Annotated in this window: 48 protein-coding genes, 3 tRNA genes, 2 pseudogenes and 1 riboswitch; of the genes and pseudogenes, 47 read left to right on the top strand and 6 right to left on the bottom strand. The window is 57.5% G+C overall.

Annotated elements, in window-relative coordinates:
- The first annotated feature begins 324 nt into the window (after nt 1–324).
- The 3 genes from ISF27_RS07180 to ISF27_RS07190 all read left to right on the top strand — a co-directional run bounded on the left by ISF27_RS07180 (nt 325) and on the right by ISF27_RS07190 (nt 4186).
- Nucleotides 325–1752, top strand: coding sequence for an amino acid permease (locus ISF27_RS07180; protein WP_194610617.1), 1428 nt, complete (start codon nt 325–327; stop codon nt 1750–1752).
- Entirely contained in the window at nt 1749–3059 is a 1311-nt protein-coding gene (locus ISF27_RS07185; RefSeq protein WP_194610619.1) for a M18 family aminopeptidase, read from the top strand. The genes ISF27_RS07180 and ISF27_RS07185 overlap by 4 nt, the downstream gene beginning before the upstream one ends.
- Nucleotides 3060–3331: 272 nt before the next feature.
- Nucleotides 3332–4186 (top strand): aminotransferase class IV, encoded by an 855-nt coding sequence (locus ISF27_RS07190; RefSeq protein ID WP_194610621.1) that lies wholly within the window; start codon nt 3332–3334, stop codon nt 4184–4186.
- 175 nt (nt 4187–4361) lie between these two features.
- On the opposite strand, the gene ISF27_RS07195 is transcribed toward ISF27_RS07190, so the two are convergent.
- Entirely contained in the window at nt 4362–5234 is an 873-nt protein-coding gene (locus ISF27_RS07195) for an FKBP-type peptidyl-prolyl cis-trans isomerase (protein ID WP_194610623.1), read from the bottom strand.
- A gap of 223 nt (nt 5235–5457) precedes the next feature.
- Nucleotides 5458–5970: a nitroreductase family protein gene (locus ISF27_RS07200; protein ID WP_194610625.1), complete on the bottom strand. Its 513-nt coding sequence runs from the start codon at nt 5968–5970 to the stop codon at nt 5458–5460.
- A gap of 308 nt (nt 5971–6278) precedes the next feature.
- Between ISF27_RS07200 and ISF27_RS07205 the strand changes: the two genes are divergently transcribed.
- The 11 genes from ISF27_RS07205 to citX all read left to right on the top strand — a co-directional run bounded on the left by ISF27_RS07205 (nt 6279) and on the right by citX (nt 18092).
- Complete coding sequence (locus ISF27_RS07205; RefSeq protein ID WP_194610627.1) at nt 6279–7358, top strand: LacI family DNA-binding transcriptional regulator; 1080 nt, start codon at nt 6279–6281, stop codon at nt 7356–7358.
- A 337-nt stretch (nt 7359–7695) separates the two neighbouring features.
- Nucleotides 7696–8781 carry a TRAP transporter substrate-binding protein DctP gene (gene dctP / locus ISF27_RS07210; RefSeq protein WP_194610629.1) on the top strand — a complete coding sequence of 362 codons (1086 nt, stop codon included), beginning with the start codon at nt 7696–7698 and terminating at the stop codon, nt 8779–8781.
- Between the two features lie 135 nt (nt 8782–8916).
- Nucleotides 8917–9408 (top strand): TRAP transporter small permease, encoded by a 492-nt coding sequence (locus tag ISF27_RS07215; RefSeq protein WP_194610631.1) that lies wholly within the window; start codon nt 8917–8919, stop codon nt 9406–9408.
- Entirely contained in the window at nt 9348–10700 is a 1353-nt protein-coding gene (locus ISF27_RS07220; protein WP_194610633.1) for a TRAP transporter large permease, read from the top strand. The genes ISF27_RS07215 and ISF27_RS07220 overlap by 61 nt, the downstream gene beginning before the upstream one ends.
- A gap of 26 nt (nt 10701–10726) precedes the next feature.
- Entirely contained in the window at nt 10727–11647 is a 921-nt protein-coding gene (locus ISF27_RS07225; RefSeq protein ID WP_194610635.1) for a CehA/McbA family metallohydrolase, read from the top strand.
- A 13-nt stretch (nt 11648–11660) separates the two neighbouring features.
- The gene (locus tag ISF27_RS07230) at nt 11661–12914 is read left to right on the top strand and encodes a sn-glycerol-1-phosphate dehydrogenase (RefSeq protein WP_194610637.1); all 1254 of its coding nucleotides are present in this window, start codon (nt 11661–11663) and stop codon (nt 12912–12914) included.
- 334 nt (nt 12915–13248) lie between these two features.
- Nucleotides 13249–13617, top strand: coding sequence for a RidA family protein (locus ISF27_RS07235; RefSeq protein WP_194610639.1), 369 nt, complete (start codon nt 13249–13251; stop codon nt 13615–13617).
- A gap of 132 nt (nt 13618–13749) precedes the next feature.
- Nucleotides 13750–14628, top strand: coding sequence for an MmcQ/YjbR family DNA-binding protein (locus tag ISF27_RS07240; RefSeq protein ID WP_194610640.1), 879 nt, complete (start codon nt 13750–13752; stop codon nt 14626–14628).
- Nucleotides 14629–14963: 335 nt separating this feature from the next.
- Nucleotides 14964–16358, top strand: coding sequence for a magnesium transporter (mgtE, locus tag ISF27_RS07245; protein ID WP_194610642.1), 1395 nt, complete (start codon nt 14964–14966; stop codon nt 16356–16358).
- A gap of 142 nt (nt 16359–16500) precedes the next feature.
- Nucleotides 16501–17571, top strand: coding sequence for a [citrate (pro-3S)-lyase] ligase (citC, locus tag ISF27_RS07250; RefSeq protein WP_194610644.1), 1071 nt, complete (start codon nt 16501–16503; stop codon nt 17569–17571).
- Nucleotides 17572–17585: 14 nt separating this feature from the next.
- A complete protein-coding gene (gene citX, locus ISF27_RS07255; RefSeq protein WP_194610646.1) occupies nt 17586–18092 on the top strand; it encodes a citrate lyase holo-[acyl-carrier protein] synthase in 507 nt (168 codons plus the stop codon).
- 132 nt (nt 18093–18224) lie between these two features.
- Here the strand turns inward: citX and ISF27_RS07260 are convergent, their stop codons facing one another.
- Together ISF27_RS07260 and ISF27_RS07265 are read right to left on the bottom strand one after the other, a co-directional pair.
- Entirely contained in the window at nt 18225–19565 is a 1341-nt protein-coding gene (locus ISF27_RS07260) for an ATP-binding protein (protein WP_194610648.1), read from the bottom strand.
- Between the two features lie 255 nt (nt 19566–19820).
- Nucleotides 19821–21662: a DUF885 domain-containing protein gene (locus ISF27_RS07265; RefSeq protein ID WP_194610650.1), complete on the bottom strand. Its 1842-nt coding sequence runs from the start codon at nt 21660–21662 to the stop codon at nt 19821–19823.
- Between the two features lie 289 nt (nt 21663–21951).
- On the opposite strand from ISF27_RS07265, the gene ISF27_RS07270 reads away from it, so the two are divergent.
- The 11 genes from ISF27_RS07270 (at nt 21952) to ISF27_RS07320 (ending at nt 30704) form a co-directional block, all read left to right on the top strand.
- Nucleotides 21952–22131 (top strand): hypothetical protein, encoded by a 180-nt coding sequence (locus ISF27_RS07270; RefSeq protein WP_194610652.1) that lies wholly within the window; start codon nt 21952–21954, stop codon nt 22129–22131.
- Between the two features lie 97 nt (nt 22132–22228).
- Nucleotides 22229–23764, top strand: coding sequence for a carboxylesterase/lipase family protein (locus ISF27_RS07275; RefSeq protein WP_194610654.1), 1536 nt, complete (start codon nt 22229–22231; stop codon nt 23762–23764).
- A complete protein-coding gene (locus ISF27_RS07280) occupies nt 23761–24699 on the top strand; it encodes an alpha/beta hydrolase (RefSeq protein WP_194610656.1) in 939 nt (312 codons plus the stop codon). Before ISF27_RS07275 ends, ISF27_RS07280 begins: the two co-directional genes overlap by 4 nt.
- Before the next feature lie 204 nt (nt 24700–24903).
- The gene (metG, locus tag ISF27_RS07285) at nt 24904–26967 is read left to right on the top strand and encodes a methionine--tRNA ligase (protein ID WP_194610658.1); all 2064 of its coding nucleotides are present in this window, start codon (nt 24904–24906) and stop codon (nt 26965–26967) included.
- A gap of 2 nt (nt 26968–26969) precedes the next feature.
- Nucleotides 26970–27740, top strand: a complete 771-nt coding sequence (locus ISF27_RS07290) for a TatD family hydrolase (protein WP_194610660.1) — start codon at nt 26970–26972, stop codon at nt 27738–27740.
- Between the two features lie 15 nt (nt 27741–27755).
- A complete protein-coding gene (rsmA, locus tag ISF27_RS07295; RefSeq protein WP_194610662.1) occupies nt 27756–28634 on the top strand; it encodes a 16S rRNA (adenine(1518)-N(6)/adenine(1519)-N(6))-dimethyltransferase RsmA in 879 nt (292 codons plus the stop codon).
- Between the two features lie 161 nt (nt 28635–28795).
- Nucleotides 28796–28868: transfer RNA gene (locus ISF27_RS07300), tRNA-Phe, on the top strand.
- Nucleotides 28869–28878: 10 nt separating this feature from the next.
- Nucleotides 28879–28949, top strand: a tRNA-Gly gene (locus ISF27_RS07305).
- Between the two features lie 133 nt (nt 28950–29082).
- Nucleotides 29083–29778 carry an MgtC/SapB family protein gene (locus tag ISF27_RS07310; protein WP_194610670.1) on the top strand — a complete coding sequence of 232 codons (696 nt, stop codon included), beginning with the start codon at nt 29083–29085 and terminating at the stop codon, nt 29776–29778.
- Nucleotides 29779–29910: 132 nt separating this feature from the next.
- Nucleotides 29911–30474 (top strand): glycerol-3-phosphate responsive antiterminator, encoded by a 564-nt coding sequence (locus ISF27_RS07315; protein ID WP_194610672.1) that lies wholly within the window; start codon nt 29911–29913, stop codon nt 30472–30474.
- A 158-nt stretch (nt 30475–30632) separates the two neighbouring features.
- Nucleotides 30633–30704: transfer RNA gene (locus tag ISF27_RS07320), tRNA-Gly, on the top strand.
- Between the two features lie 276 nt (nt 30705–30980).
- On the opposite strand, the gene ISF27_RS07325 is transcribed toward ISF27_RS07320, so the two are convergent.
- Nucleotides 30981–31853, bottom strand: a complete 873-nt coding sequence (locus ISF27_RS07325) for a methionyl aminopeptidase (RefSeq protein ID WP_407926079.1) — start codon at nt 31851–31853, stop codon at nt 30981–30983.
- A gap of 136 nt (nt 31854–31989) precedes the next feature.
- Here ISF27_RS07325 and ISF27_RS07330 point away from each other — a divergent pair, with 136 nt between their 5' ends.
- From ISF27_RS07330 to ISF27_RS07420, 19 genes and pseudogenes are all read left to right on the top strand, one after another.
- A complete protein-coding gene (locus tag ISF27_RS07330; RefSeq protein WP_194610676.1) occupies nt 31990–33135 on the top strand; it encodes a sensor histidine kinase in 1146 nt (381 codons plus the stop codon).
- A gap of 17 nt (nt 33136–33152) precedes the next feature.
- The gene (locus tag ISF27_RS07335; RefSeq protein WP_194610678.1) at nt 33153–33881 is read left to right on the top strand and encodes a response regulator; all 729 of its coding nucleotides are present in this window, start codon (nt 33153–33155) and stop codon (nt 33879–33881) included.
- A gap of 149 nt (nt 33882–34030) precedes the next feature.
- Nucleotides 34031–34954 (top strand): nucleotidyltransferase family protein, encoded by a 924-nt coding sequence (locus ISF27_RS07340; RefSeq protein ID WP_194610680.1) that lies wholly within the window; start codon nt 34031–34033, stop codon nt 34952–34954.
- On the top strand, nt 34954–37449 hold the full coding sequence (locus ISF27_RS07345) for a hypothetical protein (protein ID WP_194610682.1): 2496 nt from the start codon (nt 34954–34956) through the stop codon (nt 37447–37449). Before ISF27_RS07340 ends, ISF27_RS07345 begins: the two co-directional genes overlap by 1 nt.
- Nucleotides 37450–37582: 133 nt before the next feature.
- A complete protein-coding gene (locus ISF27_RS07350; protein WP_194610692.1) occupies nt 37583–38875 on the top strand; it encodes a UDP-N-acetylglucosamine 1-carboxyvinyltransferase in 1293 nt (430 codons plus the stop codon).
- Nucleotides 38876–39071: 196 nt separating this feature from the next.
- A riboswitch (SAM riboswitch) is annotated at nt 39072–39203 on the top strand.
- A gap of 240 nt (nt 39204–39443) precedes the next feature.
- Nucleotides 39444–40634: a methionine adenosyltransferase gene (gene metK / locus ISF27_RS07355; protein ID WP_194610694.1), complete on the top strand. Its 1191-nt coding sequence runs from the start codon at nt 39444–39446 to the stop codon at nt 40632–40634.
- Nucleotides 40635–40782: 148 nt separating this feature from the next.
- Nucleotides 40783–42297, top strand: a complete 1515-nt coding sequence (locus tag ISF27_RS07360; RefSeq protein WP_194610696.1) for a sensor histidine kinase — start codon at nt 40783–40785, stop codon at nt 42295–42297.
- Nucleotides 42275–42964 (top strand): response regulator transcription factor, encoded by a 690-nt coding sequence (locus tag ISF27_RS07365; RefSeq protein WP_194610698.1) that lies wholly within the window; start codon nt 42275–42277, stop codon nt 42962–42964. The genes ISF27_RS07360 and ISF27_RS07365 overlap by 23 nt, the downstream gene beginning before the upstream one ends.
- A gap of 217 nt (nt 42965–43181) precedes the next feature.
- Complete coding sequence (gene ilvB / locus ISF27_RS07370; RefSeq protein WP_194610700.1) at nt 43182–44846, top strand: biosynthetic-type acetolactate synthase large subunit; 1665 nt, start codon at nt 43182–43184, stop codon at nt 44844–44846.
- Between the two features lie 85 nt (nt 44847–44931).
- Nucleotides 44932–45201 (top strand): acetolactate synthase small subunit, encoded by a 270-nt coding sequence (ilvN, locus tag ISF27_RS07375; protein ID WP_194610702.1) that lies wholly within the window; start codon nt 44932–44934, stop codon nt 45199–45201.
- Nucleotides 45202–45339: 138 nt separating this feature from the next.
- Nucleotides 45340–46365, top strand: a pseudogene (ilvC, locus tag ISF27_RS07380) (ketol-acid reductoisomerase); the annotation flags it as partial.
- A gap of 109 nt (nt 46366–46474) precedes the next feature.
- Nucleotides 46475–47671 (top strand): threonine ammonia-lyase, encoded by a 1197-nt coding sequence (gene ilvA / locus ISF27_RS07385; protein WP_194610705.1) that lies wholly within the window; start codon nt 46475–46477, stop codon nt 47669–47671.
- 137 nt (nt 47672–47808) lie between these two features.
- Entirely contained in the window at nt 47809–49449 is a 1641-nt protein-coding gene (gene ilvB / locus ISF27_RS07390) for a biosynthetic-type acetolactate synthase large subunit (protein WP_194610707.1), read from the top strand.
- Nucleotides 49450–49464: 15 nt separating this feature from the next.
- Nucleotides 49465–49953, top strand: a complete 489-nt coding sequence (gene ilvN / locus ISF27_RS07395; RefSeq protein WP_194610717.1) for an acetolactate synthase small subunit — start codon at nt 49465–49467, stop codon at nt 49951–49953.
- A 12-nt stretch (nt 49954–49965) separates the two neighbouring features.
- Nucleotides 49966–50784 carry a mechanosensitive ion channel family protein gene (locus ISF27_RS07400; protein ID WP_194610719.1) on the top strand — a complete coding sequence of 273 codons (819 nt, stop codon included), beginning with the start codon at nt 49966–49968 and terminating at the stop codon, nt 50782–50784.
- Nucleotides 50781–50957 carry a DUF4250 domain-containing protein gene (locus ISF27_RS07405; RefSeq protein WP_194610721.1) on the top strand — a complete coding sequence of 59 codons (177 nt, stop codon included), beginning with the start codon at nt 50781–50783 and terminating at the stop codon, nt 50955–50957. Before ISF27_RS07400 ends, ISF27_RS07405 begins: the two co-directional genes overlap by 4 nt.
- A gap of 105 nt (nt 50958–51062) precedes the next feature.
- Complete coding sequence (locus tag ISF27_RS07410) at nt 51063–52223, top strand: N-acetylmuramoyl-L-alanine amidase family protein (protein WP_194610723.1); 1161 nt, start codon at nt 51063–51065, stop codon at nt 52221–52223.
- Between the two features lie 133 nt (nt 52224–52356).
- A complete protein-coding gene (locus ISF27_RS07415; protein ID WP_194610725.1) occupies nt 52357–53406 on the top strand; it encodes a hypothetical protein in 1050 nt (349 codons plus the stop codon).
- 165 nt (nt 53407–53571) lie between these two features.
- Entirely contained in the window at nt 53572–54336 is a 765-nt protein-coding gene (locus ISF27_RS07420; protein ID WP_194610727.1) for a tRNA threonylcarbamoyladenosine dehydratase, read from the top strand.
- A gap of 44 nt (nt 54337–54380) precedes the next feature.
- Here ISF27_RS07420 and ISF27_RS07425 read toward each other — a convergent pair whose 3' ends face one another.
- Nucleotides 54381–55049 carry a site-2 protease family protein gene (locus tag ISF27_RS07425; RefSeq protein ID WP_235986133.1) on the bottom strand — a complete coding sequence of 223 codons (669 nt, stop codon included), beginning with the start codon at nt 55047–55049 and terminating at the stop codon, nt 54381–54383.
- Nucleotides 55050–55191: 142 nt separating this feature from the next.
- Here ISF27_RS07425 and ISF27_RS07430 point away from each other — a divergent pair.
- From ISF27_RS07430 to ISF27_RS07440, 3 genes and pseudogenes are all read left to right on the top strand, one after another.
- A pseudogene (locus ISF27_RS07430) lies at nt 55192–55981 on the top strand (NYN domain-containing protein); the annotation flags it as partial.
- Between the two features lie 232 nt (nt 55982–56213).
- Entirely contained in the window at nt 56214–56858 is a 645-nt protein-coding gene (locus ISF27_RS07435) for an endonuclease III domain-containing protein (protein WP_194610732.1), read from the top strand.
- Nucleotides 56855–57532, top strand: coding sequence for a CPBP family intramembrane glutamic endopeptidase (locus ISF27_RS07440; protein ID WP_194610734.1), 678 nt, complete (start codon nt 56855–56857; stop codon nt 57530–57532). Before ISF27_RS07435 ends, ISF27_RS07440 begins: the two co-directional genes overlap by 4 nt.
- Nucleotides 57533–57671 lie beyond the last annotated feature (139 nt).

The following is a 57671-nucleotide window of genomic DNA, read 5'->3' on the forward strand; positions in this document are numbered from 1 at the left end:
TTCTGCAATGGCTGGAACCCGCATATTTCCTTACTTTTTTAGAGTCCAAAGTTGAAATGGAACTTTTAGTGGAACTCAGTTGAAGAGTTCACACTATATTATTTCTGTGCAGATTTTCAGATAGACATAACCATAAGTTATCAAAAATAGCACTCAGGAATATAGAAAAATGTCCGAAAAACGGCAGAAATACGGGCGGCCGCACTCCCCGGGATGACGCCGGACGCCCGGTAATGCGCGGATTTTCTGGGTTTTGCGAGGTTTGACAATTGTGTAACCTTATGAGAAAGTAAATTATATTCTGAATATAAGGAGACACGGAAAATGAACAACTCGCAGAACAAAATCAAGTGGTATATGCTCTCGTTCATGTGTTTCTCAACCCTTTGGGGGTTTGGAAATGTCTTAAACGGGTTTATATACTTCAACGGGACACAGGTGATCTTCTCCTGGATCCTGATGTTCGTGCTGTACTTTGTACCGTACGCGCTGATGGTGGGAGAACTCGGATCCGCATTCAAGAATTCCGGCGGCGGCGTCAGCTCGTGGATCTATGAGACGACCGGTGCAAAAGCGGCGTACTATGCGGGCTGGACCTACTGGGCGTGCCACGTGACGTACATCGCGTCGAAGGGCTCCGGCGGCCTGAAGGCGCTCAGCTGGATGGTGTTCCAGAATGCCGAGACATATAAGTCCTTTAACACAAAAGCGGTCCAGCTGGTCACCTTTGCCGTCCTGCTGTTCTTCTGCTGGGTTGCCAGCCGCGGCCTGAACCCGCTGAAAAAGCTGGCGACGTTAGCCGGAAGCAGTATGTTCGTGATGAGTATCCTGTACATCCTGATGATGTTCGCGGCTCCGGCAATCAACCCGGGCGGCGGTTATCTGTCCGTTGATTTCAGCTTGAAGAATCTGATCCCGACCTTCGACTGGAAGTATTTCAGCAGCCTGTCCATCCTCGTCTTTGCCGTCGGCGGCTGCGAGAAGATTTCCCCGTATGTCAACAAGGTGGAGGATCCGGCCAAGGGGTTCCCGAGGAGCATGATCTTCGCGGCGGTCATGGTGATCGTCTGCGCGATCTTCGGCACCATCGCCATGGGCATGATGTTCGATATCAACGAGGTCAATGCGAATTTCGACGGTTACAATGCCAACGGTTCCTACTGGGCATTCCAGAGGCTGGGCCAGTATTACGGTGTCGGCAATGTCCTGATGATTATCTATGCGGCCTGCAACGCGATCGGCCAGTTTTCCACGCTGGTTGTCAGCATCGACGCGCCGCTTCGGATGCTGCTGGACAATGAGGACGCGCGCCAGTTCATCCCGGCCAAACTGCTGAAGAAGAACAAGTACGGCGCTTATATCAACGGAATCTGGATGGTGGTTATCCTTTCCGGCTCCATTATCCTCGCGCAGATCCTTGTTCCGAACGCCGATACCGTGCTGCGCCAGCTGACCCAGCTGAATTCGGTTACCATGCCGATGCGTTACCTGTGGGTGTTCTTCGCCTACATCATGCTCCGCAGGCAGTCTGGAAAATTCGCGCGTGACTATCAGTTTGTCAAGAATAACGGGGTCGCCCTGTTCTTTGGCGTGTGGTGCTTTTTCCTGACGGGTGCCTGCTGCATCCTGGGCATGTACAAGAAAGGCGATATGTACACGACGCTGCTGAATGTGATTACTCCGCTTGTCCTGATTGCGCTGGGCCTTATCCTGCCGGCGATAAAGAAGAGAGAGGGAAAGATAGCATCATGAGTGAAGCAAAGGAATTACTGGAGTTTATCGCGCACAGCCCGAGCATGTTTCATTCTGTCGAGACGATCCGGGGCATGCTGGACCAGGCAGGATTTACCTTCCTGCCCGAGGCGGCGCACTGGGCGGTGAAGCCGGGCGGAGATTACTATACGGTCCGCAATCATTCCAGTATCATTGCGTTCCGCGTCGGGGATGAGCTCACAGATTATCATTTCCAGATGTGCGCCTCCCACAGCGATTCGCCGACCTACAAGATCAAGAGTGTGCCGGAGCTGAACGGCCCGGGCGAATATCTCCGCCTGGATGTGGAAGCGTATGGCGGCATGATTGACAATACCTGGTTTGACCGTCCGCTGACAGTGGCCGGCAGGGTTCTTGTCCGGGAAGGAGATGGCGTCCGCGCAAGACTCCTGTATATTGACAGGGATCTGCTGCTGATTCCCAATGTCGCGATTCATTTTAACCGGGAGGTCAATAACGGGTACAAATATAACCGCCAGGTTGACCTGTGCCCGCTGTTCTCCGCGGGAGAACTGAAAAAGGGTGCTTTCGACGCGATGATTGCCGGCGAACTTGGCGTCCGGGCGGAGGACATTCTCGGCAGGGACCTGTTCCTGGTCAACCGTGAGCGGGGGACGGTCTGGGGGTATGCCGGGGAGTTCATTTCCAGCCCGAAGCTGGATGACCTGGAGTGCGCGTATGTCTCCCTGAAGGCCTTTCTCGCGGCAAAGAACAGCAGGACCGTCAATGTGTACTGCTGCTTTGACAATGAGGAAGTGGGTTCCAACACAAAACAGGGGGCGATGTCCACCTTCCTGCAGGATGTGCTTCACCGCATCAATCATAGCCTGGGGAAAACCCCCGAGGATTACTACCAGGCGGTCGCCGGTTCCTTCCTGGTCAGCTGCGACAATGCGCACGCTGTCCATCCGAACCACGCGGAGAAGACCGACGCGGTCAACTGCACCTGGATGAACAAGGGGGTTGTCGTCAAGGAAGCCGCAAATCAGAAATACACGACCGACGCGTTCAGCCGGGCGGTATTTACCAATCTCTGCAGGGAAGCCGGAGTGCCGGTGCAGGCCTTCGCGAACCGCAGCGACAGCGCGGGCGGATCCACCCTGGGCAATCTGTCCAATACCCAGGTCAGTGTCCATGCGGTGGATATCGGCCTTCCGCAGCTGGCCATGCATTCCAGCTATGAGACCGCGGGAGTAAAGGATATCGGCTACGCGATCGAGGCCCTGACAAAATTCTATCAGACGACCCTGCAGATCGAGGGTGCGGAGCGCGCACGGTTTGCTTGATTGCAAAAAATCTCTATCTGTTCAGCAGATACCAATATCGTAATGATCCCGGCAGCTGCGCGGTCAAAAGACTGCGTGGCTGCCGGTTGGGTTATCAGAGCACTTAAAGAGCGCGAGCCCGCGGGCGAAGCGCGAGTCTAGTGCGGGCTATGCAAATTTGCTTAGTGAGGACAAGCGAAAGCGCTGTCCGAACTTAGTAAATTTGCTTATCTTTGCCGGTATGGTAAAATAAAGATATCACTTCAGGAGATTTCAGGGGGAGGAAGAGGAAAATGAAGACGCTGGGGTATTATAACGGCAGATATGGTGAGCTGGATGAGATGACGGTCCCGATGAACGACCGTGTTCACTGGTTCGGCGACGGCGTGTATGACGCGGGGCCGAGCCGGAATTATCACATTTTCGCGATTGACGAGCACATTGACCGATTTTTCAACAGTGCGGCGCTGGCGGGCATCAAGATGCCGGTGACGAAGGCGGAACTCCGGGATCTGCTGAATCATCTGGTCAAAAAGGTGGATACCGGAGACCTGTTTGTGTATTACCAGGTGACGCGCGGCGGTTATGAGAGCCGGAATCATACGTATGACGAGAGTGTCCCCGGCAATCTGTGGGTTATGCTCAAGCCGTCCGGGTTCAACGACGGGACAAAGCCGGTCAAGCTGGTCACGGAGGAGGACAAAAGGTTCTTTCTCTGCAATATCAAGACGCTGAACCTGCTTCCTTCCGTCCTTGCCTCCCAGCACGCGAAGCGGGAAGGCGCGCAGGAAGTGATTTTCTGGCGCAGGACGCCGCTCGGGCGGAGAGTGACGGAATGCGCGCACAGCAATTGCCATATTATCCGGAATCATGTGCTGTACACAGCGCCGGCGGATGAGCTGATCCTGCCGGGAATCGCGCGGGCGCATCTCATCCGGATGTGCAAAAAGCTCGGCTATGCGGTGAGCGAGACGCCGTATTATCTGGATGACCTTCTGGAGGCGGACGAAGTGCTGGTGACGAGCTCCAGCAACCTGTGTCTCAGGGCGGAGGCGGTTGACGGGAAAACGGTTGGCGGCCGTGCGTCGGAGATGTATGAGGAACTCCGGGAACACCTGATCCAGGAATTTATGGACGCGACAAAATAAACTTCGCCCCGGTGCGGGGATAGACGGACGTGTGGAAAAATCCCATTTTCTCACACGTCCATTTTGTGCGCCGCCTGGCGCAAAAAAAGCTCTGCCGCGGCATTGAAAAAATACTGCGGCAGGGCTTTTTGGTGGGCGACGATCTGGTGGTATGAAAACCATCCGAAAGATGGGATCAGAGAATCTCAACCAGTTCAATCTTGAAATTGAGCTCTTTTCCGGCCATCTCATGATTGGCGTCGAGTGTGATATGTTCCTCATCACGGGCAGTGACGCGAACTGGGAAAACCTGGCCGTTGTCGGCGTGGAGATGAACGCGCTGGCCGATTTGCAGATTTTCGGATCCCGGAAGATCGCGGATCGCGAAGGTGAGCACAGCGTTCGGATCAAGCGCGCCGTAGGCTTCCTCTGGCATGAGATGGATCTGGCGGGTTTCTCCCGGATCCATTTCCGCGACCGCCTGGTCAAATCCGCGGATCATCTGTCCGACGCCGCAGATGAATTCCAGCGGCTCGCCGCGGTCGTAGGAGGAATCGAAGACGGAGCCGTCGTTGAACGTGCCTTCATAGTGGACGCGGACAGTCTTGCCAACATTTTTGCCGTCCATGATCGGTTCTGCGTTTTCCCAGCCGCCGCAGCCGCCACCGCCGCAGCCACCGCCGCAGCCGCTCTCACCGCAGCAGCCACCGCAACCACTCTCGCCGCAGCCATCTTCTTCCTCGTGGTTGCAGTTGGCTGCGGAATCGGTCAGTTTCCCGCGGACATAAGCTGCCACTGCGTCATCAGCGCTGCCCTCAACGCCGGTAAGGACGGAGATCCCGGCATTATCGAGCGCGGCCTTTGCGCCGTCGCCGAGCCCGCCGCAGATGACCAGGCTAACGCCATTATTGGCGAGCAGGTCTGCCAGCGCTTCATGGCTGATGCCGCCGGTGCTGATCACTTCGCCTGGAACAATCTGTCCGTCGTGAACGGTGTAATATTTGAAGTGCTCCGCGCGTCCGAAATGTGGATATACGTTTCCGCTGTCATAAGGGATAGCGATTTTCATTTTTTTTAATTCCTTTCCTTAGATACAGTATTTGCCAGGGCCAAGGAGCGGCCTACAGAACATCATAAGGGGTACTGGGGTGACCGTCAAGGATGGAATCCCTGGAGAATGCAGGCAGGGATCGGACAAAGAAGGCCGAAATCCGGAAGACGCGCGTCCTGGGCCGGGCGGAGAAGGATGAAAAGCGGGAGCAGCGGGGTTTGAACGCGGCGGCTCCGGCGGATCAGAGAAATTCCGCGATCTCGCTGACGGCTTTCCGGTCTCCGTGCAGACGTGAGGGGTGTGCCTCGGGAAGCGCATAGCCTACCGGAAAAATGGCGATCAGGTCGTATCCTTCCATTCCCGGGAAATTTTTTTTCAGGATTTTCGGATCAAACCAGCCGACCCAGGTACTGTGCAGGCCGAGACTCTCTGCGGCAAACATGATATGCGTGCCGATGATTGCCGCGTCGATGTCCGCAAAGTTTCTGCCGTCGGATTCACGGACCCATCCTTGTTCCGGGTTCGCACCGACGACAAAGAACAACCCAGCACCGAACGTACAGGTCGTCGCCTCGCGAAGTTTCTGGATATTTGCCGGATCCGAGATCACCCAGATTTTTTCCGGCTGCTTGTTGTGCGCTGTTGGGGCAGCCTGCGCCGCCTCCAGAATCTGCTGAATTTTTTCCTGTTCTACCGGCTTGTCCGAGAGTTTCCGGCAGGAATATCTTTCTTTTGCTAATTGAAGAAAATCCATAATGCTAACCTCCGATGTCTTGCTGGATTTGCGGCAGCGGGTAATGCTGCCGGGAGCGAAGATTGGGCATATTCTACCGCAAGCGAGAGGAGGAATCAAGCTTTGCGGATGAAGTCCTTTCATCAAAGCCCATGAGACAGGGTATCATTACATACACTATGATGGATGATTGCTGGAGGGTTACGATCTATCCTATAGGGGTATGATGCAAGCTTTTTTTTGTCTTTCTGGAAAAATTTTCGTCTGCGCCGTAAAATAGAAAAAGAACTGTAGCCGGAAAGTCCAATTAGGATGGGAAGCTGATGAAGATGAGTAAAAGAAAAGTCACGGCCAAGGATGTGGCAGCCTGCGCCGGAGTTTCAGAGACCACGGTTTCTATGATATTAAATGGGAAAGGAGAGCATAAATTTCCCGAGAAGACCTGCAGGAAGGTGCTGATTGCCTGTGAAAAGCTGGGATATCTGCACAAAATCAGGACTCATGAGGAAATAGACAAAAAGCTGATTGCGGCGATCACGCCGACAATGGCGAATATGTACTATGTCCAGATGCTTGAGGAAATGCAGAACAGAGCATCAGAACTGGGGTATTCGCTGCTCTCGTTCAATACTTTCCGCAAGACCTCACAGGAAATACAGATCCTGGATATGTGCAGCCAGATTCCGATTGCCGGGCTCCTGTTTTTATATCCGCCGGAAAATAAGACATTATTTCAGCAATTCAATTGGACAAAACCGATTATCCGGATTAATGATAAGAATATTGGAAATGATTCCGACGTCTTTGAACTGGATGGGTTTCAAATCGGGCGGATTATCGGGGAGTATCTGTTCAAGCTTGCTCATAAGCGTGTCGCGCTGGTCAGCTCGACCTTCGATACAAATCAGGTTACCAGGATACGAAGGCTGGAGGGGATACGTGCAGTCTATCAGGAACACGGCTGCGATCCCGAAGGCAGTGTGCTTGCATGTTCTCCGGAACAGGAGTTGAAACACCTCAAGGAGATTCCGAAGGAATATGATCTGGGTTATCTGATCGCGAAGGGACTGCTTGAGCGGCATGAGGCGGTGACTGCCTTTGTCGGGGTGAATGACATGATTGCCATCGGCATTATGGATGCCATCCTGGATGCCGGATATCGTATTCCCGAGGATTACTCTGTGTGTGGCTGTGATAATACCTGTGTCACCAAGTATAGAGGAATCTCCCTGACCTCGGTGGAGAGCTACTCAAAGCTTACCGGCAGGGAAGCTGTCGATATGCTGGTCAGAAAGATTGATGGAGACCGTGGAGACTTGAAGCCGGAAGAAAACCCAAACGGAATCACGAAAATTGAGTACTTTCCCAGGCTGATCATACGGAAGACGACAGGCCCATGCCCCAAGTAGGGGAGATCAGGACAAGGAAAACGCGGCGGAAAAACAGACAAATTTTCTGCCGCGTTTTTGTGTAAAAAGGAGAATTTGAAATTTCTCGGGATCTTCGGAAGTAAATAATGAGAAACTTTAGTAAAATATTTACTTAACTTTTGCAGGGAAAATCGGCCGGATTTCAGGAAATATAAAATAATCAGTAAAGAATTTACCAATTTCCAAACGATATATAGATAATGCACAAAAATAAATTATAATTGCGAGATTATTTAGGCATGTTTATAATAAATGTAAAGAAATATCATTCAGGGCGTGAATGAACATCATGAATGTGCAAAAAAAGGAGGAGTGTATGAAAAAACAAATTGCTCTAGCTATGGCCGGTGTGCTGTCCGTCTGTCTCTGCGCATGTGGTTCTTCGGGTTCGGGAAAGACAGCAGGGAGCAGCGCGGCGGCCTCCCAGGCGGCAGAGACAAGCGCTGCGGCGGAATCAGAGAAGTCCGGAACCGGTACCGGGACGGGAGAACCCATTACGATTAACATTTCCCACTCGTACACGGAGATGGATCAGGTCAGCGTGGAGTTAAACACCGCGAAGAAGAATATCGAGGAACGCACCAATGGTGCGGTGACCGTTAACCTGTATCCCAATAACACATTTGGCAACTTGGTGGATGGCGTGGAAGCGGTTATGTCAAATTCACCGCTGATGCTGATGGCGTCCTACAGCCAGTGGGAAGATATTTATTATGATGCGAGCGCACTGCAGTGCGGGTTTGTCTTTAATGACGGCCAGGAGTTTCTGGACGTGATGGAATCCGACCTGTTCAAAAAGCTTGTTTCCGACATGGATGAAAAGAATATCCATGCGCTCAATGCCGCATTTGTCGGCGGCATGCGTCATGTCATCGGAAAGAAGCCGTACAGGAATCCGGAAGAAATCAAGGGACTGAAGATCCGGGTGCCGAATTCGACAACCTATCTGGAGTGTTTTAAAGCTATGGGAGCCAGCCCGATGGGAATGGCTGCTTCGGAGCAGATGAGCGCACTTTCTTCGGGTGTGATCGATGCCCTGGATCAGTCAATCAGCCTGATGTACTCGACAAAGAGCTATGAGATGGTCAATCAGGTAACGCTTCTCTCCCAGCAGCCGCTGGCAGATGCCCTGTTCTGCTCGACAACTTGGTGGAATTCAATTCCGGAAGAGTATCGGGAGATTATCGAGGATGAGCTGCATCAGGCCGGACTCCGCTATAACAAGTATTCTACGGAAAATGAAGGAAAGATGCGCGAAGAGATGGAGAAGGCGGGCGTCGTATTCAACGATGGCGACAGACAGGCGTTTATTGATAACGGTTGCGGCGATCTTGTCCTCAAGTATGGTATCGGACAGGAACTTCTGGATACGTTAGCGGATATCCGCGCAAAGAAAAAGTAACAGGGTAAGGGAAAATTTATTTTCCGAGCAATGAGTTGGCTGAGGAGCGTCATCATTTGGCAATAACCAACGGATGATGCTCCTCATCCATTCGAAAGCGGAACAAGATCTTCAGATATTGGCGGTGAGGCAGGAATGAAAAGAATCATTGACTTTTTTGAAAGCGGAAAATTTGAGGAACTGCTCGGCAGCCTGGCGATCATTATTGTTATTGTCCCGGTCACGATAAATGTTGTCAAGAGAACATTTTTTGGCTCGTATTCTGTAACGCTGGAAGCAATCGCCCTGCTCGCGTATGTATGGATCGGCTATGGGTTCTTTGGCTATCTCTGCAAAAAGGATGCTCACGTTGATGTGAAATTCATTGTTCAGAAAGCTTCGCCCGGAGCAAGAAAGGTTCTGGATTTCCTGCGGGAAGTGATCATCCTGGCGATTGCGGCATACTTGTTTTACTGGGGATGCAAATTGTTCCGCACCAATATCAACCGATATGCCACGGGAACAAAAATTCCTCTTGCGGTAGGCTATGCCAGCATTGTATTTGGCTATGGAACGGCGGTGATCCGGTGTCTGTTCTCGATCGTTCGCCGGTTATTTCACAAAAAACAGGGAGGTGGGGAACAATGAGCGGAATAACCGTCTGGCTGCCCTTGATTTTGGTCATGATTCTTCTGGCGCTGAGAATCCCTGTGTCCATGGCCTTCCTGTCAGGCGCGGTCTTTTATTTCGGGTTTATTGCGACAGAAATGCCGCTGAACATGATTCTGTCGAAAATGGTTTCCTCGGGGATGAATATGAATCTGATGGCGATCCCGTTTTTTATCACGGTCGGCCTTCTGATGAATTACACCGGCATCACATCCCGCATGATGAATTTTGCGGATATCTGTGTTGGCCATATGTGGGGAGGCCTGGCGCAGGTGAATGTTTTGCTGTCTACCCTGATGGGAGGACTGTGCGGGTCGTCGAATGCGGATGCGGCGATGGAATGTAAGATGCTCGTTCCGGAAATGGAAAAGAGAGGATTTAACAGAGGGTTTTCGGCTGCTGTTACAGCTTCGTCCGCGTTGATTTCCCCGATGATCCCGCCGGGGGTCATGCTTATCCTGTATGCGTCAATCACGGAAAATTCTGTGTTGGATATGTTCATGGCAGGTTATCTCCCGGGAATCCTGATGTGCATTTCCCTGATGATTGCCGTCTCCTATGTGTCGCACAGGGATGGCTACAGGCCCACCCGGACGAAAAGAGCTTCATTCAAAGAAGTTCTGCGAGGCTTAGCCGAGTGCTTTTGGGCACTTCTCATGATTTTGGCGTTGATCATCGGCCTTCGCACCGGGTTTTTCACCGCTACGGAAGGCGGCGCCGTTCTGTGCGTACTGTGCCTGATTGTCGGCATGCTTATTTATCGAGAACTCCATTGGCAGGATCTGGTCAAGGTTTTGAAGGAAGCTTTTGTTTCCGTGGCAAATATCTTCGGGATTATTATCTCGGCGACGGTGTTTGGCCTGTACCTGACCTATGCGCAGGTTCCGCAGCAGATTACCAGTTTGATTCTCGGGATGAATGTTGGCAGAATAGGATTTCTCATTGTCGTGAATATCATCCTGTTGATCATGGGGATGTTTGTTGACAGCTCTGCGGTGTTGATGATTGCGGTACCACTCTTATATCCGGTGGCCATGCAGCTGCAGATTAACCCGATCCATTTTGGGATTGTCTGCATCCTGAACCTTTCCATCGGGGCGCTGACCCCGCCCTTTGGCGCGGTTATGTATCAATGTTGCAATCTGTGCGGTATAGAGATGCCGGAATTTTTAAAGCAGGGAAAAGAATTGTTGGCTGCCCTGATGGTTTCCCTGATTCTGGTGACGTTTATTCCGGGAATTTCGACATTGCTTCCGACCGTATTTGGTTGATGACAGCAGGAAAGGGATAACAGCTTATGCGAACATCATATTTTCCAAAAAATGGCGTTTGGCTTAAGGGGAATACGCATGGCCATTCCACGGTGTCGGATGGCAGGTTCACGCCGGAAGAGCTAGTCCGGGGGTATCGGGAGAGAGGGTATAGTTTCCTGGCCCTCACGGATCACAATGTGCTTGCCGCCCATGACGATTTGAGCGACGAGAAGTTTATTCTCCTGACAGGACTGGAACACGATATTGAGTACAGCGCTGGCAAATGCACCCATGTGACCGGCTTGTCCGCCGCGGAAAAGACAGCAACCAATTACCTTTGCCGCAGGTATTCCTCCCGGGAAAAATCTGATCAGCAGCTGATCCATATGATGTGTGGAGATGGCCAATTTGTTTCCTTGGCCCATCCGGTATGGTCCAGAATGTCATGGGAAGAGATCCTGAGTCTTGAGGGTTATCAGGGATTTGAGGTTTACAATAACGGCACAGAACATCTCTGCCATGGAGGAAATGCCGAAGTTCTCTGGGATATGCTGCTGCGCGCAGGAAAGAAAGTATTTGCTATGGCAGTGGATGACCAGCACGTAGCTGAGGATTTATATGGCGGATGGATCTGGCTGAAGGCCGCGGAGAGAAGCAAGCAGGCGATTCTTGATGCCTTGTGGGCAGGCTCGTTCTACGCGTCCAATGGACCGGATATCGTCGATTTTGCGCTGGATGCTGAAACCGGCGAGGTCTATGTTACCTGCTCGCCGTGCCGGGAGATTCATTTTGTGACATATGAACCCAGGGGAAAGAGTATATTCGCTAAAGAAGGGGAAACCATAACAGAAGCCTCCTTCCATCTCCGGGGAACGGAATCTTATATCCGTGTTGTGTGTGTGGATCAGGAGGGACATTCTGCCTGGTCGAATCCGATTTTCTTCGATGAGCGGGCGGAAAAATAGGAGGGGAGAAAGTATGCGGATAGAAAGCCAGAAGTTCAATGGCGTGTGCGAATGCGGAGAGAATCATAAGATGACCACACGCGCGGCGATTATTGAGTCCCATGCCAGTGCGAATGTCAGGGATTATCTTCGTGAGTTTGGTTTCGAAGGTTCATTTGCGGCAATTTACGATGAAAACACTTATCAGGCGAAAGCGCTGAATCATCCGGATGCTTCACTGGAGATTGTATTGCCTCCGGAGAACCTGCATGCCAACGAAAGGGCAACAGATTTCGTATTATCTAAGTTGAAGGGGCATACTGTGCGTTATCTGGTGGCTGTCGGATCAGGGACAATTCATGATACCACACGCTATTGCGCCCATAAGTTAGGGATCCCTTTTGTTTCTATGCCAACCGCTGCGAGCGTTGATGGATTTTGCTCTACGGTTTCTGCGATGACATGGAGAGGTTGTAAGAAGACTATGCCGGGAGTGGCTCCCGATCTTGTCATTGCGGATACCTCCGTGATCAAAGAAGCACCGCTTCGCTTAAATCTGTCCGGAATCGGGGATATTCTCGGGAAATACTCGGCGCTTGCGGATTGGCAGATAGCCTCTGCTGTGACAGGAGAACACTTTTGCAGCCGCATTCATGAATTGACAATGAAGGCGGTACAGACGGTTTATGAATGCTGCGACCAGGTGGTTAGCCGGGAGGAAGGAGCGTGTGCACAGCTGATTTACGCCCTGCTGCTTTCGGGGCTGGCCATGCAGATGATGGGAAATTCCAGGCCGGCGAGCGGTGCGGAACATCACATCTCCCATACGATCGAGATGGAACCGCCTGCTATCGGTGTTCATTCCGATGGTTTACATGGAGAAAAGGTTGGAGTCGGAGAAATTATGATATCTCAATGGTATCATAAGCTCGTTTCCATTCACGACATTGAGAATCATGTTCAGGAGTATCGTTTCTGGACAGAAGAAGAACTCCGGGAATTCTGGGGAGATTCCCTTTATGAGGGTATTGCTGCTGAAAATGATAGTGATGCTATGGCTGGGGTATCTCCTGAAGATTTAATCCATGCCTGGCCTGAAATTCGGAAGATAGTAAACAGTATTCCGACACCGGAAGATCTGGAAAAGCTGTATACGAGATTGGGGATGAAAAAAACACTGGAAGATTTACAGGTGCCTGAGGATAAAGCCGATCAGATCTTATATTTCTCACCCAGTGTACGGAAAAGAACAACCTTTAATCGGATTAGCCGAATGATCAAATTGTAATAAGCGTTACTTTGAGACTTTTTTTGCCGGCAGGAATCTTGTTACGGATTCCTGCCGACTTTTCGCCCTTCTGCCACGGCGAGGTTTTTCAGTCATGGGCGGCCAGCACTGAGCCGAGGATGGTAAACAAAGCCCTTCGGTCGAACAGGCACGATAATCTTATCGCCATTCCTGAAAAATATTTTCCGGTGTGGCAATTTTTCGCCCGGCGTTGTATAGTTTTAGACAGAACGGGCGGGACCTGAACTTCGCGGGATAGCCGATTTTTCTTCTCAGAAGGGCAGGGGATTGTCCGGCAGCATAAGAATAGTACAGCACAGAAAGGAAGACAGACATGAAAGTGATCGCAACAGAAAAGGCGCCGGGAGCTATCGGCCCCTATTCCCAGGGATATATTGTCAACGGACTGGTCTTTGTTTCCGGACAGACGCCGCTCAATCCGGAGACCGGAAAGGTTCCGGAGGGGATCGCGGCCCAGGCGGAGCAGAGCTGCCGTAATGTCGGCGCTATCCTTGAGGCCGGCGGAGTGGATTTCTCCAAGGTCTGCAAGACGACCTGCTTCCTCGCGGATATGAAGGACTTCAAGGCATTCAATGAGGTTTACGCGAAGTTCTTTACGTCTAAGCCGGCCCGCTCCTGCGTCGCCGTGCGGGAACTTCCGATGGGCATTCTTTGCGAGATCGAGGCAATCGCTGAGGCATAATCTGTATCTGCCGGAGAGGATGGGAAAGATATCCTGCCAGCAGGGATGCACACCGTGTGCCGTCGGGGAGGGCGCGGAAGAGGTTCCGCTGTCCGTCCGGCGGCGTTTTTCCATTAGGAAGGGGAAATGCGCTTGGGCAGAATAAGTGAGAGCAGCGCGGATACGGTTCGGCGGCAGATTTTTGCGTATGCGCAGAAGAAATATCATACCGTACCGGATTATCCCTGGCGCAGGTTTCCCTCGTACGCAGCGCTCCGCCATGAGGGCAGTAAAACGATGTATGCGCTGCTTATGCGGGTGCCGCCGGGGAAGCTGGCCGTTTCTGCCGGCGGAGCGGAGGCGCAGGGATTTTCTGCCGGCAGTGCGGAAACTCCGGGAGGGCCGCGTTCCCGGGGCGGGAGGGCGATTCCTCTGGATGCCTCGGGCCGGGCGGAGGTTCTCTGCCTCAAGATTTCCGATGCCGTGATGCACGACATCCTCCTGCGCGAGGAGGGGATCTTTCCGGCCTATCATCTTCCGCCGGGCAGCTGGATTTCCGTACTTCCGGAGATCGTGCCTTTCGCGCGGGTGACGGAGCTGATTGACCAGAGCTTTGCCGACACGGAAAAGCACCGGAAGCGGGAAATCCGGGGGCAGAGGGAATGGCTGATCCCGGCGAGCGTCAGCTACTGCGATCCCCGCCATTTTTTCGATGAATCGGACACCGTGCAGTGGACGCAGAGCAGCAATGTCCTCCCCGGAGATATCGTCTATATTTATGCCGGCGTCCCGATCGGCGCCCTGCTCTACCGCTGCCGGGCGGTGGAGACAGATCTGCCGGCGGAAGGCGTGCTCCGCAGGAATTTCCGAAGCAGCCGGGTCATGGTGCTCCGCTGTGAGGCGGTGCTGGAGGAGACGGCATTTCCCAGGGAGAGGCTGAAAAATGAGTTCGGCATCTATTCTGTCCGCGGGCCGCGGTATGTGCCGAACAGCCTGCGTGAGGCGCTGAACCGCTATCTCGGCGGGGCCTGATGGGATCCGCACGTTCTCTGCCTGTGTCGTGGCGTCGCCGTTTATTGAATTTGCGGCGTCGATGGTTCCGCACGTTCCCGGCCCGGGTCCGGGTGCCCGCGGCATTTTACAGAACTTTTACCTGGCAAAAAGCTGTCCGGAGCAGGGATTCCAGTGTATACTGTAACTGCTCCGCGCATGCCGGTCTTTTGTCGGGGAGGCAGGAAGCTGCCGCGGCCTGGCAGGGAAGACCGGGCGGGCGCGGCTATATTTCGGATAGAAGCGGCTATCCGGCGGGCGGATGCGGCTATATTTCGGATAGTAGTGGCTATCCTGCGGTCAGATGAGGCAATATTATGGAAGAAAATAAGAAAGAGAAGCGCTTTCAGGAGATTCTCGGGATCATTCGCTCCGGCGCCCAGCCCGAGGAGATCCGGGACAAGCTGGACGATTTCCATGAGAAGGATATCGCGGCGATCCTGCCGAGGCTGAGTGACGGCGAGTGGATCATGCTCTGCAATACCCTGGAAATTGCTCGGGTTGCGGATATTATCGAGTACGTGGACGACGTGGATGACGCGGAGACGTACCTGGAAGCTTTGCCGGATGAGAAGGCGGCGCAGATCCTGAGCGCCATGGAGACCGATGAGGCGGTCGATTTCCTGAAAAACACGGACAGCGACCGCAAGGAATCCTGGCTGTCCCACATGAATGTGGACAAGCGGGAGACGCTGCGGAAGATGGCGGCTTACGAGGAGGACACGATCGCGAGCCGTATGACCACGAATTTTATCCGAGTCAAGCTCTCCATGACCGTCCAGCAGGCAATGAAGGCGCTGGTCGCCCAGGCGGCTGTTCACGACAATATCTCCACCATCTACGTGGAACATGCCGATGGAACCTACGCGGGCGCATTTTCCCTGAAGGACCTGATCCTGGCCAGAAAGGAAAATTCGCTGGCGGACATCGTGGTTCCGGCTTACCCGTCGGTGTACGCCGACGAGAAGATTGCCGACTGCCTGAGCGTTATTGAGGATTATTCCGAGGAATCGATCCCGGTGCTCTCCCGGGCAAATAAAATCCTTGGCGTTGTGACCGCCAATGACGTGGTTGAGGTCATCGATGATGAGATGAGCGAGGACTACGCAAAGCTGGGCGGCTTGAGCGCGGAGGAAGACCTGAACGAGCCGATTTCCACAAGCGTCCGGAAGCGCCTGCCCTGGCTGGTGCTGCTTCTGTTCCTCGGGCTGATGGTCTCCTCGGTGGTCAGCATGTATGAGCAGGTCGTGGCCAAGCTGACGATCATTATGGCGTTCCAGTCGATGATCCTGGACATGTCGGGAAATGTCGGCACCCAGTCCCTTGCGGTGACGATCCGTGTCCTGATGGATGAGAACCTGACGGGTCATGAAAAGCTGCGCCTTGTCCGGCGGGAGATGACCACCGGCTTTCTGAACGGCCTCGTTCTCGGCGTGATCGCGACGGTGGGCGTCGGGATTTATATCGCGCTGGCGAAGGGATACGCGCCGGCGACCGCGTTCAGCGTCTCCCTCTGCATTGGGCTCTCTCTTGTCCTTGCCATGCTGATTTCCAGCATGGTCGGCACCGTGATCCCGATGTTTTTCAAGAAGGTCGGCGTTGACCCCGCGGTGGCTTCAGGCCCGCTCATCACGACGGTGACGGACCTGGTTGGTGTAGTGACCTACTACAGCCTCGCCTGGATCATGCTTGTGCACTATCTCGGCATGTAAGGGAGAACCAGCCGCCATCTCCGGGTGGAAGAGGAAGCGTTATCGCGGCGCGGCGGAATGCGCGTTATCGCGGCGCGGCAGAATGCGTGTTATCGCGGCGCAGAAGAAATGCGCGTTATGGCAGAGAAGGAGAAGAATCACGATGTCTGAACAGGAATACGGAATTTCCCAGGTGTACCCCGGCGACCGCTGGACAATGGGGGAGGTGGAGAAACTTCTCCATGCGGAAGGCATCCGTCTGGATCCCCATCTGGATTACACCTGTGCCATGTCGGATAGTGATGGGCGGGTGATCGGCACCGGGAGCTGTTTCGGCAATACGCTGCGTTGCTTTGCAGTCAGCCGTGAGCATCAGGGCGAGGGGCTGATGAACCAGATCATTTCCCACCTGATCCAGGTTCAGTACGAGCGGGGCAATCTGCATCTCTTCCTGTATACTAAGTGCGATTCGGCGAAGTTTTTCGGTGACCTGGGCTTCTATGAGATCGCCCGCGTTGAGGAGCAGAATCTGGTCTTTATGGAGAACCGGAGAACCGGTTTTGCGGATTACCTGAAAGCGCTGGAAAATGCGTCCGCCGGGGTGCCTTCCGCCCCGCCCGCGGAGACCGCGGCAGTGGTCATGAACGCGAATCCGTTTACCCTGGGACACCGGTATCTTGTGGAGAAGGCAGCTGCGGAGAACCAGCGGGTTCACCTGTTCATGGTGTCCGAGGATGCCTCCCTGGTGCCCTTCCGGGTGCGGGAGAAGCTGGTCCGGGAGGGGACGGCCGATCTCGGCAATCTCATTTACCATGAGTCCGGGCCGTACATCATCAGCAGCGCCACATTTCCCAGCTATTTTCAGAAAGACGCGGAATCGGTGATCCGCGGGCATGCGCTGCTGGACCTCACGGTCTTCATCCGCATCGCCCGTGCCCTCGGCATCGGGAGGCGCTATGTGGGCGAGGAGCCGAGAAGCCTGGTGACCGGCATCTACAATGACGTGATGAAGGAGAAACTGCCGGAGGCGGGCATCGGGTGCCGCGTGATCCCGCGGAAGGAAGCCGGTGGCGAGGTGATCAGCGCATCGACAGCCCGACAGGCGCTGAAGGACGGGGATCTGGAGACTTTCCGGAAGCTGGTTCCGGAGACAACCTATGCGTATTTTACAAGCCCGGAGGCGGAACCGGTGCTCCGGAGAATCCGCGGCGAGAAAAATGTGATTCACTATTGATGCGGAGGCGGGGTATGACGGGGGAACATGCTGAACTTGCGGATATGCTGGCCTGCCGGGAGCGGCGGGCAGCTCTCCAGGAAGACCTGCGGGAGAAATACGGAAAGACGTTGATCTCCTATTGTATGAATATCCCGGGGCCGGTGAAGACGAACGCGCAGATCCGGAAGGCATTTGCTCTCGGGGAGCAGGAGCTCCGCCGGGCACTGGACGGCGTGGGCGCCGTGATTCTTGAGGAAAAGGCCTTTCATGAGAAGACCGGTGACGAGCTGATGATGGCGGTGGATTTTTCCGCGGATGAGGTGAAAAGCCTGACGCTCGCGATCGAGGAGAAGAATCCTCTCGGACGCCTTTTCGATATGGATGTGATCGGCGCCGACGGCAGAAAGCTGTCCCGGAAGGCGTACCGGAAGTGCCTCATCTGCGGCCGGCAGGCGCAGGAGTGTGCCAGGGCAAGGCGCCATACGGTGGCGGAGATGCAGGCGGCGATTGACCGGCTGCTCGCGGAGCAGGGGCTTTGAGCGGGGAAGGCCTCCGGGAGAAGCGCTTGAGGATATTGCAGAAAAAACGGAGCGGGCCGCGAAAAGCTGCCCGCTCCGAACATTTTTTGGCTGTCCTCCGGTTCGTTCCGAAGGATTCGGCAGAACCCCGGGTCAGGATTTCCCGGAGATTGAGGGGTTCAGCGAGTTGATGAACTGCTGGGCAACCCTTCCGGTATGGCCGCCGCGGCCGACCGACCAGGCATTGGCTTTCTGGATCAGCTCCTTTTCCGGTATGTCGATGCGGTACTTTGCCGCCAGGCGGCGGACGATCTCATGATACTCCTCGAAGGACGGCTTGGTGTACAGGACGCTCAGGCCGAAGCGATCCACAAGGGACAGCTTTTCCTCCATCGTGTCGGAGTGGTGGACGTCCTCGGTTCCCTGGCCGACGTCATTCCGGTCGGAGGAGGTCTCGCGGATCAGGTGCCTGCGGTTGGAGGTGGCATAGATCAGGATGTTGTCCGGGCGGGTTTCAAAACCGCCCTCGATGACCGCCTTCAGGTATTTGTACTCAATCTCGAAATCCTCGAAGGAGAGGTCGTCCATATAGATGAGGAATTTATAATTCCTGGTCTTGACCGCGGAGATGACGTAGGAGAGATCCTTGAACTGGTGCTTGTAGATCTCGATCAGCCGGAGACCCTGGGGATAGAATTCGTTCAGGGTCGCCTTGACGGTCGTCGATTTCCCGGTGCCGGCGTCGCCGTAGAGCAGCACGTTGTTGGCCGCCTTGCCGTCGATGAAGGCCTGGGTGTTGTCCTGCACCAGCTTTTTCTGATATTCGTAGCCCACGAGGTCGTCGTAGTTGACGGTGTCGAGGTTGTTGATCGGGATCAGCTCCGGGGTGCCGTCCGCGTGGTTGCTGAGGCGGAACGCCTTGTTCAGGCCGAACATTCCGACACCGTAGTCCAGATAGAAGGCGCTGACCGCGTCCGAGAACGCTTCCGGGGTGTCCGCCGCGCTGAGCTTTATGGTGAGGTCATTGACCACGCGGCTGATATAGCTGTAGTACATCCGCTCGTGCTTCCGGATCGACTGGTAGTGGTTGAGCACGGTGAACGCATCGGTGCCCAGGGCATTTTCCAGTTCGGTGAAATCATAGTGCATGAGCTTCATCAGCACAGCATAATCCTTCATGGCGAAGAAGCTGGCCGAGCCGAGAGGAAGACCTTTTTTTTCGCTGACGAGGGCGAGCGGGTTTTCGTCGGTCATCAGGAGGAAGGCGATGTAGGCCTGCCACAGGTTGTTTTCAAAGCCATAGTTGGTGGCGGTGACCATGATCTGGTGCACCTGGTCAAATGCAGCGGCGCGCAGCCGGTCGGCCTCGAGGGGATGCCCCTCCGGATCGTTCAGGGATTCGTCCACTGCCCGGGAGATGTCCGCCAGAGCGGTGAGCACAGGATCCTTCTTGATTTTTTCATAGACGATAAGATTCGCGAGCAGATGATGCATAGGAAGCCTCCAGTCTTTTGAGCAGATTCCGCCCGGCAGGTCATTCCCGGACAGATGCCCTGATTTTACCATGAAGTGCGGCTCTATTCAATCGGCAGGCGCCTGGCCATAATGCGCAGAAAGCCCCAGGCCCGTCTGTGCCGGATTGACCGCTCAGGAGGCCTCGGCTCCCCGTCTGTGTCGGAAGCCTCCGGCTGTGCTGGCTCAGGAGGCCTCGGCTCCCCGTCTGTGTCGGAAGCCTCCGGCTGTGCTGGCTCAGGAGGCCTCGGCTCCCTGGCTGTTCAGCCAGTTTTCAAATTCCTCGCGGATGAGGCCGAAGTCCGCGCCGTACATGTCCAGGATGAACCGGTGAAATTCCGCGGCGCTAAACTGATCGCCGAGCTGCTCCTGCGCTCTTTTCCTAAGGTCTGTAATTTCCATGCAGCCGGTATAATATTTCAGGTACTCACACGGGGAGTCCACGACGGCATGGGTAATCTCGTCCACGGTGGCGTTGTCGGTGATTCCGAAGGTATCGCGCAGGAAACCTGCCGCGTCATCCCGGCTCCAGCCGTCATAATTCAGCCGGAGATCCAGCAGGGCGTAGAGGCCTAAGTTGGCGGATGCCTGGTGCGTCAGGTAGTCCCGCTCTTCATCGGAGAGATTTTGGTCGAGCCGGTAGGCGTAGAGCTGCGCGTACTCGCCCCAGCCCTCGGCGTAGCCGTCGGTGGAGATAAGCCGGCGGAGAGGATTTTCTCCAACCTTTTTCAGGTAGGCGTACTGATAGAGATGGCCGGGATAGCCCTCGTGAGCCAGTGTGGCGTAGAGGGAGGTGCCGCTGTTCCTTCCATTGATATAGATCTGGTTGGGCTCATCCCCATCAATGGTGGGAGAGTAGAAAAATGCCGGCGCCATGATGTCCTTTAAGGAATCCGGGACGGTGTGAACCTCGTAGGGGGTATTCCCGGTGTCCGGAAAATCGGCGGTGATGGCGGTTTTCAGGGAATCCAGGATCTTTTCCGGCGTATCCAGGCCCTTCCCCACATGATCCTCGGCAGAAGCGAGGGAGGCATCCTTCTGGAGCGCGCTGCCCATCGCGGTGAGGTCGGCCATCAGATGCACGTATACCTGTGCTTCCAGCTCTTCCGGCGACCGGTCCTCGCCGCAGACGGAGGCGAGAAGATAGCGGAAGTAATCGCTCCCTCCGTCATAACCGGCAAGGCCTTTACTCTCCGCGCTGTGCCCCTTGAGGCCTTTCAGGTCACTCTCCAGCTTTGTGTACGCCGGGAGAAGGCTCTGGTTCACCGCGTCAGTCATTTTCGAGACCCAGGAGGATTGCTCCTCGTCCGTCAGGCCGAGCGCATCCAGCCTGTCCGGGAGGGAGGTCACGAGAATATTGTCCTTTGCGGGCACGAGAAATGGCTGGATGGACGCGATCGAGCGGTCGATCGTGTCATCATCCATGGGGATGCCCTTCTTGATCCGCCGCTTCTCGAAATCGATCAGGCTGTCGAAATAGTCTCCCATCTGATTGATATAGGAAATCACCGCCTCGATATCCGCCGTGCTGTCCAGCCGGTAGCTGGCGAGTGTGGCGGGAAGCTGGCTCGCGATGCCATACTCCGGGCTGAGCGGCTGGGAGAGATAGATGCAGTTTTCCCCGAGAAGGCTGGCTTTCAGGGCATTTTCCAGCATACGGAGTGTCAGGAGGCGGCCGCTGTCGAGCTTCGACCGGTCGATCGCTTCCACCTTGGCGAGCGTGTCATGATCCTCGGCGAAGGATTTGGTGAGATTGTCCTCTGTCATCAGGAAATAGGCAGGTTCGGACAGGTCAACGTCGTAATTCTCCGGATGGCGCAGCAGATAGTGGGCGGTGATCCGGCTGTTCGCCAGGGTATCGGAGAAGGCTTCCCGGAAGAGCTGGTCACAGCGGTCACGCTCGCTCTGCTCTTCCAGGGTGGCAGCCGCGCTGCTATCCCCGGCTGTGAAGAAAGATTCAGTCTTCGCGGTTTCTGTCGTGGTGGCAGCCGCGAGGGCATTCCCGCCGGAGCAGGCGGACAGGGCGGTAATCACCAGAACCAGGAGCAGGGCAGCGGCAGAGTGCAGGGATTGTTTCATGATATACCTCCAAGCGGTTCTCTGAACAGGTGCGGGAATCTTGAGGATGACAAGGTGAAAAGGCCGTCACCACCGGCCTGCGGGCATGCGCGGCGCCGGATTGTCAACCGGATAAGCTCATTATAAAGGGAAATGAAATTTCGGGCAATACAGGGGCTTTTTATCAGATTGTTTATTGTCTGCCGGGCAGGATATGGTAAACTGGGTGTGGCCGGGCGCCGAGGGCGCCCGGAACGATGAAGGATGCAAACGGTGCGCTTTCGGGCGCCGGCAAGATACAGGGGGGATCATGGAGAAATGGTGTCGGAATTTAGTCTGCACGGATATGGGCTGTGAGGTTTCCGACGCCAGTGAGGACATCCTGAGCCTCTATCCCGACGCGAGCCAGGCGGTCATCGACCTGATGAAGGCCAAGGTTGACCCGGCACTGGTGGACAAATATGTGGAAACTGCAAAATCGGTGAAATGAATTTTATAAGTATTTTCTCTGACAAGGCGTATACTTGAACCGGAAGGGCCGGGGTGCCATGGCACTCCGGCCTCTTTCCAAAGAGGAGGGATCGGATATGTTTCGTGAAACCGAGGTGGAAAATGGCCGTGTCCGCGGGATTGCCTGCGGCTGGCCTTCGATCACCGTTTATTATGGCATTCCCTACGCGAAGCCGCCGGTAGGCAGCCTGCGCTGGCGCGCGCCGGAGCCGGCGGAGCACTGGGAGGGAACCCGCGACTGCGCGAGGCCTTCGGGCCGCTGCTATCAGCTCGGCGTCGGGAAGGGCTCCTTTTACGAGAAGGAATTTTATCCGGTGGAGGAGCCCATGAGCGAGGACTGTCTCTATCTGAACGTCTGGACGCCGGCCAAGTCCCGGGATGAGAAGCTCCCGGTGATTTTCTGGATCCACGGCGGCGCTTTCATGACCGGGTACGGCCACTCCGCGCATTTTGACGGCGAGCCCTTTGCCCGCCAGGGGGTGATCCTGGTAACCATCAACTACCGGCTGAATATCTTCGGCTGGATGGTGAGCCCGGAGCTCGACGCGGAGAATGACCGGGGCGTCTCCGGGAATTACGGTCTTCTCGACCAGATCGCGGCGCTCCGCTGGGTGAAGCGGAATATCGCGGCCTTCGGCGGCGACCCGGAGAACATCACGCTGGCCGGCCAGTCCGCTGGCGCGGCCTCGGTGCAGGCGCTGCTCTGCTCAAAGCTCACGAAGGGGCTTTACCAGAAGGCGGTCATGCAGTCCGGCGGCGGCCCGCTGCCGATCATGGATATGAGCTTCCGCACACTCGCGGAGACGGAGAAGGCGACTTCGCTTAAGGCGCTCGGTGTGAGCAGTATCGCGGAGGCGCGCGCCCTGTCCGGGGAAGAACTCTGCGCGCGCTGGAAAGCGGCGATGATCAGCGGGCAGGGGCAGACCGGGCTCTCGGACCGGAGCCCGGTGGTGGACGGCTATGTGCTTGAGCGCACCTGCGAGCTTGCGATCGCGAAGGGGGAGACCCCGGCAGTCCCGATTCTTATCGGCTATACCGGGCATGAGGGGATTCCGATTGCCAGGAATAGAAAGCATCTGGAGGAGATTGTCAGCCGGTGCTTCGGCGCGGCGGGAGCGCAGTATCTCGCGCTCTGCCCGGAGGACGGGGAGGCGTTCCGGGATTACCAGGACAAAATGACCACGGAGACCGCCCGGGCCGCGGCTGAGGCTTATGCGCTGCTCAGGGAGCGGCAGGGAAAGGGGGAGACCTATGTGTATGCGCTGGAGCGGCAGCTTCCGGGGGATGCCATGGGGCCATTCCACGCGGCGGACCTGTGGTACGTTTTCCGGACGCTGACGAGATCCTGGCGGCCGTGGGAGCCGGCGGATTATATGCTGGCCTACGCCTGCAGCACTTACTGGGCGGAGTTCGCGAAGCACGGGACGCCGAACGGAAGCCGTAAGCCGGCCCTTCCGGCATGGAAGCCATTTACCGCTGATGCCCCGTATACGATGAAGCTTGACGCGGTCTCGGGAATGGTGCAGCAGCCGGAGAATATGCGGGTGAGCCGCTGGCGGGAGGCTCTGCTGCAGCTCGCGGAGATTCGGGAGAAGATGGGAGGAAAAGCATGAAATTCGCAATTTATCCGGGATATGAGGATCACCTGAGGGTGAATGAGACACTTGCCTGGGGGACGGACGAGGAGAAGGCCGCGGCCTTCCGGGAGCAGCAGAAGAATCTTAAGGCATTCACGCTCCCTGAGGGGATGACGATGGAAGACAGGGAGATTCCAGGGTCAGAGGACGGACAGCACATCCGCATCCGGATCTTCCGGCCGAAGGATGCCCCGGCCCTGTCCCCGGTCATCCTGGAGGTGCACGGCGGCGGCTGGATCGGCGGCAATCTGGATATCGACAATCACCGCTGTGTCTATCTCGCGGAGCACACGCCGGCGGTCGTCGTCGGGGTGGAATACCGCCTGGCCAGCCGGGAGGTGCATTTCCCGGCGCCGCTCATGGACTGCCTTACGGCGCTCCGGTGGGTCTATGACCATGGGCGGGAAAATGGTATGGATCCGGAGCGGATCGGCCTTCACGGTACGAGCGCTGGAGGAAACCTGGTCGCCGGCATGGCGCTCTGGGCGCGGGATCACGGCGGGCCGAGGATTTCCCTCGCGGTGATCAACTGCGGCGTCTTCACGGCAGAACCCTCGTATTCCTACTACCAGAATCAGAGATTTGCGCTCGGGCCGGAGCGGCCGTGGCTGGAGACGCCGGAATCGACCTATGCTCCGGCGGACGGAAGCCCGCAGTCCTACTACGCTTTTCCCGGCCTCTGCCGGAATCTCGGCGGCCTCTGCCCGCACTTTATCGTCACGGCCGAGTACGACCAACTCCGGGATGAGGGGCTGGAGTACGGCATGCGCCTCCTCCGCGCCGGGGTTCCCTGCGAGATGATCCAGGCACCCAGGGTCGGGCATGGCTTCTGCGTCGTCCACCATCCGCTGGCGGACTGGGTGCACGACGGCATCTGCGCCTCGTTCCGGAGAGAGTTCGGCATGATCTGAGCTGTTTGGCACTGTGTTTATTTTCCAGGCGGCAGAGGGGCGGTTCTTCCGGGAGCCGCCCGTTTTTTGCGCGCTTTGCTGCGCCGGCATCCCCTCTGCCCCTTTTCTTGACAAATGTTCCCGCCGCGGATATGCTGTTTTTGACAAATCCGCATCATCCGCGGAATTTTACGCCGCATCATTGGCGGAGACGGGAGGCACTTCATGACAGAGAAAATCAGGAAACCATACTATATTACTACGGCGATCGCTTATGCGTCCGGCAAGCCCCACATCGGGAATACCTACGAGATCGTCCTCGCGGACAGTATTGCCCGCTGGAAGAGAGAGCAGGGCTATGATGTCCATTTCCAGACCGGGACGGACGAGCACGGCCAGAAGATCGAGAATAAGGCGAAGGAAGCCGGCATGACGCCGAAGGAGTTCGTTGACCAGACTGCAGCAGAGATCAAGAGAATCTGGGATCTCATGAACACCTCCTATGACCGCTTTATCCGCACCACGGATGAAGATCATGTGGCGCAGGTCCAGAAAATCTTCAAGAAACTGTACGACCAGGGCGACATTTACAAGGGGTACTATGAAGGCCTCTACTGCACGCCCTGCGAATCCTTCTGGACGAAATCCCAGCTGGTGGACGGCCGCTGTCCGGACTGCGGGCGCCCGGTGACGCCGGCAAAGGAAGAAGCATACTTCTTCCGGATGAGCAAGTACGCGCCGAGGCTGATCGACTACATCAATGAGCACCCGGAGTTTATCCAGCCGGTTGCGCGCAAGAATGAGATGATGAATAACTTCCTGAAGCCCGGCCTTCAGGACCTCTGCGTGTCCCGCACCTCCTTCAAGTGGGGGATTCCGGTGGATTTCGACCCGAAGCATGTGGTTTACGTGTGGCTGGACGCCCTGGTGAACTATATCACCGGGATCGGCTACAACTGCGGCGGGGAGAGCGGCGAGCTGTACAAGAAGTATTGGCCGGCGGATCTCCACCTGATCGGCAAGGACATCATCCGCTTCCATACGATTTACTGGCCCATTTTCCTGATGGCGCTCGGCGAGCCGCTGCCGAAGCAGGTTTTCGGCCATCCGTGGCTCCTGCAGGCCGGCGGCAAGATGAGCAAGTCGAAGGGCAATGTCATCTACGCGGATGATATGGTGGATCTCTTCGGCGTGGACGCGGTCCGCTATTTCGTTCTTCACGAGATGCCGTTTGACAACGACGGCGTGATCTCCTGGGACCTGATGATCGAGCGCAATAACTCCGATCTGGCCAACATCCTCGGAAACCTGGTGAAGCGCACGGTATCCATGAGCAACAAGTATTTTGGCGGTGTGGTGACCGACACGGGCGCCGCGGAGCCGGTGGACGAGGATCTCAAAAAGACTGTCCTCGACGCGGTGAAGAAGGCGGACGAGAAGATGAACCAGCTCCGCGTGGCGGACGCGCTGACCGCGATTTTCGAGATTTTCCGCAGGAGCAACAAATATATCGATGAGACGGCGCCTTGGACGCTGGCAAAGGATGAAGCGAAGAAGGACCGCCTGGCGACGGTTCTCTACAACCTGACCGAGGCGATTGCCATCGGCGGCTCGCTGCTGTATGCCTTTATGCCGGAGACCTCGGAGAAGATTCTTCGGGAGATCGGCTGTGCAAAGCGTTCCCTGGAGGAAATGGACAGGTTCGGCCTCTATCCGTCGGGAAGCCATGTGACTGACGCGCCGGAGACGCTGTTTGCCCGCATCGACCGCAAGGAGATTGAGCCGAAGATCGACGCCATTGAGGAGAAGCAGAGGGCTGCCGCGGAGAAGAACGCGGCGGAGGCCGGAAATCCTGAGACCGCCGGGGAGAAGGAGAAAGCTTCATCAGGGGAAGGAAAAGCTCCGGAAAATGGCGCCGCCCCTGACTCGGGTTCCTTTGTGGACACGCCCGCGCAGACCAAGGAGGCCTGCACGATCGACGATTTCGCGAAATGTGAGTTTCGTGTCGGCGAGGTGCTCTCCTGCGAGAAGGTTCCGAAGTCCAGGAAGCTTCTCTGCTTCAAGATCCGCTTCGGCAGGGAGACCCGCCAGATCCTGTCCGGAATCCAGGCATATTATGAGCCGGAGCAGCTGGTGGGCAAAAAGGTGATCGCGATCACGAACCTGCCGCCGAGAAAGATGGCCGGCATGGAGTCCCAGGGCATGCTTCTCTCCGCCCTGGATGACAAGGGCAGCCTGAGCCTGCTCACCACGATGGCGGATATCGCTGCCGGCTCGGAAGTAGGCTGACCATGATTTTTGACACGCACGCGCACTACGACGATCCGGCCTTTGACGGAGACCGGGATGCGCTTCTTCGAAGCTTCCCGGCCGCCGGCATCGGTCATGTGACCAATGTCTGCTGTACGCTCCGGTCACTTAAGACTACCCGGGAGCTCACGGAGGCCTGGGATTTCCTCTACGGGGCTGCCGGGATTCACCCGGAGAGCGTAGGAGAGCTCAGTGAGGAGACATTTTCCAGGGTCCGGGAGACGGCGCGGCTTCCGAAGTTTGTCGCCGTCGGGGAGATCGGCCTCGACTATTATGAGAAGGAGGCACCGGACCGGGAGACGCAGAAGAAGTGGTTCCGCCGCCAGCTGGATCTCGCCCGCGAGCTGGGAAAACCGGTGGTGATTCACAGCCGCGAGGCGGCGAAGGATACGCTGGATATCCTGAGGGAAGCCCGGGGCGGGGAGATCGGCGGCGTCATTCACTGCTTCTCCTATTCCCGGGAGATGGCCAGGGAATATCTGGGACTGGGCTTTTTCCTCGGCATCGGCGGTGTTTCTACCTATAAAAACGCGCGGCGCCTGTTGGAGGTGATCCGGTATGCGCCCATGGACCGGCTGGTGCTGGAGACGGATTCGCCCTATCTTGCGCCGGAACCGCACCGGGGGACGAGAAATTCTTCCCTGAACCTGCCGCTGGTCGTCCGGGCGATTGCGGAGAACCGCGGGATGGGGGCGGAGGAAGTGGAACAGCAGACCTGGGAAAATGCGCGCCGCCTTTACCGCATTTCCTGACCGTCAGGAGGCAGCATGGAGAAAAATCTGGCTATCCCGAAAAATACCCTTGAGGTTCTCCGGAAGTATGAGTTTGCTTTCCGGAAGCAGCTCGGGCAGAACTTTCTGATCGACCCCGGCGTTCTTGACGCGATCGCGGAGGCGGCAGAGATCGGCAGCGGGGATATGGTTCTGGAGATCGGCCCCGGCATCGGCACGCTGACCCGCCGGCTGGCGGCGGAAGCCGGCCATGTGGTGGCCGTGGAGATCGATGACCATCTGATCCCGATTCTCCGGGACACCCTGTCGGATCTCACGAATGTGACCGTGATCCACAACGATATCCTGAAGACGGACATCCGGGCGCTGGCGGACGAGTACAACGGAGGCCGGCCGATCCGGGTGGTGGCCAATCTTCCGTACTACATCACGACGCCGATCGTCATGGGGCTGTTTGAGAGCGGGGTTCCGCTGAGCTCGGTGACAGTCATGGTGCAGAAGGAGGTCGCCGAGCGGATGCAGGCGGGGCCGGGCACGAAGGATTACGGGGCGCTCTCCCTGACGGTGCAGTATTACTCCGAGGCGGAGATCGTGGCCCATGTGCCGCCGTCCTGCTTTATTCCCCGGCCGAAGGTCGGCTCCGCGGTGATCCGCCTGCGGCGGCGGGAGGTTCCCGCCGTCCGGACAGAGGATCCGGACGGGCTGTTTTGCCTGATCCGGGCGGCGTTCGGACAGCGCAGGAAAACGCTGGCGAATGCGCTGGCCAATGCGGCTTCGCTCTCTTTTTCCAAGGAGCAGATTCAGCAGGCGATCACCGAGGCCGGATTTTCCCCGACCGTACGCGGCGAGGCGCTGACCCTGGAGCAGTTCGCGAGGCTGCAGGAGATTCTCACCGCGGGCAGGGAAAATGCCTGAACCGCCCGGCGCCTGTCTGCGGATCCGCTTCGGCGCGCAGGCAGGCGGAGGGCTATCGCGGGAAAATTTTTGCCAAGAAAAATTCGATTTTTGCTTGACAGCCGCGCAAGGATTTAGTATTATAGTCGATGTCACACGGAGCGCTTGCGCTTCAGGACGATGCCCAGATAGCTCAGTTGGTAGAGCAGAGGACTGAAAATCCTCGTGTCGTTGGTTCGATTCCGACTTTGGGCACTTTTTTTATGCAGGTGTAGTTCAGTGGTAGAACACCAGCCTTCCAAGCTGGATATGTGGGTTCGATTCCCATCACCTGCTTGTTTTTGTTCGCGAGAGAATGAGAGAGCATGCACTTCTGAGGGGGGAGTGTGTGCTCTTTTTTTTACGTGGAGGAGGAAGAACTGGGGATTTCTCCGCCGCAGGCAGGGGAACATTCATAGGGGGTAGAGTTATGTGGTTTTGGCTGATCAGCGCAGCCCGGGGGTGGGATGTGCTGGCGATTATTATCCGTCTTACGGTGGCACTGGTTGTTGGCCTGGTGATCGGGATTGACCGCGGGCTCAAGCACAGGGGGGCAGGCATCAAGACGCATGCCTTGGTCTGCCTTGGTTCGGCGCTGGTTATGCTGACCAGCGAATATATCGCGATCCAGTTTCCGGAAGTCCGCGCGGACATGAACCGGATGGGCGCCCAGGTGATCAGCGGCGTCGGGTTCCTCGGTGTGGGCACGATCATCGTGACCGGCCGGCACCAGGTCCGCGGCCTGACGACGGCGGCCGGCCTCTGGACCTGCGCCTGCCTCGGGCTTGCCGCCGGCATCGGCTTTATCGACGGGGCAATCTATGCCCTGGTGTTTGTCGTCTTTATTTTCAAGGTGTTCAACCGGCTGGATATCTATGTGCGTGAGCACGCGGTGGTTTATGACTTTTACATTGAATTTGTCACCGGTTCCAGCGTTGCCCGGTTTATCGACGCTATGCGGAGCCGCGGCGTCAAAATCTCCAGTATTGAGCTGACGAAGAGCCGGATCAAGGGCGAGGGGCCGTCCGCGATCATCACCCTGGAGATCCGCGACCGGCGTGTCCGGGAGACGATCCTCGGGGAGATCCAGAGCCTCGAATTTGTCCGCTACGCCGAGGAGACCTGAGACAAAGGCGTGTGCCGGAAAACGCGCAAATCCGGAAGGGCGTACTGCCCTTCCGGATTTGCGCGCATCCCGCTCCTGTGCTATGATGCTAAGCGTGAGAAGCAGAAGATGGCTGTACGGGAGGAACGGAAAATGGAGAGAATGCTGGAACTTCTGGAAACAAATCCGGTGATTGCCGCGGTGAAGAGCCAGGAAGGGCTGAATCGCGCCCTGGAAAGCCAGTGCTCGGTCATTTTCCTTCTGTTCGGGTCGGTCTGCGATATCACCGACCTGGTAGACCAGGTCAAGGGGGCGGGCAAAGCGGCCATCGTCCACATGGATCTGGTGCAGGGGCTGGCGTCCAAGGAGATTTCGGTGGATTTCCTCCGCAACAATACCCGCGCGGACGGGATCATCAGCACGAAATCGCCGCTGGTCAAGCACGCCAGGGAGCTTGGACTGCTCTGCATCCAGCGGTCCTTCGTCGTCGATTCCATGGCCCTGGCCACACTGAAAAAGCAGCTGCAGTCTTTCCGGCCGGACGCGGTGGAGATCATGCCCGGGATCATGCCGCAGATTTTGCGCCAGCTCCGGGAGAACGGAGATCTTCCGCTGATCGCCGGCGGCCTCATCCAGAGCCGGAAAGATATCATCGCGGCGCTGGATGCCGGTGCGGATGCGATCTCCACGACGAGGGAGGCGCTCTGGAATGCCTGAGGACAACATTTCCGCAAGCCGCTGTTTATTGGTTTTCCTCGCCTGCCCTGAACAGTAACACAGCGGTAAACGGGGCGGGAAAAGTTTTTTAAAATGTTGTTGCATCCCCGGAGAATCTGTGCTAATATAACTCTCGTCGGTGAAAACGACAAGCCAATGCGCGAGTGGCTCAGAGGTGGAGCACCACCTTGCCAAGGTGGGGGCCGCGGGTTCGAATCCCGTCTCGCGCTCTGATGGGAAGACCGAAATCCTTTGCCGGGGTTTCGGCCTTTTTTTCTGCGCGGAGCATGGAACAAGCGCAAGCCCGGCGGTCGAGGCGCAGGTTTGGCGCGGGCTATGCGGATCTGACTGCCGTTTTCCGAACCGGTGCGGCAAAAAAAGCTGCCTTCCGTCCCGCAAAGACCCGGGAAGAAAGACAGCTGATTTTTTAACGGTTTGGCACATGCCGGTGAGGGTGATCGGAACAGCCGCCGTATGGTTTGCCGTGGCGGCAGCGAGGCCGGAATTTACCAGCTGAGGACCTCGTGGCCGTCCTCGGTCACCAGAACCTGGATTTCCCACTGGGCGGACGGAAGGCCGTCAACGGTGTAGACTGCCCAATTGTCGCCGTCGGAAGTGTAGACGTCAGGCTTTCCCATATTGACCATGGGCTCGATGGTGAACATCATGCCGGGAACCAGCAGCATGCCGGTGCCGCGTTTTCCGATATAGCCGACCCAGGGATCCTCATGAAACTGCAGGCCGACGCCGTGGCCGCCGATCTCCCGGACAACGCTGTAGCCGTTCTTCTCAACGTGGGTATGGACGGCTTCGGCCATGTCGCCGAGAAATCCCCAGGGCTTAACCGCCTCAAGACCCTTGGCGACTGCCTCACGGGTCACCTCCACGAGCCGCTTTTTCTCCGGGGAGACATTCCCGATGCAGAACATGCGGGAGGAATCGGAAAAATAGCCGTCGAGGATGGTGGAGCAGTCCACGTTGATGATGTCCCCGTCCTTAAGAACCACATCCGGCGACGGGATGCCGTGGCACACCTGCTCGTTGACCGAAGTGCAGACGCTCTTCGGATATCCCTCATAGTTCAGGTCCGCGGGGATGCCGCCGCGCTTCTGGGTCTCTGTGAAGACCCACTGGTCGATCTCCTCCGTGGTGACCCCGGCGCGGATGTGCTCCGCCACATAATCAAGGACAGCGATGTTGATCTTGCAGCTTTCCTTGATTTTCTCTATCTGGGCCGGGGTTTTGATCAGGCTGTGGTCAGGAACCTCGTGCCCCAGGTCTCTCTCCGCGATGAGGCGGTCGTCAAATGCCATGTGGCAGTGCTTATATTTTTTCCCGCTGCCGCACCAGCAGGGGTCATTTCTTCCGGGTCTGTTCATCATAGACGCTTCCTTCCTGGTAACCGTTCATCGAACCGAAGGAAAGTGTAGCACACGCAAATGGAAAGTTCAACACGGAGAAAAATATGCTATACTGAGGATACTGCCTGGTTTTTCGGGCAGGGGAGGAAGAAGGATGCAGAATAAAAAGCGGGAGGTTGGCGGAAAGCTTCTCCGGAAATTGGCCTACTGGCCGGGATTCCTTGGAAAATTGAACGGCTGGGTTGTCGCGGTGATCATGATTGATATCGCCACGGCAAGTTCCTCGTTTTTCTTTACCCATATGCAGAACCCCTCCAGCAATATCGCGCTGGTGTACGTCCTTGCCGTGCTGATCACGGCACGCTCGACGGACCGTTACCGCTACGGGCAGGCGGCGGCTTTCGCCGCGGTCTTCCTGGTCAATTTCCTGTTCACCTATCCCTACGGGCAGTTCAATTTTACCATGACAGGCTACCCGCTGACCTTCGTGGCCATGTTTACGATCGCGTCGATCACCAGCATGCTGACCACCAGCATGAAGGCGCAGGCGCAGGAGCTGCAGGAGAACGAGAAGCGGCTGATGGAGGCGGAGAAGGAAAGGATGCGGGCAAATCTTCTCAGGGCGATCTCCCACGACCTCCGGACGCCGCTGACCAGCATCATCGGTTCCAGCACGCTCTATCTGGAAGCCGGGGACACGATGGGCGAGGGGGAGAAGCGTGAGCTGGTGACGCACATCCAGGAGGATTCCAACTGGCTGCTCAATATGGTGGAGAACCTGCTCTCAGTCACGCGGATCGACAATGAGACCGCGAGCGTCCACAAGACGGATGAGCCGGTCGAGGAGGTTGTCGGTTCCGCTGTCTCCAGGCTCCGGAAGCGGCTTCCGGACGCGAAGGTCCGGGTCCGTGTGCCGGAGGAGCTGATCATGCTTCCCATGGATGCCATCCTGATCGAGCAGGTGCTGATCAACCTGATGGAAAATGCCGTCGTGCACAGCGGCTCGAGCGAGCCGGTGGAGTGTACCGTGGAAGAGGATAACAGGGAAGTGTATTTCTATGTGCGGGATCACGGCAGGGGTATCGAGCCGGAGCGGATCAGCACGATTTTTGACGGGACGTCCGGCCCTTCGGAGGACATGGGCGGACATAAGGGCATGGGTATCGGTCTCTCGATCTGTAAGACCATCATTGCCGCCCACGGCGGGGAGATCGGAGTAAAAAACGCGGATCCGGGGGCAGTTTTCTGGTTCAGCCTACCGAAGGGGGCGGAAGCGGACGGCCGGAGCGCGGCACAGTAAAGGATAAGGAATAGAATATGGCAGCACAAACGGAGATTATGGTCGTCGAGGATGAGAAGAATATCCGAGATTTTATCGCAACCTTTTTAAAACAGGCGGGTTATGAAGTCCAGCTTGCGGACAGGGGAAAGAAGGCATTGTCGGACATCGCGTTCCACTGCCCCGACGTGATCCTTCTCGATCTCGGTCTCCCGGACATCGACGGGATGGATGTGATCGCGAAAATCCGCTCGTACACCACTGTGCCGATCATCGTCATTTCCGCGAGGACGAGGGAGGACGAGAAGGTGGCGGCCCTGGATGCCGGCGCGGATGACTATCTGACGAAGCCCATCGGCACCAGTGAGCTTCTGGCCAGGGTGCGGACAGCGCTCCGCCACGGAAGCCGCATCAATGCCGGATCCCTGACAAACCGCCCTTACCACGCGAAGGAACTGACCGTCGATTATGGGCGCCATGTGGTGACCATCGGGGGCAAGCCTGTCCACCTGACCCAGAATGAGTTCCGGATCATCGCGCTGCTCGCCCAGAACAGCGGCCGCGTCATGACCTACGACGCGATTATCCGCAGCATTTGGGGGCCTTACGCTGCCGGGGACAACAGCATCCTGCGCGTCAATATGGCGCACATCCGGCGGAAACTGGAACAGAATCCGGCGGAGCCGGAATATATCTTTACCGAGATGGGAATCGGCTACTATATGATTGAGGATGAGACACCGGTGGATGGCAAGGGGGATTCGTGACAAGGCCTTGTAAATGTGCTATGATTTTTTGTAACTGTTCAGCACATGCAGGTCTGAACAATTGCGATTTTTAATCGGTAAGCCGCAGGATTTTTCAGCAGCAGGGGGCGTCCGCGGCTTTCTATTTGTGAATGATGGAGGAGAAGCAGATGAAAGATACAACCCTGGTCATTATGGCGGCAGGAATCGGCAGCCGTTTTGGCGGCGGAATCAAGCAGCTCACCCCGATGGGGCCGAACGGTGAGATTATCATGGATTACTCGATCTATGATGCGATGCAGGCCGGTTTTAATAAGGTTGTCTTTATTCTCCGGAGAGATCTGGAGAAGGATTTCCGGGAGATCATCGGGAGCCGCATTGAGAAGGTGATTCCCTGCGCGTACGCATTTCAGGAGATGGATGACCTTCCGGCGGGATTTGCCGTTCCGGCGGGAAGGAAGAAGCCCTGGGGCACCGGACAGGCGGTGCTTGCGGCGAAGAACCTGGTGCATGAGCCCTTCCTTGTCATCAACGCGGATGACTATTATGGGAAGGAAGCGTTCGGAAAGGTCCACGACTACATGGCCAATGAGATGAGTGAAAGCAAGCCGTACCTGGATATGTGCATGGCGGGCTTCATCCTGAAGAATACCCTGAGCGACAACGGGACGGTAACCCGCGGGGTCTGCGAGGTGAATCCTGACGGGACGCTTGCCCGTGTCACCGAGACCTACGACGTGCGCATGACGGACGGAAAGATGAGCGCGAAGGACGCGGAAGGCAATCCGGTGACGGTCCGTGCGGACCAGCATGTGTCGATGAATATGTGGGGCCTCACGCCGGCATTTTTCGATGTGCTGGAGGCCGGGTTCCCGAAGTTCCTGGAAAATGTTCCGGCGGGCGACCTGAAGGCGGAGTATCTTCTGCCGAGCGTGATCGACGAGCAGATCCGCGGTGGAAAGGCGAAGGTGCGCGTGCTGGAGACGAGAGATAAATGGTTCGGCGTTACCTATCAGGAGGACAAAGCGAGCGTCACGGCGGCATTTGCCAGGCTTATTGCGGACGGCGTCTATCCTGAGAAGCTGTATTCCTGATGGGAAAAAGATTATTTACGGCGAGGAGGGCAGTACTTTCAGCGGTACTGCTCCTTTTGGCGGCTCTTGCGGTATTTGCCGGCCTTTTTTTCTGGCGGCACCGTGAGCATGGCGGTTCTGTGGATGTCTACACTACGGTGGAGGACGCAAAGATCCCGAGGATCAGTGCGGAGATGTACGGGCGGCGGATGAACCTGCTCAGCGGCCATACGGAAGATGAAAAGGACGCGGCCGGAAGGACAGATCTCACAATCCTCCCGGCGGACCGTCAGCTCACGCTCGACATTGATCCCGACGGGACGAAGATTACCGGCCTCCGCTATGAGATCCGGAATGCGGCCGGGGATCACCTGGTTGAGCGCACGGATGTCAGCCAGTTCGGCGGGGACGGGAACCTCGTGACGGCGCGCCTCCCGATCCAGAATATGATCAGCGCGGACGTGGAATATCAGATGACGGTTCTCCTGACCGTGGAGGACGGCCGGCAGATCTACTACTATACCCGGATCATGGCCCCGTCAGGGCAGGATGCCAAGGAAATGGTGGATTTTGCCGCGGATTTTTCCGATAAGACATTCGACCCGTCGGCGGCGCGGGATCTCACGACCTATCTTGAGGTGTCTGCACTTGCGGATAATTCCGGCCTGGGAGAGGTCACCCTGGCCAACAATTTCGATATGCTGACCTGGCATGGCACCGGGATGAGGAAAGAGGGAGACACCCTCTTCCGCCTGCGTGAGCTCATGGGCAGCATGTGCGTGCTGGAGCTCACCTACACGGCAGCCCGGGATACGGACAGCCGGACCGTCTATTACGATGTGACGGAGAGCTACACCATGCGCCGCGGGCCTGAGCGGGTCTACGTCATGGATTTTGACCGGAAAACCCGCGAGGTATTTGACGGGAATCCGTCGGCGGTCACCGAAGGACAGGTGGCCCTCGGGGTGAATGACGGGGAAGAGGCCAGCGCAAGGAAGAGTCCGTCGGGGACGGATACCGCATTTTCCGCCAACGGGGATCTCTGGGTTTATGACCAGAAGGGCAATACGCTGACGCGGATTTATTCTACCCGGGAGGATGACCGGACGGCCGGGGAGGACTATGGAAACTGCCTGGTGAAGGCGTTGACGGTCACCGACACCGGGGATGTCAACTTTTTTGTCAGCGGCTACCAGAGCCGGGGCGCCCATGCCGGACAGACCGGAACGACACTCTATCACTACAGCGGATCCGGCAACACGCTGGCGGAGCTGCTCTATCTGCCCTCAACCGAGTCCCCGGAGCTTTTGATGGAGGACGCCGGAACCCTGGCGTATCTCACCGCGGAGGGAAAGTTCTGCCTCCTCATGAATGGCACGGTCTACCGTCTGGGCACAGACAGCAGCAAGGCGGAGGTTCTGGCCGGGGGGCTGTCCCTGGATACCTTTGCCGCGAGCACCGGCGGGAACCGCATCGCCTGGCAGGAGGGCGGTGACCGCTATGACTGTGAGGCGATTCATGTCCTCAATCTGGAGGACGGCATGGACAATGTGATTTCCGCCGGAGATGGGGAGAAGCTCCGTCTGGCGGGGTTTGTCGGGGACGATGTGGTCTACGGCATCGGCAGGACGCAGGATGCGGTGTCCTCGCAGGGACGGATCACCTCCCTCCCGCTCTACTCGGTGGTGATTGTTGACGCCGGGATGCAGCCGGAGGTTACCTACCAGAAGGAAAATATCTACATCACCGGCATCACGATCAGCGACAGCAGGGTCCACCTGAGCCGGGTGACCTGGGACGGCAGTGCCTATCAGCCGGTTCCCGAGGACACGCTGATCAATAACCAGACGGACGCGGCGGCAGCGGAGAGCCTCATCGGCACGGCAGACGACCGCATGGTGGGCAGGATCTGCACGGTCAAGGTTTCCGGCATCCGCTCCGGGGCTGCCGTCCGTACCCCGGCAAAGATCCAGGTCCGGGCTGATGACGCGGCGGAAGTATCCGGCGGAGAGGCATTTTCCGGCTTCCTCGCTTACACGCGGGGGCGCTTCGCCGGCTCCTATACCGATCTTTCCGCGGCGGTTGCCGCGGTCTACGACAGCATGGGAACGGTCACGGATGCCTCGGGGAATGTCGTCTGGAACCGGATCGACCGGCCGGCGGAGGCCTCGTCAGGAGATCCTGCTTCTGCCGTCTCGAGCGCGCTCTCCTGGCTTCAGGACTTTACCGGCGGGAAGCGAACTTCCGGGGACGGAACCCGGCTGTTCGACGGGCAGGGCATGAGCCTTGCCCAGGTCATGTACTTCCTCGGCAGGGGGATGCCGGCAGCTTTCCGTTTCCCGGATGGCACCGTGGGTGTCCTGACCGGATATGACCAGTTTAACAATGTGACCTTTATCCGGAACGCGGATTCCGGGAATACCCAGGCGGAGAAGCTCGGGCAGGGGGACGCCTCGGCGTTCTTCGCCCAGAACGGAAGCGGCTTTGTCTGCTTCCTCAGGGGCGGGCAGTCTTGACAATTTCCTGTCCGCGTGGTAAATTGCCCCTTGCGCTATCCAGGCCTGCGCAATCCATACATTTGATGATCATGAACATGTTCCTTTGAAGTTCAGTCGTTTCTCCGGGGGTGGCCGGGGATTGAGGTGCGAGATGAGTCAATATATTATGAAGGGCGGGATTCCGCTTGTCGGGGAAGTGGAGATTGGCGGCGCGAAGAATGCCGCTCTCGGTATTCTTGCCGCGGGGCTCATGACAGATGAGGATGTTCTGATTGAGAATCTGCCGGATGTCCGGGACACCAATGTGATGCTGGATGCCCTCGCGGAGATCGGCGCCTCGGTGGAGCGGATTGACCGGCACACGGTGCGCCTGAACGGCAGCTCGATCCGCCAGATCAGCGTGGATGATGAATTTATCCGGAAAATCCGCGCGTCCTACTATTTTCTCGGCGCCCTGCTCGGCAAATACAAGAGCGCGCAGGTGCCGCTGCCCGGTGGGTGCAACATCGGAAGCCGCCCCATTGACCTCCATATCAAGGGATTTCGGGCGCTGGGCGCGGATGTGAAGATTGAGAACGGGATCGTGTACGCCCACGCGATTGACCTGGTCGGCAGCCATATTTACCTGGACCAGGTGTCGGTCGGCGCGACAATCAATATCATGATGGCGGCGGTGATGGCCGACGGGGAGACGATCATCGAGAACCCGGCGAAAGAGCCGCATGTCGTTGATGTGGCGAACTTCCTGAACAGCATGGGCGCGAACATCAAGGGGACCGGCACCGATGTGATCCGGATCCGCGGAGTCCGCCACCTGCACGGCACCGAGTACTCCATTATCCCGGACCAGATTGAGGCAGGCACCTATATGTGCGCGGCGGCGGTCACCCGGGGCGATGTGACGGTGGAAAATGTCATCCCGAAGCACCTGGAGGCAATCTCCAGCAAGCTGGCCGAGCTCGGCTGCGAGGTCCGCGAGTTCGACGAGGCTGTCCGCGTGGTTGGCCGAAGCCGCCAGTTCCACACCAACATCAAGACGCTGCCCTATCCGGGGTTTCCCACGGATATGCAGCCGCAGATCACGGTAACCCTCGCTCTCGCCGAGGGCACCAGCATCGTGACCGAGAGCATTTTTGAGAACCGCTTCCGCTATGTGGATGAGCTGGCCCGCATGGGCGGCAATATCCGCGTGGAGGGAAATTCCGCGATCATCACCGGCGTGAAGAAGTTCCTCGGCGCCGAGGTCTCCGCGCCGGATCTGCGCGCGGGCGCGGCGCTTGTCCTGGCGGGGCTTGCCGCGGACGGCTACACGACGGTTGACGAGATCGGCTATATCCAGCGCGGCTACGAGGCGTTCGACGAGAAGCTTCGGCATCTGGGCGCCTGCATTGAGCTTGTGGATGATGAGCGGGAAGCGCAGAAGTTCCGCCTGCGGGTAGTCTGAGCGGGAAAGTCCGCAAAGCCGTCCGCAAGCAGCCGGTCTGCGGGTTATCCCCAGCATGCACTGAACAGTAACAGGTTCTGCGATTTGGGCAAATATGCGGTGAGTGTATATTGACACCGCGTCCTGCGCTGTGCTATCGTAGGCTTGGCTCGGGAAGAGCCGGAGAACACATTCCATAAAAGTAAATATTGATTATCCCTTATTCAGAGTGATGGAGATACAGAGGATCGATGAAGTCACGGCAACCCCGACCCGGCCGTATATAGCGGTTTCGGCGGAAGGTGCCAGCCTGAGCGGAGAGGTGCGATGCCTGTCCGAGCAATAAGAGGAGTTGATTGGTAAAATCAGGTCCGCGGGTTGCTCGCGGACCTGTTCGTTTATGCAGAGCACTTAACAAGCGCGAGCCCAGCGGGCGAAGTGCGAGTTTAGTGCGAGCTATGCGAATTTGCTTAGTGAGAACAAGCGTGAGCGCAGTTCGAACTTAGCAAATTTGCATTACATGCCTTACCAGAGGGAATCATTCCGGGGAATAGTCAGTAGGTACTGGACAGAAGAAAGGAAAGAGGCAATGGAGAGAAGATTATTTACATCAGAGTCCGTCACCGAGGGGCATCCTGATAAAATGTGCGACCAGATTTCCGATGCGGTGCTGGATGCCATGCTGGAGCAGGATCCGATGAGCCGCGTAGCCTGCGAGACCGTGGCGGCGACCGGCGTTGTCATTGTTATGGGCGAGATCACGACGAAGGCGCATGTGGATATCCCGGCGATCGTCCGGAAGACTATCCGCGAGATCGGCTATACCAGCTCGGAGATGGGCTTTGATGCCGATACCTGCGCGATCCAGGTCATGCTGGACAAGCAGTCCCCGGATATCGCGATGGGCGTTGACCGCGCGCTGGAGTGCCGCGGCGAGAACGATATGACCGAGGATGAGCTGGACAGGATCGGCGCTGGCGACCAGGGCATGATGTTCGGTTATGCCACCAATGAGACCCCGGAGCTGATGCCTTATCCCATTGCGCTTGCGCACCGGCTGGCGAGAAGGCTGGCTGAGGTCCGCAAGAATGGGACGCTCCCTTACCTCCGTCCGGATGGCAAGACCCAGGTGACGGTGGAGTATGATGAGGAGGGAAAGCCCTGCCGCCTGGATGCGGTCGTCCTCTCCACCCAGCATGATCCGGAGGTCACGCAGGAGCAGATTCACCGGGATGTCAGGAAATATATTTTCGATGAGGTTCTTCCACGGGAGTTGGTAACCCCGGAGACCAAGTTCTTCATCAACCCGACCGGACGTTTCGTGATCGGCGGACCCGCCGGTGATACCGGCCTTACGGGCAGAAAAATCATCGTGGATACCTACGGGGGAGCTTCCGGCCACGGCGGCGGCTGCTTCTCCGGCAAAGACTGCACGAAGGTTGACCGCTCGGCAAGCTATGCCGCCCGCTATGTCGCGAAAAATATCGTTGCCGCCGGCCTGGCGGATCGCTGCCAGATCCAGCTCTCCTACGCGATCGGCGTTGCCCGCCCGACCTCGGTCATGGTGGATACCTTCGGCACGGGAAGGCTCTCCAACCAGAGGCTCGCGGAGATCGTCCAGAAGGAATTTGACCTGCGCCCGGCCGGCATCATCCGGATGCTGGATCTCCGGAGGCCGATCTACCGCCAGACGGCGGCCTACGGCCATTTCGGCAGGACTGACCTTGACCTTCCCTGGGAGAAAACGGACAAGGCGGCTGCCCTGAAAGCCTATCTTTAATGGTAATGTGACCGAATGATTGAAGCCCGGACGGAGCGGCCAGCTCTGCCCGGGCTTTGCGGATATTTGTCCGGGGCTTGGCTTTTTAGGCCTGCTAGGCCTGCCCGGGATTTGCGGATCCCGCCCGGTGCCATGGAGGGGAATCCTTATGAAAATCAAGACAAAGCTTCTCATCGCCTTTATCACGGTGACCGTGGTTCCCCTTCTGCTGATCTACCTGATGGTGGCCGGTATCGCGAACTACGGGACACGAACGGTCCGGGAGACCTACGGCATCAGCGGGTCGGACATCCTGTTCGGCAACTCCGCGGCGATTTTTGACCGGCTGACCGAGGGAATCCAGGAGGAGGTGGAGGAGCTCGCGGAGACGGATCCGGAATCCATGGAAAATCCGGATCTTCTTCACCGCCTGAACAGGGAGCTCAGCGCCCGCTATTCCGCGGCGGTCGTCCGGAAGGGGGAGGACATTTTCTATGACGGGATGTCGGAAGCATCCCTCGGCGTTTCGGGGACAAAGATCCTGTCCGATCTCCCGGAGTACGGCGGCGGCGAGAACCGGGCCGGGATCTATTTTGATGACCAGGACGGTTTCCTGCTGAAGCAGGTGGATTTCCGCTTTGCGGACGGTGCGGAGGGGAGCTTCTTTATTGTGACCAAGATGTCCTCCAGCCTGCCCGAGGTGCGGCATATCTATCTGCTCATGGTGCTCTGCGCGGTGGGCATCCTGGTGTTTGCCGGGATTGTCCTGGTCTTCTGGATTTACCGGACACTGCTCTTCCCTCTTTCCCGGCTGAAGGAGGCGACCAACAAAATCCGGGACGGCAACCTGGATTTCACCCTGGAGGTGGACAGCGATGACGAGATCGGCCAACTCTGCCAGGATTTTGAGGAGATGCGGATCCGGCTCAAGGAGTCGGCGGAGGAGAAGATCCGGGACGACCGGGAGAGCAAAATGCTGATCAGCAACATTTCCCATGACCTCAGGACGCCGCTGACCGCCATCAAGGGCTACGTGGAGGGCATCCGGGACGGCGTGGCCTCCTCGCCCGAGAAACTGGACAAATATCTCCGCACCATCTACAATAAAACCAACGATATGGACCGCCTGATCGACGAGCTGACACTCTACTCGAAGATCGATACCAACCGGATTCCCTACAATTTCGCGAAGATTCATGTCAACGATTATTTCGGGGACTGCGTCGAGGAGGTGGGCCTGGATATGGAAGCCCGCGGGATCGGGTTTTCCTATCACACGGATGTGGCGGACGATGTGTGTGTGATCGCCGATCCGGAGCAGATGAAGCGCGTGATCAATAACATCATCGGCAATTCCCTGAAATATCTCGACAAGACTCCCGGGAAAATCAGTATCGATATCCGTGACGAGGGGGATTTTATCCTGACCACGATCGCGGACAACGGCGCGGGCATCGCCGCGGCAGACCTGCCGAAGATCTTCGACCGGTTCTACCGGACGGATGCGTCCCGCAATTCTTCCCGCGGCGGCAGCGGCATCGGCCTCTCCATCGTGCGGAAGATCATCGAGGATCATGGCGGCAGGATCTGGGCTACCAGCAGGGAGCACGAGGGAACCGAGATGCATTTTGAGCTGAGAAAATATCAGGAGGCGGGAGAGATTGAGCAGAATTCTGATCATTGAGGACGAGGAGAGCATCGCGGAGCTGGAGAAGGATTACCTGGAGCTCTCCGGATTCACGGTGGAGATCGAGAACGACGGCAGAAAGGGGCTGGAAAAGAGCCTCACGGAGGACGTGGACCTGATTCTGCTGGACCTGATGCTCCCCGGCGTGGACGGCTTCGAGATCTGCAAGACCATCCGAAGCAAAAAGAATACGCCGGTGATTATCGTCTCGGCGAAGCGGGACGATATTGACAAGATCCGGGGGCTCGGCCTGGGCGCCGACGACTATATTACGAAGCCGTTCAGCCCTAGCGAGATGGTGGCCAGGGTGAAGGCGCATCTCGCCCGCTACCAGCGGCTGGTCAGCAACAGCAAGCCGGAAAATGAGATCATCGAGGTCCGGGGAATCCGGATTGACAAGACCGCCCGCCGGGTCTGGGTAAACGGGGAGGAGAAGAACTTCACCACAAAGGAATTCGACCTGCTGACCTTCCTGGCGGAGAATCCGAACCATGTCTTCACCAAGGAGGAGCTGTTCCGGGAGATCTGGGGGATGGAATCCCTCGGGGATATCGCCACGGTCACTGTGCATATTAAGAAGATCCGGGAGAAGATCGAGTACAATACGGCGAAGCCGCAGTACATCGAGACGATCTGGGGCGTGGGCTACCGCTTCCGCGTGTGACCGGGCCTTACCTTTCCGGAAAATGAATACTATATATTATAATTCTTGTATGGCCTGAGACCGCGGTTTCAGGCCATTTTTCGTTGACATCCCCCATGTGTTGATTTATAATCAAGCCCAACATGAAAGAAATTCAAATATAAAGACTGTTCACCATCCGCGGAAGCCCCTGCTGCGAACACAGGCGGGCGCGGATGAAAGGATATAGGAGGAACGGATGAAACTCAGAGGCGCGAGAATTCTGGTCGAGGAATTGATCCGCCAGGGTGTCGATACGGTTTTCGGCTATCCGGGCGGAGCGGTTCTGGATATCTATGATGAGCTGTACAAGTGTTCCGACCGGATCCATCATGTGATTACCGCCCACGAGCAGGGCGCCTGCCATGCGGCGGACGGCTACGCCAGGGCTTCCGGGAAGACCGGCGTGGTGATAGCCACAAGCGGCCCCGGAGCGACCAATCTGGTTACCGGCATTGCCAACGCCAACCTGGATTCGGTCCCGCTGGTTGCTATCACCGGCAACGTGGCGGTCAGCGCGCTCGGGCGCGACAGCTTCCAGGAGGTAGACATCGTCGGCATCACGCAGCCGGTAGTCAAGTACAACTTTATGGTCCGGAGCGTGGATGAGCTGGAGGAGACCATCAAGGCGGCGTTCAAGCTGGCCAATACAGGCCGGAAGGGACCGGTCCTGATCGATATTCCGAAGAATGTCCAGGTCGGCGAGTATGAGTACGGCGAGGCCAGGGAACCGGAGATTCCGGAGAAGCCGAAGCTGGAGTACCGGCGGGATGAGGTCCTCCGGGTGATCCGCGGGGCCAGGCGTCCCTTTATCTACTGCGGCGGCGGAGTGATTTCCTCCGGCGCCGAGGAGGAGCTCATGGAGCTCTCCAGGCGGCTGGATGCCCCCATCGGCCTCTCGATGATGGGCAGAACGGCGGTGCCGGATTCCTATGAATACAATCTGGGCATGTGCGGCATGCACGGCAACTATGTTTCCACCAAGGCGCAGTCCGAGTGCGACCTGATGATCGCCGTCGGCGTGCGCTTCTCCGACCGGGCGACCGGCGATATTAAGGAATACACCCGCAAGTGTGAGGTCATCCACATTGATATCGACAAATCGGAGCTGGGCAAGAATGTCCACCCCGACCTCCGGGTGCAGGGCGATGTGAAGGAAATCCTGCGGGATCTGCTCAGGGATATCGCCCCGCAGTATCATCCGCAGTGGCGCAAGGCCATTGAGGAATTCCGCAAGGTGCCCGCCGCGGAGCCGTCGCGTGAGGGAGAGTTCATTCCGAAGAACATTATCCGGACAGTCCGGAAGCATCTGAACGACGATACCGTGGTTGCCACGGATGTCGGCCAGCATCAGATGTGGACCTGCCAGTTCTATGATTTTGAGAAGCCGCGGACGCTCCTCACCTCCGGAGGCCTGGGCACCATGGGCTACGGCCTCGGGGCGGCTATCGGCGGATGCCTGGCGTCGGGCAGGAAGAGAACGCTTCTTGTTACCTCCGAAGGCAGCTTCGGCATGAACCTCAATGAGCTGTGCACGGTCGTCAGCCAAAAGCTCCCGATCACCGTGCTGGTTCTGGACAACGGCGTCCTCGGCATGGTCCGCCAGTGGCAGGGGATCTTCTATGGAAAGCGCTATTCCGAGACGACCCTGAACCGGAAGACCGATTTCGCGAAGCTGGCGGAGGCATTCGGCGCAAATGGCTGCCACGTGAAGGATCTCGCGGGGCTCGAGCAGGTTCTGGAGAAGATTGACCGGGAGCCGGACGGCGCGTGGGTGATCGACTGCGCGATCGATAAGGATGAGAAGGTCTTCCCGATGATCCCGCCGGGGCGCTCGATCAAGGATGTCATCCTGAAGGACTGAGCGGGAAGCTTGCCGGAAACAGAAAAACATCCGGAAAAAACATAGAATAGACACATTTTTCCAGTACACTCGGGAGGAATTGGCGATGACAAAATTCACGGTTGAGCTTTGGGTCAACAATAAGTTTGGCGTACTGAACCGGATTACCGGTCTTTACTGCAAGCGCTGCTATAATATCGAGACCATCAACGCTGGCCCGACGGATGTCCCGGGCCTGACCCGGATCACGATCGTCTCCACCGGGGACGATTACATGAAGACCCAGGTTGTCGCCCAGCTGGAGAAGCTCTACGATGTCCGCAGGGTGGAAATCACCAGCGAGGAACCCATGCCGGAGAAACAGGCTGCTGTGTAATGGCAGGAAGAACTTTTCGGCATATCCCGCGTCAGAAAATGATGCTACAATAAAAACGGCCAAAACGGCCGGACAGCTGTGCTGTCTTCCGCCGCGCTATCACGGTGCGGAGGTTAAGATAAAACATATCAGGAGGATAAACAAATGGCGGAAGCAAGAGTATTTTATGAGAAGGATTGTGATGCGAATTATCTGAAGGGCCAGAAGATCTGCGTCATCGGCTATGGTTCCCAGGGCCACGCACACGCGCTGAACCTGAAGGATTCCGGTTTCGACGTTGTTGTCGGCCTCTATGAGGGTTCCAAGTCCAAGGCTAAGGCTGAGGCGCAGGGACTTACCGTCCTGCCGACCGCTGAGGCGGTAAAGCGCTCCGATGTCATCATGATCCTGATCAATGATGAGCTTCAGGCAGATATGTATAAGAAGGATGTCGCTCCGTACCTGAAGGCCGGAGATATGCTGATGTTCGCGCACGGCTTCAACATCAACTACAAACTGATCGTTCCGCCGGCTGATGTCGATGTTACCATGATTGCCCCGAAGGCTCCGGGTCACACCGTTCGTTCCGAGTATGAGGAGGGCAAGGGCACCCCGATGCTGGTTGCGGTACAGCAGGATGCTACCGGCCACGCTCTGGACAGGGCTCTGGCTTACGGTGCTGCGATCGGCGGCGCAAGAGCAGGAATCCTGGAGACCACCTTCAAGACCGAGACCGAGACCGACCTCTTCGGTGAGCAGGCAATTCTGTGCGGCGGCGTCTGCGCCCTGATGCAGGCAGGCTTCGATACCCTGTGCGAGGCTGGCTATGATCCGAGAAATGCATACTTCGAGTGCATCCACGAGATGAAGCTGATCGTTGACCTGATCTATCAGTCCGGATTTGCCGGCATGAGATACTCCATCTCCAATACCGCTGAGTACGGCGACTATGTAACCGGCCCGAAGATCGTTACCGAGGAGACCAGAAAGGCCATGAAGAAGGTTCTTTCCGATATCCAGGATGGCACCTTTGCTTCCGGCTTCATGACCGATATGAAGAACGGCCAGATCCACTTCCAGGCGATGAGAGCCAAGGCTGCCGCTCATCCGTGCGAGAAAGTCGGCGCGGAGATCCGCAAGCTGTACAGCTGGAACAAGGAAGAGAACAAGCTGATCAACAACTAATCGAAAAAGAGAAATATTCCGCGGGACCTGTTCCCGCGCAAGGGAGAATGCGGCAGCGGAAACTGCCGCTTCTTTCTTCCTGGGAGAACCGAGGAGGGAAATATTGGCTATGGAACTATCACTGGACAGGGTTTATCAGGCGGCTCATGTGCTCAAGCCGGTGGTCAAGAAGACTGAGCTGGTGCATGCGACCCGCATTCCGTCGGACTGCGATCTCTATCTCAAGGCGGAAAATTTACAGAATACCGGATCGTTCAAGATCCGCGGCGCATATTTCAAGATCTCAACGCTGACCGATGAGGAGAAGAAGCGCGGCGTTGTCGCCTGCTCCGCGGGCAACCACGCGCAGGGCGTCGCGCTTGCCGCCACGAGGGCGGGCGCGCAGTCCACCATTTTCCTCCCGGCGGTGGCGCCGATCTCCAAGGTGGAGGCGACCCGGGGCTATGGGGCAAATGTCCGCCTGATCGACGGCGTCTATGATGATGCCTACGCGGCTGCGGTGAAGTTCCAGGAAGAGACCGGGGCGGTGTTCATCCATCCCTTCGATGATCCGGATGTCATTGCCGGACAGGGCACCATCGGCCTCGAGATTATGGACCAGCTGGCAGACGCCGACGCGGTGGTTGTCCCGATCGGCGGCGGCGGCCTGATCTCCGGCATCTCCTTCGTGGTGAAGAAACTGAATCCTGCCTGCAAGGTCTACGGTGTCCAGGCCGAGGGCGCGCCCAGCATGTACCGGGCGTTCAAGGACAAAAAGCTGGAAGCTCTCGACAGCGTGAATACTTTTGCCGACGGCATCGCGGTGAAATGCCCCGGCGATGTGACCTTCGCCATGTGCAGCAAGTACGTGGACGATATCGTGACGGTCAGCGACGATGAGACCGCCGCGGCGATTCTGACGCTGATGGAGAAGGAGAAGGTGGTCTCCGAAGGCGCCGGCGCCGTGTCGGTGGCCGCGGTTCTCTTCCACAAGCTTCCGGTTGAGGGCAAAAAAGTGGTCTGCGTGGTTTCCGGGGGGAATATTGACGTCAATATCCTCTCCCGCGTCATCAACCGCGGCCTGATCAAGACCGGCCGCAAGGCGGAGCTGACCCTGGAGCTGCTTGACAAGCCGGGACAGCTGAGCGAGGTGGCGGATATCATCTCCGAGACCGGCGGCAATGTGACCAAGGTTGACCACAACAATAGCGCGACGGATACGGCGATCAACGGCTGCTACCTGACCGTCCAGATCGAGACCAGGGATTTCGAGCATATTGAACTTATCCGGAGCAAACTTATTGAAAAAGGTTTTAAGTTAGTATAAACTTTAAATATTTCACGGATTTTTGCCGCCGGCGGATGAAAGTCTGCCGGCGGCTTTTCAGCAGGGCGCTCAGCGAATTTGATTCAGCGGGGCACTCAGCATATTTGCTTTGGCGGGACAGCTTAGATGGAGGAATTATGACAGGAGCGGAAATTCTGGTAAAGGCCCTCGAGCGGGAGGGCGTTTCGTATGTCTTTGGCTATCCGGGCGTTGCGATCTGCCCGTTTTACGACAGCATTACGAAGTCGGAGATCCACACGGTCCTGATCCGGCAGGAGCAGAACGCGGCGCACGCCGCGAGCGGCTATGCGCGGATTTCCGGGCGTGTCGGCGTCGCCGCCGTGACGAGCGGCCCCGGAGCGACCAACCTGATCACCGGAATCGCCACCGCTTTCGCGGACAGCATCCCGCTCGTCTGCATCACCGGACAGGTGGACAGCCGGCTGATGGGCAGCGATGTCTTCCAGGAGGCGGACATTTCCGGCGCCTGCGAGTCCTTTGTCAAGTTCAGCTACATTGTCCGGAAGGCATCGGACATCCCGAGGATCGTCCGCGAGGCGTTCTATATCGCGAACTCGGGAAGGCGCGGGCCGGTGCTCATCGATATCCCGGTGGATGTCCAGCAGAGCAGCGTCTCCCGGGTGACCTGGCCGGAGGATGTCGTCCTGCGCACCTACAAGCCCACGATCAAGGGAAATGTCCTCCAGATCCGCAAGATGGAGAAGGAGCTGCAGAAGGCAAAGAGGCCGCTGATCTGCATCGGCGGCGGCGCCTTCCTGAGCGGGGCGGCGGCGGATATCCGCCATTTCGCCGAGACAAACCACATCCCCACGGTCTGCACGATGATGGGGCTCGGCGTCATGCCGTCCAACCACTGGATGTTCTTCGGCATGGTCGGCAACAACGGCACCGTCTGTGGGAACCGGGCAATGAAGGAGGCCGACCTGATCATCATGGCGGGCTGCCGGGTGGCGGACCGCTCAATCACCCGGCCGGAGGCGATCTCCGAGAATAAGATCCTGATCCATGTCGATGTGGATCCGGCGGAGATCGGCAAGAACGCCGGCCCGTCGATCCCGCTGGTCGGCGACCTGAAAAATGTCTTCGAGATCCTGAACAACGATAAGCTGATGGTCAGCTGTTCCGACTGGATCCACACCCTGACGGGTTACCGGGAGGAGTTCCGGGGGCTTGATGTGCCCAATCTCGCGGGCGGCCTGCCTGCGCTCAAGGAGGATTCCGTGACCCCGTCGCGCTTTGTCCGGGCGCTTTCCCTGATGATGAAGGAAAATGCGGTCTACGTGGCGGACGTCGGCCAGAACCAGCTCTGGTCCTGCCAGAACTATGTGGCGAGATCCGGGCGTTTCCTGACCTCCGGCGGCATGGGCACGATGGGCTATTCCCTCCCGGCGGCCATGGGCGCCAAGATCGCGGATCCGGAAACGCAGGTTGTCGCGGTGATGGGCGACGGCGCGTTCCAGATGAGTATGATGGAGCTGGCTACCATCCGGCAGTATGATGTGCCGGTGAAGATTGTCATCCTGCGCAACCATGTGCTGGGCCTTGTGCGCCAGTACCAGCATTTCCACTATCATGACCGCTATTCCATGACGACCATGAGCCCGGAGCCGAAGCTGGATAAGCTGGCCGAGGCCTACGGGATCCCTTACTACCACCTTGACGGGGATGAGGACACCGAGCAGGTGCTGAAAGCGTTCCTGGACGGGGATACGTCCGCGATCCTGGAGTGCCGGGTTGACCCGAACCAGGTTGTCTGAGAACAGGAGGCCAATATGAAGCGAATTTATTCTGTGCTTGTCGAAAACCGTTCCGGTGTTCTCTGCAAGGTGGCCGGGCTGTTCTGGCGCCGCTGCTTCAACATCGATTCCCTGGCCGTGGGCGAGACCCCGGATAAGACGGTCTCCCACATGACCATTGTCTCCAGCGGCGACCAGCGGACGCTCGAGCAGATTGAGAAGCAGCTGAACAAGAAGCTGGATGTCATCAAAGTCAGGACATTTGAGGAGAGCGAGAGCATTTCCCGGGAGCTGATCCTGGTGAAGGTGCATTACAACCGGGGCAACCGGAAGGATATCATGGAAAATTGCGAGATCATGGGCGCGCAGATCGTTGACCTCTCCAAGAGCCAGATGACCATCCAGATGTGCGACACGCCGGAGCGGATCCAGATCTTCCTGGATACGCTGAAATCGGTCAGCATCGTGGAGATTGCCCGCACCGGCACGCTGGCGCTCCTCAAGTGCAACGAGCAGGCCCAGTAAGGAGGAGGCAGTTTGGAGAAATTTATCGGGGCAGGCGTGACACTCCTGGTCATGGCGCTGTTCTTATACCTGACAGACCGGGCGTTCCGCCGCCTGCTTGCCGGGAGGCGCGGGCTCAATCTCCGCTTCCTCGGGAGCGTGGTCAAGGCGCTGATCATTATCACCGGCGTCTACACGGCAATCTCCCAGTTTGACGCAGCGCGGGAAATCAGCCGCACCCTCCTGCAGAGCGGAACACTGATCGTCGCGGTGGCCACCTTTGCCGCCCAGCAGGCGCTCGGGAACATCATCTCCGGATTTTCCATCTCTGCGACGAAGCCCTGCGACATCGGCCAGAAGATCAAGGTGCAGTCCGGCGGCAGTGTGATCGCCGAGGGCCTGGTCCGGGACATGACGCTCCGGCACGTGGTCATTGAGCAGTACGACGGCAACACCTGCATCGTGCCGAACAGCGTGATCGACAGCGCCGTCATCATCAACACGAACTATCTGGCCCATGTGGGCAATTTCATGGAGTTTGAGATCTCCTACGATTCCGACATTGACCGGGCGAAGGCCGTCATCGCGAGGATCTGCCGGGGGGAACCTCTTCTCCTTGATGCGGACAAAACCTCGGTCTATGTCAGCCGCCTGACGGCAAATGGCATTGTCCTCAAGTTTACGGCCTGGACGAAGGATCTCAACGAGTCCTTCCAGGCGTGCAGCAACGTGCGTCAGCGGGTGGTTGAGGAGTTCGCGAGGGAGGGCATCGTGATCCCGTACCAGACGGTGACGGTGCAGAATGCCGCCGGGGCGGGAAACACCGCGGAGAAGGGAGGAGAAAACGGATGAGTATACCGAAGGATCCATTTCTTGCCGTGTCCTTTGTGAACACGGAGCTCAGAGATTCCTATGACAGCCTGGACGCGCTCTGCGCCTCCTGCGGCGTGGACCGGAAGGCTCTCGAGGAAAAGCTGGCGCTGGCCGGATTTTCCTATGACGAGGCACAGCGGAGATTCCGCTGATTCCCGGCCGGTGGGAATCTCCCCGGGTGTCACAGCCGGAGGAGAGTGCCGGGCAGAGACGGAAGCCCGGGGCAGGGGAAGGACAGCATGGAGGTGCGGGGAAGAATGAAGAGGAACACATGGATAAGAAGAGCGGTAGTCCTTCTGTCCGCCGCGGCGCTCTCATGGGCGTGGGCCGTTCCGGCGGCAGCGGACGATGACGCGGAGAAGATCAGCTCAGTGAAGATCCGGATGGAGCTTGCCCAGCCGGAAGCGGGCAGCGACGTGGCGGAGAGCCTCATGGACGCATTTTCCGTGCCCGGGGACGCGCCCTATACGGTCACGGACGCGGAGTATGTGAATGGTACAGACGACAGCTGGGTGAACGGGACGCGGCCGGTCATCGATGTGACCCTGGAGCCGGAGAGTGACGATTACGAGTTCGGGGGCGGCCTCAAGGTACAGATGGATTCCGCCACCGCGACAGAGTCCTGCAGGGTCCGCTCGCGGAAGAAGGACGAGGCGGTCGTCCGGATCAAGCTGAAGAACGTCCGGGGGACGATCGACGAGCCGGAAAACCCGACCTGGGCCGGCGCGACCACGACATCCTGGGATCCCGTGGATGGCGCGAAAAATTACCGGGTGAAGCTTTTCCTCGATGATGCGGAGCTGGCAACGGTATCGACGACGGGCAGCACGTACGATTTTGCCAGAACCATGACCCGGGCGGGAACCTACTATTTTGAGGTGAAGGCCTGCGCGTCAAAATCTGCCGATGACAGTGACTGGTCCGAGGATTCCGAGAACCAGGTGATCAGCGCGGAGGAGGCAGCCAGGGAAGCTGCCGGAGCTTCCGGAACCGGGAAGAATACCGGGGCTTCCGGGACGTCCGCATCCACCGTCCGCCTCTCCGGCGCTGCCGGCAGCGGTTGGGCACTGGAAAATGGCTCCTGGATCTGCCGCGTGGACGGGAAAACAGTGCAGGATGCCTGGGTTCTGGATACCGACGGGAGCTGGTACCGCATGGGAGCGGACGGAAGAATGCTCACCGGCTGGTATCGGGATACCGATGGCCGCTGGTATTTCCTCCGGGAGAGCGCCGGCGAAAAGTATCCGCTGGGTTCCATGAAGACCGGCTGGTACCGGGACCAGAATGCCTGGTATTACCTCTCCGACGGCGCGGAGGATCTCCTCGGTGCCATGGTGACGGGGAGCCGGACGATCGGCGGAAGGCGGTATACCTTCGCGGAGAGCGGGAAGCTCTATGGAAACCGGGAGACGGACTGACGGGAAGAAGACGTCCCGCGACTGACAGGATTCCGTCATCAGATTGTCAGAATTTCAACACAAATTCATCAAACCTGCCATGATATAATACAGCTATCGAAGGATTTACAGATTTCCTTAGTGAGGTGAGATTATGACGAGTTTCTGGAAAAAACTTGCGATCCCGGCGCTGACCTTTGCCATGACCCTGGGATTCAGCACAATGGCTTATGCCAGCACAAACCTGATCAACAGTGTGACGATCGACATCGATTCCAGCATTTCCTCCGGGGATGCCGGTTCCGATGCCCATGATTCCCTGAAGATTACGAGCGATGACGACGAATATTCGGTCTCCAGCTTCAAGGTGACTAACGCCCCGAGCGGCGAGTGGAAGGATTCCAGCAAGCCGAAGATCGAGATCACGCTCAAGGCAAAGAGCAAATATACATTCTACGATGACGGCGAGAAGGTGTCGAAGGACGATGTCACTGTTGACGGGGTGAGCGGCAATGTGACCGCCGTCACAATCACCTCCAGAAGCAAGAATAAGTGCGTGGTCAAGTTCACGATGGATGCCCTGGACGACCAGGATGACAGCGACGATGACGGGGATTACGACCTGGATGTCGATAACCTTGAGTGGAACGAGACAACCGGCCGGGCTTCCTGGGACGGCGCGGATGACGCGAACAAGTACGAGGTTAAGCTCTACCGCGGCGGTTCCCTGCTGACCTCGGTGACGACAACCAGCACGGACTATAGCTTCGCTTCCTATTTCACCTCCAGCGGCCGCTACCAGTTCCGCGTCCGCGCGGTGAAGAACAGCTCCAACAAGGGTTCCTGGGAGAGTTCGGATTACTTCACGGCGACGACCTCCGAGGCCTCGAAGATCAAGAACAACTACAGCTCTTCGTCCAATTCTTCAAGCTCGAACGGCCCGTCCTCCGCCTCCACCACGGGAGCGTGGCTTAAGGACAGCGTCGGCTGGTGGTACTGCAACGCCGACAAGAGCTACACCGTGAACAACTGGCAGTACATCAACAGCAAATGGTACTTCTTCAATGAGTCCGGCTATATGTACACCGGCTGGAAGCTGTGGAACGGCAAATGGTATTATCTCGGTTCCGACGGCGACATGTGGGTAAGCCGGAGGACGCCGGATGGCTATTATGTGGATGCGAACGGCGTCTGGAACGGGTAACAACGGATATTTCTGAGAAGATCCGCCGGTGATCCCTCGATGGGAAACCGGCGGGTCTTTTCTGTCTCGGTCCGGAGCGGTTACGGCAGACTAACCTATTGACTATGTAGGCATTTGATGGTAAATAGATACAAGAAAAGTCTGCAGGGAGGAACGCAAAATTTCATGTTAAATCAGTTTTCCAGAACACAGCTGCTGCTTGGTCCTGAGGCTATGCAGCAGCTTTTTCATGCGAGAGTGGCCGTCTTCGGGATCGGCGGTGTCGGCGGATATGTCTGTGAGGCCCTGGTGCGGAGCGGCGTACAGGCATTTGACCTGGTTGACGATGACAAGGTATGCCTGACCAACCTGAACAGGCAGATTATCGCGACGAGAAAGACGGTGGGACAGTACAAGGCAGATGTGATGAAGGAGCGGATGCTGGAGATCAATCCGGACGCCGATATCCGCATCCACAAATGCTTTTTTCTTCCGGAGAACGAGGACCAGTTCCCGTTTGAGGAGTACGATTATATTGTGGACGCCGTCGATACGGTGACGGCAAAGATCGCGCTGATCATGAAGGCGCAGGAACTCGGGATTCCGATCATCAGCGCGATGGGTGCCGGCAATAAGCTGGATCCGGGAAGGCTCCAGGTGTCCGATATCTATCAGACCAAGATCTGCCCGCTGGCCAGGGTGATGCGCAGGGAGCTCAAAAAGAGGGGCGTGAAGAAGCTGAAGGTCGTCTATTCCGACGAGACGCCGACGCGCCCGATCGAGGATATGTCGATCAGCTGCCGGGCGCACTGCATCTGCCCGCCCGGCGCGAAGCACAAGTGCACCGAGCGCAGGGATATTCCCGGAAGCACAGCGTTTGTTCCCGCCGTGGCAGGGCTGATGATCGCTGCGGAGATCGTGAAGGATCTCACAGCGCCGAAGAAAGCGTGACCGGATTCCGGCATTTCCGCGCCCGGGCGGGAGCGCCCTGATCCTCAGGCGAGGACGGAGACAAGCCCGTAGGCGATCTTCCACATCCCGGCGAGGAGGACATTCTCCACGATGGTCAGGGGCTTGCTGATGATACCGGTCATCAGCAGGACGACCAGGATGACCGACACGATCTCATAGCGTCCGCGGAAGACCGGCTTCAGCGCGGGAATCAGCTCCTCCAGGACATGGGAGCCGTCCAGCGGGGGGATCGGGATCAGGTTGAAGACCGCGAGGCCGAGATTGATCAGGGAGGTGCTGTAGAGCACCATGACCAGGGTAAACAGCGGGCCGCGGCCGAGAAATCCGCCGAAATTCGCCGTGAGAGCCGCCGCCATGAGGAAAACCATGGCGAGTACAAGGTTCGACAGGGGGCCGGCGAGGGAGACCAGGATCGAGCCGGTCCGCTGGTTTTTATAATAGCCGGGATTGATCACGACAGGCTTCGCCCAGCCGAAATGGAAAACCAGGAGGCACAGGGTGCCGATGGGATCCAGGTGGTGCAGCGGGTTCATGGAGAGGCGCCCGTCGCGCTTCGGGGTCGGATCCCCGAGCTTATAGGAGACGAAGGCGTGCATGTATTCATGGACGACAATCGCGATCAGGGTTCCCGGGAGACTGTACAGAAGCTCAGTGAGCTGGCTCATCGTAAATCCGTTCGTAAAATCATTCATCAATCCTATCCTCCAAGATCAGGTAATTTCATTTTTGCAGACCGGCAGAGAAATGTCAATTGAAGGATCAGAAGGGAAAGTGGCAGGAAGGCGCGGAATCTGCTATGATTAAGTTATCTGTTGATAAGGGGAAAGGAATCTAATGGAAGAAAAAGAAGAGAAAAAGATCGCGGTTCTGATCGACGCGGAGAACGTGTCCAGCAAATATATCAAGCTGATCCTCGATGAGACCAGCAATTACGGGACGGCAACCTATAAGCGCCTTTACGGCGATTTCCAGGTCGCCAGCGTCAAGGCGTGGATGAAGGATCTGCAGGAATATGCCATCACCCCCATTTTCCAGTACAACTATACCCATGGAAAGAACGCCTCCGATTCGGCGCTGATCATCGATGCCATGGACATCCTGTATTCGGGAAATGTCGATGGCTTCTGCATCGTGACATCGGACAGCGACTTCACGAAGCTGGTGCTCCGGCTCCGGGAATCGGGCATGACGGTGATCGGCATGGGCGAACAGAAGACGCCGACGGCCCTTGTCTCCGCCTGTGAGGCGTTCAAATTCCTGGATATCCTGTATGGAGGCGAGAGTGCGCCGCGGAAGCAGGGCGGACGGAAGCGCGCGCAGGCACCGGCTGCGAAGGCGGGGCAGGAGCCCGCGCCGCAGGCAGCCGCGGAGACGCTGTCCTTAGCCGGGGCGGCGGATACGGACACTTCGTTTGCCGAGCCCGCCGAGATCGAGGCGGCGGATGCGCCGACGAGCAACATCCCCAGCATGGAGGAGATGGGGAAGGAGATCATTTCCATCATCAACACGCAGGCCGGGGAGGATGGCTGGGTGAACCTGTCCGAGCTCGGTGACAACCTGCCGAAGCGGGTGCCGGGCTTCGACCCGCGCAACTACGGATGTTCCAAGCTGCGGCTCTTTATCGAAAAATTTGACTCGATCGAGATGCGGTCCGTCAAAAATCCGCACAACAACATCCTTTCGGTCATCTATGTCCGGGTGAAGCAGCCGGAGGAGGCGGAGAAGCCCGCCAAGCGGACGAGGACGAAGCGGAAAAGCGCCGGAAAGACGGCGGCAAGGACAGCGGCCAAGGCGGCCAAGACAGGATCCAAGGCCGCATCGAAGGCATCGGCAAATGCCGGAAAGACGGAGGAAGCATGACAGAACAGGAACTTGCCCTGGAGGTTATCCGGCGCCTCAAGGAGGCGTATCCGGACGCGGACTGCACGCTGGACTATGACGACGCATGGAAACTCCTGGTCAGCGTACGCCTGGCCGCCCAGTGCACGGATGCCAGGGTCAATGTGGTTGTCCGGGACCTTTACCGGAAATTCCCGACCGTGGATGCCCTGGCGGACGCGGATGTGCGGGAAATCGAGGAGATCGTCCGCCCGTGCGGCCTCGGCCACTCCAAGGCGCGGGATATCAGCGCCTGCATGAAAATGCTCCGGGACAGGTTCGGCGGCCGGGTTCCGGCGGACTTTGACGCCCTGCTCAGCCTTCCCGGCGTCGGCAGGAAGAGCGCGAACCTCGTGATGGGGGATGTGTTCGGGAAGCCGGCCATTGTGACCGATACGCACTGCATCCGCCTGTCCAACCGGATCGGCCTCGTTCACGGCATCAAGGAGCCGAAAAAGGTGGAGATGGCGCTCTGGAAGATCATTCCCCCGGAGGAGGGCAGCGCGCTCTGCCACCGCCTGGTGGAGCACGGGCGCGCGGTCTGCACGGCGAGGACGCATCCTTACTGTGACCGGTGCTGTCTTCAGGATATCTGTGAGAAGAACGGTGTGGACGGCGGATGATCGAATTTCTCGCGGAGCTATTCTGGCCGTGGCTGTTCCTGGGGCTTGCCAATGAGGTGCCGGACAGCCCGTTTGCCCTGGCGCTCCTGCACGGTGTCCTACTCACCGCGCTGGGGGCGCTTTTCCTGCATGTCTGCCGCCTCCGCGGGGGAGGTGCTGTCTGCCGCTTCCGTGGGAGAGAGCCGGGGAACCGGAAAATTCCGGCGGGAGATCTCCGGGGACGGCGCAGGATCCGTTCAGCGGCAGCCTGGCTTCTTGCGGGTGCCGCCGCCGGAATTTCCCTGAATCTGCTTTTCAATCTTCTGCCCGGCCTTGTCCGCCGCCCGGCGGGGCTGGGGATCGCGGCGCGCGCTCTCTCCGTGGGCGGCGGAGCGGCGGGGGTGCTGGCAGTTTTCCGCATTTTCCTGCTCATGCCCGCGGTGGAGGAACTGGTCTTCCGCGGGCTCGGCTATGGAAAGCTTCGCGAGGTGATGGGGGCGGCACCGGCATCGGCGCTTACGGCGATCTGGTTCGGCCTTTCCCACGGGGTGGGTGCCGGGGGGATTTATGCCGGCATTCTGGGCATTTTCCTCGCGATAGCGCGCGAGCGGAAGGGGCTTTGGCGCGCATTTCTCCTCCATGCGGGGGCAAATGCCGGCTCCCTGATGCTCTGGTTCCTCACTTCCGGGGGATAAGGGGAGAATCCGCAAAGCCGCCCGAAAGCGGCAGGTTTGCGGGGAGCCCTCCGTATGCGCTGAAAAGCAACAGACCGCGGCAGGAGGTTTTCAAGAGCCCGCAAAACTGCTATGATAAAGACATTACACAGCGGGAGCC

It is taken from the genome of Clostridium vitabionis (assembly GCF_015351765.1).
GTDB lineage: Bacteria > Bacillota > Clostridia > Lachnospirales > Lachnospiraceae > Clostridium_R > Clostridium_R vitabionis.

Bases quoted from the DNA above. Each gene is read 5' to 3' on its own strand.
- ISF27_RS07345 (WP_194610682.1), top strand. From the start codon at position 34,954: ATGGGAAAAAGATTATTTACGGCGAGGAGGGCAGTACTTTCAGCGGTA.
- ISF27_RS07205 (WP_194610627.1), top strand. From the start codon at position 6,279: ATGAGTAAAAGAAAAGTCACGGCCAAGGATGTGGCAGCCTGCGCCGGA.
- ISF27_RS07415 (WP_194610725.1), top strand. From the start codon at position 52,357: ATGACGAGTTTCTGGAAAAAACTTGCGATCCCGGCGCTGACCTTTGCC.
- ilvN (WP_194610702.1), top strand. From the start codon at position 44,932: ATGACAAAATTCACGGTTGAGCTTTGGGTCAACAATAAGTTTGGCGTA.
- ISF27_RS07360 (WP_194610696.1), top strand. From the start codon at position 40,783: ATGAAAATCAAGACAAAGCTTCTCATCGCCTTTATCACGGTGACCGTG.
- ISF27_RS07330 (WP_194610676.1), top strand. From the start codon at position 31,990: ATGCAGAATAAAAAGCGGGAGGTTGGCGGAAAGCTTCTCCGGAAATTG.
- ISF27_RS07335 (WP_194610678.1), top strand. From the start codon at position 33,153: ATGGCAGCACAAACGGAGATTATGGTCGTCGAGGATGAGAAGAATATC.
- ISF27_RS07185 (WP_194610619.1), top strand. From the start codon at position 1,749: ATGAGTGAAGCAAAGGAATTACTGGAGTTTATCGCGCACAGCCCGAGC.
- ISF27_RS07350 (WP_194610692.1), top strand. From the start codon at position 37,583: ATGAGTCAATATATTATGAAGGGCGGGATTCCGCTTGTCGGGGAAGTG.
- ISF27_RS07435 (WP_194610732.1), top strand. From the start codon at position 56,214: ATGACAGAACAGGAACTTGCCCTGGAGGTTATCCGGCGCCTCAAGGAG.
- citX (WP_194610646.1), top strand. From the start codon at position 17,586: ATGACGGGGGAACATGCTGAACTTGCGGATATGCTGGCCTGCCGGGAG.
- citC (WP_194610644.1), top strand. From the start codon at position 16,501: ATGTCTGAACAGGAATACGGAATTTCCCAGGTGTACCCCGGCGACCGC.
- ISF27_RS07410 (WP_194610723.1), top strand. From the start codon at position 51,063: ATGAAGAGGAACACATGGATAAGAAGAGCGGTAGTCCTTCTGTCCGCC.
- ISF27_RS07425 (WP_235986133.1), bottom strand. From the start codon at position 55,049: ATGAATGATTTTACGAACGGATTTACGATGAGCCAGCTCACTGAGCTT.
- ilvB (WP_194610707.1), top strand. From the start codon at position 47,809: ATGACAGGAGCGGAAATTCTGGTAAAGGCCCTCGAGCGGGAGGGCGTT.
- metK (WP_194610694.1), top strand. From the start codon at position 39,444: ATGGAGAGAAGATTATTTACATCAGAGTCCGTCACCGAGGGGCATCCT.
- ISF27_RS07340 (WP_194610680.1), top strand. From the start codon at position 34,031: ATGAAAGATACAACCCTGGTCATTATGGCGGCAGGAATCGGCAGCCGT.
- ISF27_RS07230 (WP_194610637.1), top strand. From the start codon at position 11,661: ATGCGGATAGAAAGCCAGAAGTTCAATGGCGTGTGCGAATGCGGAGAG.
- ISF27_RS07405 (WP_194610721.1), top strand. From the start codon at position 50,781: ATGAGTATACCGAAGGATCCATTTCTTGCCGTGTCCTTTGTGAACACG.
- ISF27_RS07180 (WP_194610617.1), top strand. From the start codon at position 325: ATGAACAACTCGCAGAACAAAATCAAGTGGTATATGCTCTCGTTCATG.
- ISF27_RS07215 (WP_194610631.1), top strand. From the start codon at position 8,917: ATGAAAAGAATCATTGACTTTTTTGAAAGCGGAAAATTTGAGGAACTG.
- ilvN (WP_194610717.1), top strand. From the start codon at position 49,465: ATGAAGCGAATTTATTCTGTGCTTGTCGAAAACCGTTCCGGTGTTCTC.
- ilvB (WP_194610700.1), top strand. From the start codon at position 43,182: ATGAAACTCAGAGGCGCGAGAATTCTGGTCGAGGAATTGATCCGCCAG.
- metG (WP_194610658.1), top strand. From the start codon at position 24,904: ATGACAGAGAAAATCAGGAAACCATACTATATTACTACGGCGATCGCT.
- ISF27_RS07200 (WP_194610625.1), bottom strand. From the start codon at position 5,970: ATGGATTTTCTTCAATTAGCAAAAGAAAGATATTCCTGCCGGAAACTC.
- dctP (WP_194610629.1), top strand. From the start codon at position 7,696: ATGAAAAAACAAATTGCTCTAGCTATGGCCGGTGTGCTGTCCGTCTGT.
- ISF27_RS07325 (WP_407926079.1), bottom strand. From the start codon at position 31,853: ATGAACAGACCCGGAAGAAATGACCCCTGCTGGTGCGGCAGCGGGAAA.
- ISF27_RS07235 (WP_194610639.1), top strand. From the start codon at position 13,249: ATGAAAGTGATCGCAACAGAAAAGGCGCCGGGAGCTATCGGCCCCTAT.
- ISF27_RS07225 (WP_194610635.1), top strand. From the start codon at position 10,727: ATGCGAACATCATATTTTCCAAAAAATGGCGTTTGGCTTAAGGGGAAT.
- ISF27_RS07440 (WP_194610734.1), top strand. From the start codon at position 56,855: ATGATCGAATTTCTCGCGGAGCTATTCTGGCCGTGGCTGTTCCTGGGG.
- ISF27_RS07275 (WP_194610654.1), top strand. From the start codon at position 22,229: ATGTTTCGTGAAACCGAGGTGGAAAATGGCCGTGTCCGCGGGATTGCC.
- mgtE (WP_194610642.1), top strand. From the start codon at position 14,964: ATGGAAGAAAATAAGAAAGAGAAGCGCTTTCAGGAGATTCTCGGGATC.
- ilvA (WP_194610705.1), top strand. From the start codon at position 46,475: ATGGAACTATCACTGGACAGGGTTTATCAGGCGGCTCATGTGCTCAAG.
- ISF27_RS07260 (WP_194610648.1), bottom strand. From the start codon at position 19,565: ATGCATCATCTGCTCGCGAATCTTATCGTCTATGAAAAAATCAAGAAG.
- ISF27_RS07310 (WP_194610670.1), top strand. From the start codon at position 29,083: ATGTGGTTTTGGCTGATCAGCGCAGCCCGGGGGTGGGATGTGCTGGCG.
- ISF27_RS07315 (WP_194610672.1), top strand. From the start codon at position 29,911: ATGGAGAGAATGCTGGAACTTCTGGAAACAAATCCGGTGATTGCCGCG.
- ISF27_RS07190 (WP_194610621.1), top strand. From the start codon at position 3,332: ATGAAGACGCTGGGGTATTATAACGGCAGATATGGTGAGCTGGATGAG.
- ISF27_RS07270 (WP_194610652.1), top strand. From the start codon at position 21,952: ATGGAGAAATGGTGTCGGAATTTAGTCTGCACGGATATGGGCTGTGAG.
- ISF27_RS07420 (WP_194610727.1), top strand. From the start codon at position 53,572: ATGTTAAATCAGTTTTCCAGAACACAGCTGCTGCTTGGTCCTGAGGCT.
- ISF27_RS07265 (WP_194610650.1), bottom strand. From the start codon at position 21,662: ATGAAACAATCCCTGCACTCTGCCGCTGCCCTGCTCCTGGTTCTGGTG.
- ISF27_RS07290 (WP_194610660.1), top strand. From the start codon at position 26,970: ATGATTTTTGACACGCACGCGCACTACGACGATCCGGCCTTTGACGGA.
- ISF27_RS07280 (WP_194610656.1), top strand. From the start codon at position 23,761: ATGAAATTCGCAATTTATCCGGGATATGAGGATCACCTGAGGGTGAAT.
- rsmA (WP_194610662.1), top strand. From the start codon at position 27,756: ATGGAGAAAAATCTGGCTATCCCGAAAAATACCCTTGAGGTTCTCCGG.
- ISF27_RS07195 (WP_194610623.1), bottom strand. From the start codon at position 5,234: ATGAAAATCGCTATCCCTTATGACAGCGGAAACGTATATCCACATTTC.